This window comes from Cytobacillus sp. NJ13 (assembly GCA_030348385.1).
Lineage (GTDB): Bacteria > Bacillota > Bacilli > Bacillales > Cytobacillaceae > Cytobacillus.
In genome coordinates this window covers 2,985,095-3,039,950 of the sequence record JAUCFP010000006.1, presented here as the reverse complement: position 1 = coordinate 3,039,950, position 54,856 = coordinate 2,985,095, and the positions used below count along the sequence as shown (strand labels likewise).

The 54,856-nt window shown below is 42.6% G+C and carries 66 protein-coding genes, 2 pseudogenes, 2 riboswitches and 1 other annotated feature (2 of these 71 cut by a window edge); of the genes and pseudogenes, 51 read left to right on the top strand and 17 right to left on the bottom strand.

Going from position 1 to position 54,856, the window contains the following annotated elements:
- Positions 1–385, top strand: the 3' portion of a protein-coding gene (locus tag QUF73_15085; protein ID MDM5227526.1) for a DUF3267 domain-containing protein. Its footprint begins 152 nt before the window's first position; 385 of the gene's 537 nt are visible here — the last part of the coding sequence; its start codon lies beyond the left edge, outside the window; its stop codon occupies positions 383–385.
- 376 nt (positions 386–761) lie between these two features.
- Here QUF73_15085 and QUF73_15080 read toward each other — a convergent pair whose 3' ends face one another.
- Complete coding sequence (locus QUF73_15080; protein MDM5227525.1) at positions 762–2,396, bottom strand: 5'-nucleotidase C-terminal domain-containing protein; 1,635 nt, start codon at positions 2,394–2,396, stop codon at positions 762–764.
- A gap of 153 nt (positions 2,397–2,549) precedes the next feature.
- On the opposite strand from QUF73_15080, the gene QUF73_15075 reads away from it, so the two are divergent.
- The 8 genes and pseudogenes from QUF73_15075 (at position 2,550) to QUF73_15040 (ending at position 9,620) form a co-directional block, all read left to right on the top strand.
- Positions 2,550–2,834, top strand: coding sequence for a hypothetical protein (locus QUF73_15075; GenBank protein ID MDM5227524.1), 285 nt, complete (start codon positions 2,550–2,552; stop codon positions 2,832–2,834).
- 187 nt (positions 2,835–3,021) lie between these two features.
- A riboswitch (TPP riboswitch) is annotated at positions 3,022–3,136 on the top strand.
- A 129-nt stretch (positions 3,137–3,265) separates the two neighbouring features.
- A pseudogene (gene thiC, locus QUF73_15070) lies at positions 3,266–5,051 on the top strand (phosphomethylpyrimidine synthase ThiC).
- Between the two features lie 23 nt (positions 5,052–5,074).
- Positions 5,075–5,185, top strand: a riboswitch (TPP riboswitch).
- A gap of 88 nt (positions 5,186–5,273) precedes the next feature.
- The gene (gene tenI, locus QUF73_15065; GenBank protein ID MDM5227523.1) at positions 5,274–5,879 is read left to right on the top strand and encodes a thiazole tautomerase TenI; all 606 of its coding nucleotides are present in this window, start codon (positions 5,274–5,276) and stop codon (positions 5,877–5,879) included.
- A 2-nt stretch (positions 5,880–5,881) separates the two neighbouring features.
- Positions 5,882–7,021, top strand: a complete 1,140-nt coding sequence (gene thiO, locus QUF73_15060) for a glycine oxidase ThiO (GenBank protein ID MDM5227522.1) — start codon at positions 5,882–5,884, stop codon at positions 7,019–7,021.
- Entirely contained in the window at positions 7,018–7,221 is a 204-nt protein-coding gene (thiS, locus tag QUF73_15055; protein MDM5227521.1) for a sulfur carrier protein ThiS, read from the top strand. The genes thiO and thiS overlap by 4 nt, the downstream gene beginning before the upstream one ends.
- Before the next feature lies 1 nt (position 7,222).
- Positions 7,223–7,990 carry a thiazole synthase gene (locus QUF73_15050; protein MDM5227520.1) on the top strand — a complete coding sequence of 256 codons (768 nt, stop codon included), beginning with the start codon at positions 7,223–7,225 and terminating at the stop codon, positions 7,988–7,990.
- The gene (locus tag QUF73_15045; protein MDM5227519.1) at positions 7,987–9,006 is read left to right on the top strand and encodes a MoeB/ThiF family adenylyltransferase; all 1,020 of its coding nucleotides are present in this window, start codon (positions 7,987–7,989) and stop codon (positions 9,004–9,006) included. Before QUF73_15050 ends, QUF73_15045 begins: the two co-directional genes overlap by 4 nt.
- Positions 9,007–9,116: 110 nt before the next feature.
- Entirely contained in the window at positions 9,117–9,620 is a 504-nt protein-coding gene (locus QUF73_15040) for a VOC family protein (GenBank protein MDM5227518.1), read from the top strand.
- Between the two features lie 50 nt (positions 9,621–9,670).
- Here QUF73_15040 and QUF73_15035 read toward each other — a convergent pair whose 3' ends face one another.
- Complete coding sequence (locus tag QUF73_15035; protein ID MDM5227517.1) at positions 9,671–10,048, bottom strand: VOC family protein; 378 nt, start codon at positions 10,046–10,048, stop codon at positions 9,671–9,673.
- A gap of 141 nt (positions 10,049–10,189) precedes the next feature.
- Between QUF73_15035 and QUF73_15030 the strand changes: the two genes are divergently transcribed.
- Entirely contained in the window at positions 10,190–10,549 is a 360-nt protein-coding gene (locus QUF73_15030; protein ID MDM5227516.1) for a hypothetical protein, read from the top strand.
- Between the two features lie 26 nt (positions 10,550–10,575).
- Here the strand turns inward: QUF73_15030 and QUF73_15025 are convergent, their stop codons facing one another.
- On the bottom strand, positions 10,576–10,707 hold the full coding sequence (locus QUF73_15025) for a hypothetical protein (GenBank protein MDM5227515.1): 132 nt from the start codon (positions 10,705–10,707) through the stop codon (positions 10,576–10,578).
- A 218-nt stretch (positions 10,708–10,925) separates the two neighbouring features.
- Here QUF73_15025 and QUF73_15020 point away from each other — a divergent pair, with 218 nt between their 5' ends.
- Together QUF73_15020 and QUF73_15015 are read left to right on the top strand one after the other, a co-directional pair.
- Positions 10,926–11,129: a helix-turn-helix transcriptional regulator gene (locus QUF73_15020; GenBank protein ID MDM5227514.1), complete on the top strand. Its 204-nt coding sequence runs from the start codon at positions 10,926–10,928 to the stop codon at positions 11,127–11,129.
- Positions 11,130–11,196: 67 nt separating this feature from the next.
- Positions 11,197–11,523, top strand: coding sequence for a permease (locus QUF73_15015; GenBank protein ID MDM5227513.1), 327 nt, complete (start codon positions 11,197–11,199; stop codon positions 11,521–11,523).
- A gap of 98 nt (positions 11,524–11,621) precedes the next feature.
- On the opposite strand, the gene QUF73_15010 is transcribed toward QUF73_15015, so the two are convergent.
- Positions 11,622–13,340 carry a HAMP domain-containing sensor histidine kinase gene (locus QUF73_15010; protein MDM5227512.1) on the bottom strand — a complete coding sequence of 573 codons (1,719 nt, stop codon included), beginning with the start codon at positions 13,338–13,340 and terminating at the stop codon, positions 11,622–11,624.
- The gene (locus QUF73_15005) at positions 13,327–14,043 is read right to left on the bottom strand and encodes a response regulator transcription factor (GenBank protein ID MDM5227511.1); all 717 of its coding nucleotides are present in this window, start codon (positions 14,041–14,043) and stop codon (positions 13,327–13,329) included. The genes QUF73_15010 and QUF73_15005 overlap by 14 nt, the downstream gene beginning before the upstream one ends.
- A 103-nt stretch (positions 14,044–14,146) precedes the next feature.
- On the opposite strand from QUF73_15005, the gene QUF73_15000 reads away from it, so the two are divergent.
- From QUF73_15000 to QUF73_14980, 5 genes are all read left to right on the top strand, one after another.
- Positions 14,147–14,884 (top strand): hypothetical protein, encoded by a 738-nt coding sequence (locus QUF73_15000; protein ID MDM5227510.1) that lies wholly within the window; start codon positions 14,147–14,149, stop codon positions 14,882–14,884.
- The gene (locus QUF73_14995; GenBank protein ID MDM5227509.1) at positions 14,884–15,789 is read left to right on the top strand and encodes an ABC transporter ATP-binding protein; all 906 of its coding nucleotides are present in this window, start codon (positions 14,884–14,886) and stop codon (positions 15,787–15,789) included. Before QUF73_15000 ends, QUF73_14995 begins: the two co-directional genes overlap by 1 nt.
- Positions 15,790–15,805: 16 nt before the next feature.
- Positions 15,806–16,300, top strand: a complete 495-nt coding sequence (locus QUF73_14990) for a PH domain-containing protein (GenBank protein MDM5227508.1) — start codon at positions 15,806–15,808, stop codon at positions 16,298–16,300.
- Complete coding sequence (locus tag QUF73_14985; GenBank protein MDM5227507.1) at positions 16,297–17,751, top strand: PH domain-containing protein; 1,455 nt, start codon at positions 16,297–16,299, stop codon at positions 17,749–17,751. Before QUF73_14990 ends, QUF73_14985 begins: the two co-directional genes overlap by 4 nt.
- 80 nt (positions 17,752–17,831) lie before the next feature.
- Positions 17,832–18,887: a serine hydrolase gene (locus QUF73_14980; GenBank protein MDM5227506.1), complete on the top strand. Its 1,056-nt coding sequence runs from the start codon at positions 17,832–17,834 to the stop codon at positions 18,885–18,887.
- 124 nt (positions 18,888–19,011) lie between these two features.
- Here the strand turns inward: QUF73_14980 and QUF73_14975 are convergent, their stop codons facing one another.
- Positions 19,012–19,206 (bottom strand): hypothetical protein, encoded by a 195-nt coding sequence (locus QUF73_14975; protein MDM5227505.1) that lies wholly within the window; start codon positions 19,204–19,206, stop codon positions 19,012–19,014.
- 213 nt (positions 19,207–19,419) lie between these two features.
- Between QUF73_14975 and QUF73_14970 the strand changes: the two genes are divergently transcribed.
- The 12 genes from QUF73_14970 to QUF73_14915 all read left to right on the top strand — a co-directional run bounded on the left by QUF73_14970 (position 19,420) and on the right by QUF73_14915 (position 30,792).
- Entirely contained in the window at positions 19,420–20,088 is a 669-nt protein-coding gene (locus tag QUF73_14970; protein ID MDM5227504.1) for a response regulator transcription factor, read from the top strand.
- Positions 20,085–21,446 carry a HAMP domain-containing sensor histidine kinase gene (locus QUF73_14965; protein MDM5227503.1) on the top strand — a complete coding sequence of 454 codons (1,362 nt, stop codon included), beginning with the start codon at positions 20,085–20,087 and terminating at the stop codon, positions 21,444–21,446. Before QUF73_14970 ends, QUF73_14965 begins: the two co-directional genes overlap by 4 nt.
- Before the next feature lie 321 nt (positions 21,447–21,767).
- Entirely contained in the window at positions 21,768–22,640 is an 873-nt protein-coding gene (locus QUF73_14960; protein MDM5227502.1) for a DUF1259 domain-containing protein, read from the top strand.
- 334 nt (positions 22,641–22,974) lie between these two features.
- Entirely contained in the window at positions 22,975–23,886 is a 912-nt protein-coding gene (locus QUF73_14955; protein MDM5227501.1) for an ABC transporter ATP-binding protein, read from the top strand.
- On the top strand, positions 23,883–24,593 hold the full coding sequence (locus QUF73_14950) for an ABC transporter permease (GenBank protein MDM5227500.1): 711 nt from the start codon (positions 23,883–23,885) through the stop codon (positions 24,591–24,593). Before QUF73_14955 ends, QUF73_14950 begins: the two co-directional genes overlap by 4 nt.
- A complete protein-coding gene (locus QUF73_14945) occupies positions 24,594–25,325 on the top strand; it encodes an ABC transporter permease (protein MDM5227499.1) in 732 nt (243 codons plus the stop codon).
- Positions 25,326–25,450: 125 nt separating this feature from the next.
- Positions 25,451–26,116: a Yip1 family protein gene (locus QUF73_14940; protein MDM5227498.1), complete on the top strand. Its 666-nt coding sequence runs from the start codon at positions 25,451–25,453 to the stop codon at positions 26,114–26,116.
- A complete protein-coding gene (locus QUF73_14935; protein MDM5227497.1) occupies positions 26,117–27,235 on the top strand; it encodes an efflux RND transporter periplasmic adaptor subunit in 1,119 nt (372 codons plus the stop codon). It abuts the gene before it with no gap.
- Positions 27,232–27,924, top strand: a complete 693-nt coding sequence (locus QUF73_14930; protein MDM5227496.1) for an ABC transporter ATP-binding protein — start codon at positions 27,232–27,234, stop codon at positions 27,922–27,924. The genes QUF73_14935 and QUF73_14930 overlap by 4 nt, the downstream gene beginning before the upstream one ends.
- On the top strand, positions 27,921–29,114 hold the full coding sequence (locus QUF73_14925) for an ABC transporter permease (protein ID MDM5227495.1): 1,194 nt from the start codon (positions 27,921–27,923) through the stop codon (positions 29,112–29,114). Before QUF73_14930 ends, QUF73_14925 begins: the two co-directional genes overlap by 4 nt.
- Before the next feature lie 121 nt (positions 29,115–29,235).
- Complete coding sequence (locus QUF73_14920) at positions 29,236–30,243, top strand: EAL domain-containing protein (GenBank protein ID MDM5227494.1); 1,008 nt, start codon at positions 29,236–29,238, stop codon at positions 30,241–30,243.
- A 261-nt stretch (positions 30,244–30,504) separates the two neighbouring features.
- Positions 30,505–30,792 carry a hypothetical protein gene (locus tag QUF73_14915; protein MDM5227493.1) on the top strand — a complete coding sequence of 96 codons (288 nt, stop codon included), beginning with the start codon at positions 30,505–30,507 and terminating at the stop codon, positions 30,790–30,792.
- A 118-nt stretch (positions 30,793–30,910) separates the two neighbouring features.
- Here the strand turns inward: QUF73_14915 and QUF73_14910 are convergent, their stop codons facing one another.
- The gene (locus QUF73_14910) at positions 30,911–31,258 is read right to left on the bottom strand and encodes a general stress protein (protein MDM5227492.1); all 348 of its coding nucleotides are present in this window, start codon (positions 31,256–31,258) and stop codon (positions 30,911–30,913) included.
- A 162-nt stretch (positions 31,259–31,420) separates the two neighbouring features.
- On the opposite strand from QUF73_14910, the gene QUF73_14905 reads away from it, so the two are divergent.
- Together QUF73_14905 and QUF73_14900 are read left to right on the top strand one after the other, a co-directional pair.
- Positions 31,421–31,939 carry a GNAT family N-acetyltransferase gene (locus QUF73_14905; GenBank protein ID MDM5227491.1) on the top strand — a complete coding sequence of 173 codons (519 nt, stop codon included), beginning with the start codon at positions 31,421–31,423 and terminating at the stop codon, positions 31,937–31,939.
- Between the two features lie 59 nt (positions 31,940–31,998).
- Positions 31,999–32,154, top strand: coding sequence for a DUF1540 domain-containing protein (locus QUF73_14900; GenBank protein ID MDM5227490.1), 156 nt, complete (start codon positions 31,999–32,001; stop codon positions 32,152–32,154).
- A gap of 74 nt (positions 32,155–32,228) precedes the next feature.
- Here QUF73_14900 and QUF73_14895 read toward each other — a convergent pair whose 3' ends face one another.
- Positions 32,229–32,498 (bottom strand): hypothetical protein, encoded by a 270-nt coding sequence (locus QUF73_14895; protein MDM5227489.1) that lies wholly within the window; start codon positions 32,496–32,498, stop codon positions 32,229–32,231.
- A 251-nt stretch (positions 32,499–32,749) separates the two neighbouring features.
- Between QUF73_14895 and QUF73_14890 the strand changes: the two genes are divergently transcribed.
- The 4 genes from QUF73_14890 (at position 32,750) to QUF73_14875 (ending at position 33,782) form a co-directional block, all read left to right on the top strand.
- Complete coding sequence (locus QUF73_14890) at positions 32,750–33,202, top strand: GNAT family N-acetyltransferase (GenBank protein MDM5227488.1); 453 nt, start codon at positions 32,750–32,752, stop codon at positions 33,200–33,202.
- Positions 33,203–33,223: 21 nt separating this feature from the next.
- Complete coding sequence (locus QUF73_14885; GenBank protein ID MDM5227487.1) at positions 33,224–33,397, top strand: hypothetical protein; 174 nt, start codon at positions 33,224–33,226, stop codon at positions 33,395–33,397.
- Positions 33,397–33,558 (top strand): hypothetical protein, encoded by a 162-nt coding sequence (locus QUF73_14880; protein ID MDM5227486.1) that lies wholly within the window; start codon positions 33,397–33,399, stop codon positions 33,556–33,558. The genes QUF73_14885 and QUF73_14880 overlap by 1 nt, the downstream gene beginning before the upstream one ends.
- A gap of 83 nt (positions 33,559–33,641) precedes the next feature.
- Entirely contained in the window at positions 33,642–33,782 is a 141-nt protein-coding gene (locus tag QUF73_14875; protein ID MDM5227485.1) for a hypothetical protein, read from the top strand.
- A 105-nt stretch (positions 33,783–33,887) separates the two neighbouring features.
- Here the strand turns inward: QUF73_14875 and QUF73_14870 are convergent, their stop codons facing one another.
- Genes QUF73_14870 through QUF73_14860 form a run of 3 tightly spaced genes read right to left on the bottom strand, consistent with a single transcriptional unit; the run spans position 33,888 to position 35,309 of the window.
- On the bottom strand, positions 33,888–34,187 hold the full coding sequence (locus QUF73_14870; GenBank protein MDM5227484.1) for a putative quinol monooxygenase: 300 nt from the start codon (positions 34,185–34,187) through the stop codon (positions 33,888–33,890).
- A gap of 21 nt (positions 34,188–34,208) precedes the next feature.
- On the bottom strand, positions 34,209–34,844 hold the full coding sequence (locus QUF73_14865; GenBank protein MDM5227483.1) for a nitroreductase family protein: 636 nt from the start codon (positions 34,842–34,844) through the stop codon (positions 34,209–34,211).
- A gap of 36 nt (positions 34,845–34,880) precedes the next feature.
- Positions 34,881–35,309: a MarR family transcriptional regulator gene (locus QUF73_14860; protein ID MDM5227482.1), complete on the bottom strand. Its 429-nt coding sequence runs from the start codon at positions 35,307–35,309 to the stop codon at positions 34,881–34,883.
- 514 nt (positions 35,310–35,823) lie between these two features.
- On the opposite strand from QUF73_14860, the gene QUF73_14855 reads away from it, so the two are divergent.
- The 10 genes from QUF73_14855 (at position 35,824) to QUF73_14810 (ending at position 43,998) form a co-directional block, all read left to right on the top strand.
- Complete coding sequence (locus QUF73_14855; GenBank protein ID MDM5227481.1) at positions 35,824–35,994, top strand: Fur-regulated basic protein FbpA; 171 nt, start codon at positions 35,824–35,826, stop codon at positions 35,992–35,994.
- A 110-nt stretch (positions 35,995–36,104) separates the two neighbouring features.
- The gene (locus QUF73_14850) at positions 36,105–37,157 is read left to right on the top strand and encodes a sulfate ABC transporter substrate-binding protein (GenBank protein ID MDM5227480.1); all 1,053 of its coding nucleotides are present in this window, start codon (positions 36,105–36,107) and stop codon (positions 37,155–37,157) included.
- Positions 37,158–37,185: 28 nt separating this feature from the next.
- Positions 37,186–38,031: a sulfate ABC transporter permease subunit CysT gene (cysT, locus tag QUF73_14845; protein ID MDM5227479.1), complete on the top strand. Its 846-nt coding sequence runs from the start codon at positions 37,186–37,188 to the stop codon at positions 38,029–38,031.
- Positions 38,032–38,106: 75 nt separating this feature from the next.
- Complete coding sequence (cysW, locus tag QUF73_14840) at positions 38,107–38,976, top strand: sulfate ABC transporter permease subunit CysW (protein ID MDM5227478.1); 870 nt, start codon at positions 38,107–38,109, stop codon at positions 38,974–38,976.
- A 27-nt stretch (positions 38,977–39,003) separates the two neighbouring features.
- On the top strand, positions 39,004–40,077 hold the full coding sequence (locus QUF73_14835; protein ID MDM5227477.1) for a sulfate/molybdate ABC transporter ATP-binding protein: 1,074 nt from the start codon (positions 39,004–39,006) through the stop codon (positions 40,075–40,077).
- Between the two features lie 26 nt (positions 40,078–40,103).
- A complete protein-coding gene (locus QUF73_14830; GenBank protein ID MDM5227476.1) occupies positions 40,104–40,259 on the top strand; it encodes a YezD family protein in 156 nt (51 codons plus the stop codon).
- A gap of 87 nt (positions 40,260–40,346) precedes the next feature.
- Positions 40,347–40,889 (top strand): NADPH-dependent FMN reductase, encoded by a 543-nt coding sequence (gene ssuE, locus QUF73_14825; GenBank protein ID MDM5227475.1) that lies wholly within the window; start codon positions 40,347–40,349, stop codon positions 40,887–40,889.
- A gap of 113 nt (positions 40,890–41,002) precedes the next feature.
- Complete coding sequence (locus QUF73_14820; protein ID MDM5227474.1) at positions 41,003–41,773, top strand: ABC transporter ATP-binding protein; 771 nt, start codon at positions 41,003–41,005, stop codon at positions 41,771–41,773.
- A 71-nt stretch (positions 41,774–41,844) separates the two neighbouring features.
- Positions 41,845–42,639: an ABC transporter permease gene (locus QUF73_14815; protein ID MDM5227473.1), complete on the top strand. Its 795-nt coding sequence runs from the start codon at positions 41,845–41,847 to the stop codon at positions 42,637–42,639.
- An 18-nt stretch (positions 42,640–42,657) separates the two neighbouring features.
- On the top strand, positions 42,658–43,998 hold the full coding sequence (locus QUF73_14810; protein ID MDM5227472.1) for an LLM class flavin-dependent oxidoreductase: 1,341 nt from the start codon (positions 42,658–42,660) through the stop codon (positions 43,996–43,998).
- A gap of 63 nt (positions 43,999–44,061) precedes the next feature.
- On the opposite strand, the gene QUF73_14805 is transcribed toward QUF73_14810, so the two are convergent.
- Both QUF73_14805 and QUF73_14800 read right to left on the bottom strand, forming a co-directional pair.
- Positions 44,062–45,081: an aliphatic sulfonate ABC transporter substrate-binding protein gene (locus QUF73_14805; GenBank protein ID MDM5227471.1), complete on the bottom strand. Its 1,020-nt coding sequence runs from the start codon at positions 45,079–45,081 to the stop codon at positions 44,062–44,064.
- 216 nt (positions 45,082–45,297) lie between these two features.
- Positions 45,298–45,933 carry a class I SAM-dependent methyltransferase gene (locus QUF73_14800; protein ID MDM5227470.1) on the bottom strand — a complete coding sequence of 212 codons (636 nt, stop codon included), beginning with the start codon at positions 45,931–45,933 and terminating at the stop codon, positions 45,298–45,300.
- A 247-nt stretch (positions 45,934–46,180) separates the two neighbouring features.
- Between QUF73_14800 and QUF73_14795 the strand changes: the two genes are divergently transcribed.
- Entirely contained in the window at positions 46,181–47,107 is a 927-nt protein-coding gene (locus tag QUF73_14795; protein MDM5227469.1) for a cysteine synthase family protein, read from the top strand.
- Positions 47,104–48,231 (top strand): bifunctional cystathionine gamma-lyase/homocysteine desulfhydrase, encoded by a 1,128-nt coding sequence (locus tag QUF73_14790; GenBank protein MDM5227468.1) that lies wholly within the window; start codon positions 47,104–47,106, stop codon positions 48,229–48,231. The genes QUF73_14795 and QUF73_14790 overlap by 4 nt, the downstream gene beginning before the upstream one ends.
- Before the next feature lie 96 nt (positions 48,232–48,327).
- Here QUF73_14790 and QUF73_14785 read toward each other — a convergent pair whose 3' ends face one another.
- The 3 genes from QUF73_14785 to QUF73_14775 all read right to left on the bottom strand — a co-directional run bounded on the left by QUF73_14785 (position 48,328) and on the right by QUF73_14775 (position 51,007).
- Positions 48,328–48,624, bottom strand: a complete 297-nt coding sequence (locus tag QUF73_14785; GenBank protein MDM5227467.1) for a 4a-hydroxytetrahydrobiopterin dehydratase — start codon at positions 48,622–48,624, stop codon at positions 48,328–48,330.
- Complete coding sequence (locus QUF73_14780; GenBank protein ID MDM5227466.1) at positions 48,621–50,351, bottom strand: aromatic amino acid hydroxylase; 1,731 nt, start codon at positions 50,349–50,351, stop codon at positions 48,621–48,623. Before QUF73_14780 ends, QUF73_14785 begins: the two co-directional genes overlap by 4 nt.
- A 91-nt stretch (positions 50,352–50,442) precedes the next feature.
- Positions 50,443–50,650, bottom strand: a binding site (T-box leader).
- A gap of 102 nt (positions 50,651–50,752) precedes the next feature.
- A complete protein-coding gene (locus tag QUF73_14775; GenBank protein MDM5227465.1) occupies positions 50,753–51,007 on the bottom strand; it encodes a YiaA/YiaB family inner membrane protein in 255 nt (84 codons plus the stop codon).
- 593 nt (positions 51,008–51,600) lie between these two features.
- Between QUF73_14775 and QUF73_14770 the strand changes: the two are divergent.
- The 3 genes and pseudogenes from QUF73_14770 to QUF73_14760 all read left to right on the top strand — a co-directional run bounded on the left by QUF73_14770 (position 51,601) and on the right by QUF73_14760 (position 52,817).
- Positions 51,601–51,810, top strand: a pseudogene (locus tag QUF73_14770) (class I SAM-dependent methyltransferase).
- Positions 51,811–51,943: 133 nt separating this feature from the next.
- Positions 51,944–52,096 carry a hypothetical protein gene (locus QUF73_14765; protein ID MDM5227464.1) on the top strand — a complete coding sequence of 51 codons (153 nt, stop codon included), beginning with the start codon at positions 51,944–51,946 and terminating at the stop codon, positions 52,094–52,096.
- 13 nt (positions 52,097–52,109) lie between these two features.
- Positions 52,110–52,817, top strand: coding sequence for a DNA alkylation repair protein (locus QUF73_14760; GenBank protein MDM5227463.1), 708 nt, complete (start codon positions 52,110–52,112; stop codon positions 52,815–52,817).
- A gap of 47 nt (positions 52,818–52,864) precedes the next feature.
- On the opposite strand, the gene QUF73_14755 is transcribed toward QUF73_14760, so the two are convergent.
- Positions 52,865–53,476 (bottom strand): cupin domain-containing protein, encoded by a 612-nt coding sequence (locus QUF73_14755; protein MDM5227462.1) that lies wholly within the window; start codon positions 53,474–53,476, stop codon positions 52,865–52,867.
- A 491-nt stretch (positions 53,477–53,967) separates the two neighbouring features.
- Here QUF73_14755 and QUF73_14750 point away from each other — a divergent pair, with 491 nt between their 5' ends.
- Positions 53,968–54,856, top strand: partial view of a serine hydrolase domain-containing protein gene (locus QUF73_14750; GenBank protein MDM5227461.1) — the 5' portion only. Its footprint extends 566 nt past the window's final position; only the first 889 of its 1,455 coding nucleotides appear in the window; it begins with the start codon at positions 53,968–53,970; its stop codon lies beyond the right edge, outside the window.

The following is a 54,856-nucleotide window of genomic DNA, read 5'->3' as shown; positions in this document are numbered from 1 at the left end:
GCTATTATTTTTAGCTGGTATGGCCGTTATTGTTTTTTTGCATGAAGCCATCCATTTGGCAGGTTTTCGCTATATTGGCGGTGTCCCATGGAGCGAAATGTCCTGGGGAGTCAATTTGAGATTGGGTGTGGCCTATGCTCATGCCAAACAGCCAGTGACGGTTCAGCAAATGAAAAAGGTTTTAATGCTGCCATTCATTCCGACTGGCTTATTGCCCCTTATTCTTGGAATTGTACTGAATATGCCTGGATTATCGATATTAGGGGCGATATTGACAGTTGGATGTTTTGGAGATTTTGTTTTGTATAAAAAGCTCTTAAAATTCCCAAAGGATGCTCTTGTCATTGACCATCCGACTAAACCGCAATTTACAGTTTATGAATAGTGATAAAACCTGGTGCATTTCTAGATTCAGGGCTTTTAGGAACTTTTATGTTTGTTGTCCCACCTAATAAATATTTGGGTGAAAAAGAAAGCAACTAGGGCCGCCAGTGATGATATTAGGAGGTTTCTCATTGAATCCAGTCCATAAAGCTGAATCCCTATCAATTTGGATGTATTTGTACACAATCTCCAGTTTTCAAAAACAATGGCTGTCTTTTGAAAAAGTGGAAAAAAGACGCCGAACAGCATGAGAAAATAAATATACTTTTTCATTATCCTATTCCTTTCTTTCTGATCCTAATAGAAGGATATGATGCCGATCCTGCTATTAGTATCAAATGGACAAGAAAAAAGGACAGTCGCCGAGCTGTCCTTTTTCAGTATATTCTCTTTATGCGTCCATCAATCGAGGAGCTGAATGGCTGTGCTGAATTCTGTATATAGTCCACTAGTGCATCTATATCACTTGGTCCGGTCACTCTGTTTGTCCCTTTTCGGAATACTGTAAAATTGTCTCCTCCATCAGCAAGATAGGTATTTACAGTGACCGAATAGATCTTATTCGAATGGAGCTTTGTTCCGTCAGGAAGATAAATATCTTTTATTTTTTCACCGGCAGGCTGGCTGACATTCCAGGAATAAGTGAAGCCAGAAATCTGCAGAATTCTTGTTGCATTTGGCTGCCATTGCTGATTGAGGACATCACGAATTTGGCTGCCTGTCAGGTTCATTTTGACCAGTTGATTGCTGAAGGGAAGGACGACATATAGGTTTCCCCAAGTAACACGGCCGGCGTCAATGTCTGCCCGGATTCCTCCTGGATTGATGAAAGCCAAATCTGTGTTCATCGCTGCCCGCTGGGAATCGGCAATAAGATTGCCCAGGGCTGATTCACCGCTTCTGCTTTGCTCAGCTGTGATTGGCATTGCAGCAGTGCCAATGTATCTGTTTACAATGGGTTCTACTTTCTTTTCATAGCGCTCGACCAGCTCCGTTATGTCATTTGCAGGCTGGATATTCTCTTGAAAAACATTTACTATTTCCGCGTGTTTCCGGACAATATCTTTTGTTCTGGGATCTATTTCTATATCCACATCTGAAAAGGCAGTGCCGTATGAATAGGCCTGCACCAGGAGTTTTCCATCCACAACACTGTTCAGATAGGTATGGCTGTGGGCTCCAAAAATAATATCCACTTCGTCATCCGCTCGATGGGCCAAATCTATTAACTGGCCTCTGGCTTGCTCTCCATTTGGTTTTGATTCGCCTGGAACATGGGCCAGTACCACAATGGATCTGACCCCCTGGTTTTTTAGTATATGGGTATACTTGTTGATTGCTTCAGCTTCATCAGTAAAAATCAGACCTTTCACACTGTTTGGCGCGGAAATGGCCGGTGTATTTTTCATGATGACTCCGATAAATCCTATTGGGATTCCGCTTGCATTTAATATTTTATATGGGGGAAGGATGGGTTTGCCTGACTTGTGACTGATGACATTGGCTGCAATCCATGGGAAACGGGAACCGGAATAGTTTTTTGTTGCTGAAGGGCCGCCGCCGCTTAGCAGGCGAAGCAGCTCATCAGATCCTCGATCAAATTCATGATTGCCGATAGTGCCAATATCAAACCCCATCTTATTCAAAAATTCAATGGTCGGTTCATCCCGCAGAAGAGCGGATACTGGCGGGCTAGCTCCAATCATGTCGCCAGCATGAAGCAAAATGGTGTTTTCATTTTCAGAAGCACGCTGCCGCAAATAGGCAGCGAGGTAATCTGCGCGACCTGCTGGTCTGCCGTTAACCTGCCGAGTGACATTCAGCTGTCCATGGAAATCATTAATTCCCAGCAATTGAATTTGCTTGTATGGTGCTTCTGTACGTTCTTCAACATGGCCGTGATAGTCCTCAGAAAGACCTTGGTGATCCCATTGTTCTTTTTCTGAAGGCTGTACGCTATACAGGGGCATTCCCAGATAGCTGAATAATATGGCGGAAAGAAGTACTTTCATCATTCATCCTCCAGTATTTGTGGCAGGGATAGTATTTGCAGATATCTGGGATTTAATCGGGTGATGGGCTATAAAGGATCAGAAAAGTTTTGCCTCCTGCCAAAAGGGTAAGGTCTTAAAGAAACATAATACTGCAAAAGGAGATGACAATACATGAATTATAAGAAGCTGTGGCTATCAGTTCCATTGAGTGCAGGATTATTGTTGGCAGGATGCGGAACGGATGAACAGGATCCGCCGCCGGAAACCGAAGGTGTGGAATTGGAAGATAATCAGATGGAAGAAAACAATAATGAAGATAGTGAAATGCAGGATCCTGGCACATCAGAAGAATCTGATATGGAGGAGCCCGGCATGAATGAAGAATCACCTCAAGATGAAGAGAGTATGGATGAAAGTGATAAGGATATGAATGATGAGGAATCTGACGGGAACTAACCCGCAAATTTCTCGGAAAACGTCTGCCGCTGACAGGCGTTTTTGGTGTGCATTCAAAAGTAAAAAGCCTGAATGAAGAAGAACGAGGTTAGGAGCAGAATAAAGGCAAAGTTTTTCATCTGACAGAATTCTGAAAAAATTCCTTTCATTTGTTTCCGCAATTCTGTATACTAAAATTGAATTTAATAGCAATAACTAGGGGTGCCCAATAGCTTGGGCTGAGAAAGAAACGCGCTAAAGTTTCTTGACTCTTTGGACCTGATCTGGATCATACCAGCGTGGGGAAGTTAGAATGTGCAAAAGAGTTTCTTTGTGCAAAGACATCTGCGTTTAAGCCGGTCCATCTTTATGTGGACCGGCTTTTTTACATATCTGGCACTTCCTTGGTTCCAGGTCTCGTCCTTATATTTTTAATAAGGGAGAGATGATCAATGACTGCAAGTTCTTTAAATCATGAGAGTATTTCTATTATGTCGAATTTTACTGGCAGCAAAAAAGTATATGTGGAGGGATCCAGGACTGATATAAAGGTTCCAGTTCGAGAGATAGAATTAAGCCCCACTGCCGGAACGTTTGGTGAAGAAGTCAATGAGCCGGTTCGTGTATATGATACGAGCGGACCTTATACGGATCCTCAATATACGGCAGATCTAAAAAAAGGGCTTCCTGCATTAAGAATAAAGTGGATTCATGAACGCGGAGATGTTGAAGAGTACGAAGGTCGAAAAGTGAAGCCCGAGGATAATGGGTTTCGCGACGAAAATGATTCGCGTGCCAATCATAAAGTCTTTCCTGGCTTAAACCGCAAGCCATTGAGAGCGAAAAAAGGGAAGAATGTCACCCAGCTTCACTTTGCAAAAAAGGGGATCATTACCCCAGAGATGGAGTTTATAGCCATTCGGGAAAATATGGAGCCTGAATTTGTGCGATCTGAAGTAGCAAGAGGGCGGGCGATTATTCCTTCCAATATCAATCATCCTGAGACAGAGCCAATGATTATCGGAAGGAATTTTCATGTGAAAATTAATGCGAACATTGGAAACTCGGCTGTTTCATCCTCTATTGAAGAAGAGGTAGAGAAAATGACCTGGGCTACCCGATGGGGAGCAGATACAATTATGGATCTGTCTACAGGCAAAAATATTTCATACTACACGCGAATGGATTATCAGAAACTCCGCCGTTCCGGTCGGAACCGTTCCCATTTATCAGGCACTTGAAAAGGTTAATGGCATTGCCGAGGATCTTACGTGGGAAGTATACAGGGATACCTTAATTGAACAAGCAGAGCAGGGGGTTGACTACTTTACCATTCATGCAGGTGTCCTTTTGAGGTATGTTCCGCTGTCGGCAAAACGCTTGACCGGAATTGTGTCAAGGGGCGGATCCATTATGGCCCAATGGTGCCTCCATCATCATAAAGAGAACTTTTTATATACACACTTTGAAGAAATCTGCGAGATCATGAAAGCTTATGATGTGGCCTTCTCCCTGGGAGATGGACTGCGGCCGGGATCGATTGCAGATGCAAATGACGAGGCTCAATTTGCGGAGCTTGAAACACTTGGGGAGTTGACGAAAATTGCCTGGGAACATGATGTACAGGTAATGGTCGAGGGACCTGGCCATGTTCCAATGCATTTAATCAAAGAGAATATGGATAAACAATTGGAAATCTGTAAAGAAGCACCATTCTACACACTCGGACCCCTTACGACTGATATAGCTCCGGGATATGACCATATTACCTCTGCAATCGGGGCTGCCATGATAGGCTGGTATGGGACGGCAATGCTTTGCTATGTTACCCCAAAAGAACATTTGGGTTTGCCGAATCGGGACGATGTCCGTGAGGGTGTCATCACGTATAAAATTGCCGCGCATGCTGCAGATCTGGCAAAGGGACATCCTGGAGCGCAAAAAAGGGATGATGCCCTGTCAAAAGCCCGTTTTGAATTCCGCTGGAGAGATCAATTCAATCTCTCATTGGATCCTGAGCGCGCTTTGGAATTCCATGATGAAACCCTGCCGGCTGAGGGGGCAAAAACCGCTCATTTCTGTTCCATGTGCGGGCCAAAATTTTGCAGCATGAGAATTTCTCAAGATATCCGGAATTATGCAAAAGAGCATAAGCTTGAAACCGGCGAAGCGATACAGAAGGGACTGGAAGAAAAAGCTGAGGAATTTAATAAGGCCGGGGGAAACATTTATCAGTAGTCTTATTATAGTTTAATAGAAATTATATCCGCTGGGGGTGCCTGTTTGCAGGCTGAGATTAAAGCAAAAGCTTTAAGACCCTTGGAACCTGATCTGGCATGAATACCAGCGTAGGGAAGTGGAGTATCGGGTCTTTATTCCAGGGCCTCATACCCCCGCTTTCTATTTAGAAGGTGGTTTTTTATTTGCACAAAATCTAAAAAAAGCATAGGAGCATCCGCTATGAAAAAACAGCTGCATGTTATATCAGATGGAAAGCTTTCTCTTGAGGCTTTTGCTGAGATAGCAGGTGAAGTGGAACCCTTTGCAGACAGGTTCCACTTGAGGGAAAAACATCGAACCTCAAGGGAGCTATATGAAGGAGTTAAGCTGCTTTGTAATGAGGGAATCCCCATTCATAAAATTGTTATAAATGATCGGGTGGATGTTGCATGGACATGTAAAACAGGTGTACATCTTGCTTTTCACAGCCTTCCAGTCCATGTAGTCAAAACGCATTTTCTAGATATGCCCATCGGATGTTCCGTACATTCTCTTGAAGAAGCAGAAGAGGCTGCAAAACAGGGGGCTGATTATATCCTGTTTGGGCACATATTTGAAACCAATTCCAAGAAGGGAGTCCCGCCAAGGGGCACAGGGTCACTGGAGGTTCTTAAAAAGGCAGTAGAAATTCCGGTATTGGCAATTGGAGGCATTAAACCAGAGAAAGTCCCAGAGGTTTTGGAGGCGGGGGCAGATGGCATTGCTGTAATGTCAGGGATTTTGAAGGCAAAAGACCCTGCAGAGGCAGCCAAGCTCTTTTCAAAAAAGTTAAATGAGGAGGGGTAATAATGAGGAAAATGTTTGACGCCGTTATAGTTGGAGGTGGCATTAACGGAAGCGCCATTGCCTTTCAACTGGCTAAAAGAGGGTATAAAGTGGCCGTTTTGGATAAGGAGAAAATAGCCGGCAAGGCTTCCGGAGCAGCAGCTGGAATTTTAGGAGCCCAAACGGAACTGACAGAAGACGGCCCGCTATTTCAGCTGGCATGCAAAAGCCGCTCCATGTACCGGAGCCTGATTTCTGAACTGGAAGATTTATCACAAGTGCATATTGGCTATCAAAATAAGGGTGTATATAAAGTGGCGGCTAATAAAGAAGAGGAGCAGGCATTAAAAAAATTGATCGAAAGCCAGCAAAAAGCGGATGAGCATGCCGAATGGTTTTCGATTGATGACCTGATCAAACGTGAACCCTTCGTATCAAACAAATTGAGGGGTGCCATGTATATACCGAATGACGGACAGGTGCAGGCATATGAATTGTCTCTTGCCTTTGCAAAAGCTTCAATAGCCCTAGGCGCAGAAATTTATGAGTATACACATGTAACAGATTTTATTTTAAAAGATGAAAAGGTTTATGGGGTCAGAACCAGCCAGGGAGAATTTCTGGCAGATGCCGTTATTGTTGCTTCCGGGGCCTGGAGCAGGGAGATTCTTGAAAGAACGGGCCTTTCGCTGCCCATTATTCCAGTTAAAGGCGAATGCTTCTCGGTCAAGATTGAAAAACCGCTTGTACAGGGGACGATCTTTTCACACGGATGCTATATCGTTCCAAAGCAATCTGGGAGATTGGTAGTTGGAGCGACGGTTAAGGTAAATTCATTTGATGAGAAGGTGACCTTTGAAGGGATATCCTTGCTGATGGAAAAGGCTCAAAAACTGGTCCCGGATATCGCGAATGCAGAATGGGAACGTGCCTGGACAGGAATTCGTCCGCAATCAGCTGATGGGCAGCCTTTTTTGGGACAACATCCAGCCTGTGACGGGTTATACATTGCAGCTGGGCATTTTCGGAATGGGATCCTCCTTGCCCCGGCCACAGGAGAGCTGATGGCAGACATCCTCGAAGGAAAAACGGGGCAGCCTAACCCATTTGAGCTGTCCCGCCTTGAAGATTTAGTCCATTCCTCAAAAGGGGTGCTTTTATGAATGTTGTCATTAACGGAGATGCTATGGTGCTGCCGGAAACAGTTAATTCTGTTTTACTTCTGCTCGAGCACTTTAAATTGGAGCAAAAGGTAGTCATTGTCGAACTAAACCAGCATATTTTGGATAAATCCACGCATGCTGAAACCATTCTGTCAGATGGGGATCGAATCGAAATTGTACACTTTGTAGGAGGCGGATGATTTGTTGAAAATTGGCCCATATGAATTTAGCTCTCGGCTGCTGCTTGGAACAGGAAAATATCCAAACTTTGATGTGCAAAGGGAAGCTGTAGAAGCTTCGGAAACAGAGGTGCTTACCTTTGCTGTACGACGTATGAACATTTTTGAAGCGAACCAGCCCAACTTTTTGGAAAAGCTGGATTTAAAGAAATATAAATTACTCCCTAATACGGCAGGAGCAAGTACAGCTGAGGAGGCTGTCCGAATAGCGAGGCTATCCAAAGCTTCCGGGCTCTGCGACATGATTAAGGTTGAGGTTATTGGATGCAGCAAAACACTTCTTCCCGATCCAATAGAAACGATTAAAGCAGCGGAAATCCTATTAGACGAGGGATTTATTGTTCTGCCCTATACTTCTGATGATGTCGTACTTGCCCGAAAACTTGAAGAACTAGGCTGCCATGCGGTCATGCCATGTGCTTCGCCAATTGGTTCAGGACAGGGAATCATTAATCCTGTTAATCTTCAATTTATTACAGAGCAGGCTACAGTGCCGGTTATTGTGGATGCTGGAATTGGGAGCCCGGCAGATGCGGCATTGGCAATGGAGCTGGGAGCAGATGGAGTTTTATTAAATACGGCTGTCTCCTCTGCCGATGATCCTGTTAAAATGGCAAAAGCAATGAAACTCGCCATTGAAGCAGGGAGGCTGGGCTATGAAGCTGGCCGGATGCCCCAAAAACGTTATGCATCAGCAAGCAGCCCGGCGGAAGGAATGGTTTTTAGTTGAATGAACGATACTCCCGCCAGATGTTATTTCCTCCGATTGGCAAAGAAGGACAGAAAAAGCTGAGGGAAAAACACACTTTAATTATAGGGGCTGGTGCATTAGGGGCTGCAAATGCAGAAACTCTCACAAGGGCAGGTGTCGGCAAATTAACCATTGCCGATAGGGATTATGTGGAGTGGAGCAACCTGCAGCGCCAGCAGCTTTATTGTGAAGAAGATGCTGTTCGAAAAGCCCCAAAAGCGATAGCAGCTGCTAACCGCCTGAAAGCCATCAATTCAGAGGTTCAAGTTATCGCCCGTATTATGGATGTAGGAGTACAGGAAATTGAAGAGCTGATTGAGGGTGTTGATTTAATCATTGACTCAACAGATAATTTTGACATTCGCTTTCTGATCAATGATATCTCTCAAAAGCACCGAATTCCCTGGGTATATGGAGGCTGTGTGGGGAGCTATGGTTTAAGCTATACCATCTTGCCTGGGGTGTCACCGTGCCTGAATTGCCTGATGGACAAATTGCCATTGGGAGGAACCACCTGCGATACGGCTGGTGTTATTCAGCCGGCTATTCAAATGGTTGCAGCTCACCAGTCTGCTGAGGCCTTAAAAATATTGGCAGAGGACTTAGAATCCTTACGCGGCACGCTTGCTTCCTTTGATTTATGGAAAAATCATTTTAGTTCTGTTAATGTTTCTTCCTTAAAGGATCCGCAGTGCTTATCGTGCGGGACCAATCCCGTTTATCCCTTCCTGGATTACAGAAATCAGACAAAAACAGCGCTGCTTTGCGGGAGGGATACCGTTCAAATCAGGCCTTCAGCCCTTCAAGATATGGATGTTGCTTATCTGGAAAAATCCCTGGTCTCTCAAGGAATCAATGTAGAGAGCAACCCTTATTTGCTCTCATTTTCGATCGATCAAGCCAGATTGGTTGTATTTAAGGATGGAAGAGTGCTGGTTCACGGGGTAAGAGACATTCTCCAGGCCAAGAACCTGTATCATCGTTTCCTGGGATAATGAGTTTAGCCTGTTGCTAAGAGTGACAGGCTTTATTGACTAATATTAATTATCAAACTCAAAATTAGGCTAAAATGAAGTTGAAGAGCATCTAAACAGGAGTTGATAGCATGAAACATAAAATCCAAAAAATCACACCAAACTTATGGTTCAATACAGAAGCTGAAGAGGCAGCAAACTTTTATACTTCGATTTTTAAGAACTCAGCTATCAGCAAGATTACCCGCTATGGGAACGAAAGGCACGAACTTAGCGGCAAGACAGAGGGAAAGGTTATGACTGTGAAATTTCAGCTGGAAGGGCAGGAGTTTACTGCTCTGAATGGCGGGCCAAAGTTTAGGTTTAATGAGGCTATATCATTTATAGTCAATTGTGAGAATCAAGAAGAAATAGACTACTATTGGGAAAAGCTCTGTGAAGGCGGGGACATAAAGGCACAGGCTTGCGGCTGGCTTAAGGATCGGTTTGGCGTATCATGGCAAATCGTACCTGCAGAGTTAAGCGAAATGATCAGCAGCCATGATCCTGAAAAAACGGAGAGAGTAATGAAGGCATTGCTCCAAATGGAGAAAAAAATTGATTTGGATATTTTGAAAAAAGCATTTGAAGGCTAAGAGATATAAAACCTGTCCGCTCAGCTTATGCAGGACAGGTCTTGATTGAATTACTTATCCTCTCTTAATAAGTAATTATTTCCATCCTGGTCTTTAAACGTGAACATAGTTCCGAAAGGCATTTTTAACATATCCTCAACTTCCACACCATTCTGTTTCATTTGTTCATAGGCAGCTTCAATATCTGCTGTACTGAAAAGAATGGATGGATGGGCAACTGCAGATGGGTTCTGCTGTTCCATGGCTGCCTTTGAATAAAGAACTAAAGTCGTAAATTCATCATCGCTTGGTCCCACTTCTATCCAAGAAGCATTTGGGCCCATAGGCTGTTCGAGCTTCAAGACAAACCCCATTTTATTCAGCCAAAAGTCCTTTGCCTGTTCCTGGTCCTCAACGTATACTGTGATTTTTCCAATTTTATTAATCATATTAAGATCTCCTTTGATTCCATTTTTATAATAAGGATTTTATCAGTCCATGGCGGCAAAAACAATTTCAGTATAATATGGTTCGCTTGAATTTATTCATAATTGGAGATAATTACTGTAAACATTGAGAGGAGAGGGACTATGAACATTGATTCCGTACGGTTCACCGATCCTCCTATCCATCATCAATTTCCGCCATTATATGAGAACTTGGGGCTTCCTGAGGTCTCTTCTTACATAGAGCAAAATTATGAATTTGATTTTACTGCAGGAAAAACAAAAAGAACTGGGCATGGAAGCATTCGAATTTATAAGCAATATGCAGAGTTTAAGGTGATAATCTCTGAAAAATTGACCGGATTCGGACCAAAAAGGCTTGAAAAGCTGGAGAGTCTGCTGATGGAGGAGGTTAAAGATCGCTTTATTAACAACATACAATCCGAAACTCAAGCACGCAAAGTATACCACATGCATTTTGGCCGTAACGCCAGGAATGAATAGGGACAGCTTAAACTGTCCCATATGGCTCACTTGGTGTTGTCTCTTTGAGCTTTTAACGCGATTCTTTCGAGGCCATTTTCTCTGTCATCCGCATATTCCGTATCCTTTGGAAGTGCATTATTCTTATGATCTGATTGGTTTTTCTTATCCTTTGCCATGATTTTCACCCCCTTTATAGTCATTAAGGCATCTGCGTTTTTAGTTTGCATTCTTTTTATGAGGCTATGCCTAAAGTTTGTTGGACACTCAGGGGAATAAAAAAATTAAAACATAGAGAAGCTTCTCTGGTATGCTGTATTTTTTTGTTAATGATGTAAAGTTTACTTGACGTAAAGGGAATTTTACATTAATCTGCACTTAGGATGAGGTGAACGAATTGGAAAATAACTTAGTCGAGTTTCGAAAAAGGCATGGCTATTCACAGGATAGGCTGGCAGCTAAACTCGGAGTCTCCAGGCAGACAGTAATATCCATAGAGAAGGGGAAGTATTATCCCTCCCTCCCGCTTGCATTTGAATTGGCAAGGACGTTTAATACCACAATTGAAGAATTATTTGTTTATGAAGGAAAGAAAGAGTAAAGGGGGAGCCGGATTGAAGGAACGGTATCGAATTACATTTTTACTTTTGGGAGTATTCTTTTTGGCGATGAGCGGTTTTATCATCTATGCAGGGGTTACGGCTGATTCTGCCCCGCCATCTGAGTCTTACATTATGATTGGAATGGCGGTTATGTGTTTTTGTTTAAGCTATCTGTATCCTCAATTCAAACAGAAAGATGAGCGGATGAAGCTGATCAGGGAAAAAGGAATGTTTGCCTCTTTTTTTGCCATGATGATGTATTTAATTGTTTTTAACATAGGGCTGAAGTTGGATCTGATTTTATTAACGGCAAGTGCAGCCGTGAATATTTTATCCACTTTGCTTATTTGTACCGTGTTTTTATCATTTGTTATTTATTCAAGAATTTATTGATAAAAGATGGCAGCTGCAGAACCCAAAAATTTCAATCAATCGTTTGATTGAAATGCAATATACAGCAAAAGAGTGCACTCTGCACTCTTTTTTATGTGTTAATTGACTGGCAGCATAATCCGGATGAGGGTGCCGTTTTGAGGCTTGCTTTGAACATTGATGGTACCTCCATGGAGGTGGACAAGCTGTTTGGTGATGGCCATGCCTAGTCCTGATCCGCTTCCGGTTTCGCCTGTATGGGTTCCTCTATAGTAGCGGCTGAAGAGCTTTCCGAGTGTGGCGCTGTCCATGCCGATGCCATCATCCTTAATGTTAATGACAATTAGATGTTCTTCTATGGAAGAGAGGATAACGGAAATGGCTGTGCCTGGCGGGTTATATTTAATCGCGTTGGCTATGATATTATCCATAATCCGCTGAAACCATTTGGGATCAATGGAAGCTGTTATGGATTCAGGATGCGGAATGAAATGGAATGTTCTGTCCTGATAGACTGGATCATTAATGTAATGAATGATGATTCGGCGAATAAATTCGTTTAAGTCGGTCGGCACTTTGGCAATTGGGAGAGCATTGTTCTTTAGACGGTAAGTTAAAGTTAAGTCCTCCAGCAGGTCCATCATGTAATCCGACTTTTCAGCCATAATGAGGGCGAACTCCTTTGTTTCCTTTTCGGACCATGTGTAATCATTTGTGGCAAGCATTTGAGCATATCCGGAAATGGAGGATAGCGGAGTTTTTAAATCATGGGAAAGGCCGCTGATCCATTCTTCTCTTGTATTGGCCATCATCCGCTGCTGCTTCTCATTTTGCTGAAGAGTTTCGGTAAGCTGTGTTAAGGTTGTAATCAATTCCTTATAAATACGGAACTTTCTTTTCAATTTTCCTTTTCTGCTGAGTGTTACCGGATTGCCATGGACATCTGCAGGCTCCTGATACAGCCCGCTCCCCAGGTTTTGAATCCATTTCATTAATGTCAGCAGAGGAACACCGAATTTGCGTGCATACCAGAGAGTTCCGCCCAGAAGCAGCAGAAATGCCATGACAAAAATGATCATGAGACTTCTATTTAGACTTTCAAATAAACTTTTTTCCATAGTGGAAGCCTTATTGTCAGCGGGAATCCCTAACAGGATGGCACTTTCTGTGTTTTGGTCAAAGTATACTGCTGGTGTGCTGCCTTCCGTATCCTGTTCTGCGAATAGCTTTCTGACTGAGTATTTGTTCGGCTGATTGTTGGCTTCATACTCATCCACTACATTACCTGCAGGAGCAATAAGCTGGACCCAGGCATTTCTCCTGGATAATTCGTCCTCTACGATTTCAGAAAGGTTCAGCTTCTGTTGTTTCCAATCCACACGTGGGGATATTTGATCTAGAAGTTTAGTCGCAGCCTTGGCCTTTCCAAAAAGGACAAAATGCGGTTTAGTGCCGATCTTCCAATATGTATAATGGGCTTCACTGCTTTCCCCATAAGTAATGGCGGCGATTTCACTTTTCTTTAACTTTTTAGGAGCTTTATCCGGCATATTGAAAGTACCCAGAACATCCCCGGTTTCATTAATGGCAAGGAGCCATCCATTCTGTTCCTTTGCCAGGCTTTTCAATTCCTCTTTAAAAACAGCCTTCCCGTCTTTAAAGCTAACATGGTCAGATACAAAATAATCTTCTGCTTTGGAGAGATCCTGTTTGGATTCGAAATCCATCATTGAAAAACCAAGAAAAGCCCAAAAGGAAATCAGAATGATAAAAAAGAGCACAAAAACGGTAATTAATTGGACAAAAAATTGAAAGATGAATCGTCTATGGATGTTCATAAATGCTGCCTTCCGGAACAAATTTATAGCCAAGTCCCCTTACAGTAATAATGTGGCAGGGGCTGCTTGGATTGCTTTCAATTTTCTCCCGGAGCTTTCGGATGTGCACCATGACCGTGTTGTCCTCTCCAAATCCTTCTTCTCCCCATACATGCTCATATAGCTGGCTCTTGCTGAAAAGCTGATTGGGATGTTTGCTTAAGAATAGGAGAAGCTGGTAGACTTGCGCTGGCAGGTCTATCCTTTTCCCGGAAACAGTAACTTCCCCTGCTGAAGTATTGATCTTAATTCTGCCAAAATCATAGATTGTCTGTACGGGAACAGGCTGACTTCCTTTATGTCGGCGCAAGTGTGCTTTAATTCGCGCAGCTACTTCAAGCGGATTAAAGGGCTTGGTAATATAATCATCTGCTCCAAGGGCAAATCCTGAAAGTTTATCAAGGTCAGTAGAGCGTGCAGTCAGAAAGAAGATGGGGGCATCTGTCGTTTCCCTTATTAAAGGACAAATATCAAAACCGCTGCGGTCAGGGAGCATCACATCCAATAGAATGAGATCATAGGTATTGGCCCGGCAGCGCTCTAATGCTTGTGCGGCAGTAGAGGCGGTATCTATATTTCTGAATTGTTCACGCTGCAAAATCGTGCATAGCATGTGCAAAATAGCTTGTTCGTCATCAACAAGCAGTAATCTTGAATCTTGCATGGTTATTCTCCTAATCTAGTTTGTTCAAACCTATCATATCACTCTATTTCCAAAAATATAGGAATTAAGGAAAAATTAAGGTAGTATTTCAGGGCGGTTAAGATTGACGGTATATACTTTAATCAGAATCAAGCTGAAGGGAGCATGGAAAATGTTTGTGATGTGCAAGAGAGAGTTTATAAGTCTTTTTAAAGGGATTAAATCCATTATTATGATTGCCATATTATTTGCAGTATCGTATTATGCGTCGAAGTTTTCCAGTGTACTATCATCTGGAGTGGAACTGACTGCAGGCGAGGCTGAGGATATCCACACGATCGGTCTTTTAAGTATCATTTTGCTGCTTGGACAATTATTTGTGTTCGGTTTGTCCCACGACACAATAAACAGAGAAATCCATGAGCGTACAATGAGGTTTCTGGTGACAAGGGCATCACGCTCTACTATATTATTCGGTAAATTCCTTGGGATATGGTTGTTCTGGCTGGTCTGCATTGTGGTGTCTTTTATGCTAATCAGTATCTTTTCCAAGAAGTTTGATCTGTTTATTTTTTCCCAGACGATGAGTCTGGTGACTTACCAGGCAGCTTTAGCTGTCCTATTGTCCGTGCTTATCCCTAGACCTGGATATACCATGTTTTTAGGCAACATTCTGGGACTGATGCTTCCGGCTTTTGGATTTTGGGCTGCTTTTTCTCCAAATGGCTGGGTAAACTGGATGAAATACTTTATCCCTTTTTACTATTTGGAGCGGGATGATTTTACTTTCTTAGTCATACTGGGATTAGCAGGTATGATGCTGCTGGCTGCAAATGCTGTTTTTAGAAGGAGGGAATGCTAATGAATGCCATCGAAGCGAAACAGCTCTCAAAAGCCTATGGTGCGCATCAGGTGGTCATGGGAATGGATTTAGCCGTAAGGAAAGGCGAGATATTTGGGTTTCTCGGACGTAACGGTGCAGGTAAATCCACCTTTATTAACATGCTGACAGGCATCATTTCCTCCAGCAGCGGAACATATTCACTTCTTGGGGTTGAGGGTCCTGATAGCAAGGTGATGAAAAGAGTGGGGGTTATGCCGGATTATTCATCTCTCTATGGGGCATGGACCGCTCTGGATCATTTACGCTTTTTCTCAGAGCTATCGGGCGCCAGGGCTTCAAAAGAGAAATGTCTGGAGGTTCTGAGAAGTGTTGATCTTTTATCAAGTGCAAATAAGAAAGCAGGCAAGTTCTCCTTTGGCATGAAAAAGAAGCTGGGGATTGCTCAGGCTATTATTCATGATCCGGAACTGATATTTCTTGACGAGCCTACATCGGGCATGGATGCGGAATCTGTTATTCTCATTCACCGTCTCATTATAGAGCTTCAAAAACAGGGGAAGACGGTTTTTATGACATCGCATAATCTGGATGAAGTGGAGAAGATTTGCTCAAGGATTGCCATTATGCGGGATGGAATAATTGATAAGATTGGAACGATGGAAGAGTTACGGGCCTTTTACCGGTCAACCATAACAGTCAAAATAAAACACTCCACCGTGCCAAAGCAGGAACAAGCTAAGCTGAAGCAATGGCTTGAGTCAGCTGGCAGCCTGCTTGAACATGGGGATGCTTATACAGTGATCACAATCAGCGATGAGAATAAGATTGCTGAAATGATAAGGGCTTTCATACAATGCAAGGCGGATGTTCTGCGGGTGGAAGTTGAAGAGCCATCCCTCGAAGAAATCTTTTTAAATGAATAATAGATGGGAGATCTATATGCATGTAAATATAAAGGAACCTCAAAACAGGGTATCACGGAACGCCATCCGGGTATGGATCATCAGTGAGGCGATCCAAAATATCATCGGATTTGCGGTTCTCGGTGTGTTGTTTTATCTGGATGATCGATTTTCTTGGAAAGAATGGATCGGGTGGATCCTGATCATTTTATTGGCTATATCAATACCAGCGGCAATTTGGTCTTTCATCTCGCCGTATATTCAGTATAGAAGCTGGCGCTATGAAGTGGATGAAGAATACGTCCAGCTGAAGTCAGGGGTGTGGCAGGAAAAGCATCTGCTGATCCCCATGACGAAAATACAATCAGTTGAAACCGTGCAGGGTCCCATTATGAGGAAATACGGCCTATATTCCGTAAGCATGGGGACGATGGGGTCCTCTCATGTAATCCCGGCATTGCCAAAAGAAGAGGCTGTCTCATTAAGAAATAAGATAGCCAAACTTGCCAAAGTAAAGGAAGAGGACGAATGAAGCAAGCCAGAAGATTTCATTCGCTTCTTATATTGTTTGGACTCATTCAATTACTAAGAAATTCAGCTTTTATTGCCCTCTTTTTATTTGTGATGAAAGCCGGCTCCCAATCCTTTTTGATTGAATGGGGACGGAAGCTTTTCCTTCCTTTTATTGCTTTGGCTGCTGTGTATGTTCTCATAGATTGGCTATCAAATAAGTATGAAGTGGACGATGCTTATATCCATTTATCCAAGGGAATCTTTGTCCGCTCCAAGAGAACTGTACCATTTACTAAAGTGCAAAATATACAGAGACATACGTCTCTGACTCACCGGCTATTTGGAGTCACATCCCTTACCTTTGAAACAGGAATGGATGGAAGTGAGTCTGCGGTGGAGTTTAAGGTAATTTCCTTAAAAGAAGCGAACTGGCTGGAAGGGACAGTTTCAGCGAAAACGGAGGCAGAAGTGCCGGAAGTGAGTGAAAAAACACTGCATTTTTCTCCCGGAAAAAAAGATCTTATAAAAGCGGCCTTTACATCGCTAAGCTTTTTTGTACTGCTTTCTTTAATAGCTTCTATTTATACAAAAGCATCTGACTTTATTGATCTGGAAGAAAGAGGAATGGGTTTTTTGATGGGATTCCTGAATTCCTGGCAGGTGCAGGCTGCTGCAATCATCTTTTTTCTGATTATATCAGTATTGGCAGGTTTCTTGCGGACTTATATCAAGTATGGGAAATATGAAATATTCTCTGACGAAACCAGCATTTATATCCGCAAAGGATTCTTAGAAGAGACTTCCTTTTCTATTTCAAAAGATCGAGTCCAGGCAATTGAGATCAAGCAGAATATGATGAAACGTTTGACCGGAGTAGCTGAAGTGAAATTGGTGACATCAGGTGATGTTTCGGAAGGAGATGAAAGGGAAGGCATAAATTCGCTATTTCCTTTTCTGCCAGTTGATCGGGCCTGCAAAATAGCGGAGGAGATATTGCCTGCCTATGAAATTTTACAGAAGATGCATCCGCTTCCGAAAAAGGCCCTATGGGCAAGCTTATTAAAGCCAAGCTGGTTATGGATCTTATCAACAGCTGCCCTGGTTTATTTCAAGCCTGAATTTCTGAATATTGAAGAAACCTGGCTGGCAGGTTCAACCCTTCTCTTTTCCTTAATTGTCTTTGTACGAATCGCTGGGTATACAAATGCCCGTTATTTGATCAACGGCCCTTTTATTCAATTCAAAACCGGCATTGTTGGCACTCGGTTATTTATCTCGAAAAGAAGCAAGGTTATTGAGGCAGAAGTAACGGCAACACGATGGCAAAAGCTGTTTGGGCTTGCCTCCATACAGACAGTGAACCGAGGTAAGCCTGTTCAGCATGCCAGTGTGGAGAATGTGCCAGCCGATGTGGCTTCATCTTTCTATTCCTGGTATAAGAGCCGCAGGGAGGAAGTTCAAATTAAATAGGATTTTCTGCCATGAAAATGAAACCTCCATGATTACCTTTCGTATTTAAATAGTACAACGTAATCATGGAGGTTTTCTTTTTGAAGATGATGTGGGTAATCACAGGAATAGTTCTTATTTTGGCAGCAGCAGCTTGGGCATTATTCATGTATCTAAAGGGGAAAAGCAGCGGTAATCCTGAGTCAGTCATCGGGTATGTGCAGGCACACAGGCACACAGACAGTATGGCTTTGGTTATTCGGCATAATGATAAAGAGTGGGTTAATATCAATGAGAATGTGCCGCTTCCTTTAGCAAGCACGGTTAAAATTATAGTGGCAATTGAATATGCGCGTCAGGCAGCGGAGGGAGAAATAGATCCCCAGGAAAAAGTAGATTTAAAGACTTTGGAAACGTACTATGTTCCTAAAACAGATGGCGGAGCCCACCAGGCGTGGATTGATGGTCTTTCTGAAGAGGTGGAAAGTGTTTCTCTAAGCGAAGTAGCAAATGGGATGATCGCTTACAGTTCGAATGCAAACACCGATTACCTGCTGAATGTCCTGGGAATTGAAAATGTGAATAGACTTGCTGACGATTTGAAGCTTGCCAGTCATGAAAAGATGTATCCGATTGTCAGTGCCCTTTTTATCCCAATGAAGCTGATGGAGGAAAAGGGATTCACAAAAGAAGAGGCGCTTAAGGAATTGAAGGGCATGAGTCTTGAGGAGTATCGAAGCAGTGCTATAGACATCCATCAGAAATGGGAAAGCCATCCGCCACTTGAAAAAGGTAAGAAGGAAATATTAAAGGTTCTCGATATGGATTTTCAAAAAGTATGGTCCGACAGGCTTCCGCGTGCTTCTGCTGGTGATTATGCAGAGCTTATGAGACTATTAAACAGTAAAAGCTATTTTTCCAAGGAAGTCCACTCTTATCTCGACCCAGTTATGGAGCAGCTGATAAAAAATCCCCGCAACCGGGAGTGGCTTCAGTATGCAGGGCAAAAGGGTGGATCAACAGCCTTTGTTTTTACCATCAGCATGTATGCAACCGATAAAGAGGGCAATCGTACAGAAATGGCTTTCCTTGCAAATGATCTGAGCAATGCGCATTTTAAGGAGCTTTCAAGGAATATGAACAGTTTTCAGCTTTAATTTCTGACAAACAGCGAATTCCGGAACTCTGTAAAGGAGGAGCTGAATTAAGAGCTTCGAAAAAGCATTCGCTGTTAATGGCGAATGTTTTTTTACATAGTAAAAACCCCGCTAAAGAGCGGGGCTAGGTAATGCTTTCTCTCCTCTGGCTGACCCACCAGTCGATGTGATCCAGGTTGAAGACGTACAAATCGCCGTAAGGTCTAAGATGCGGGATGTCCTTATTCTGAATCAGATGATGGATTTTTTCCTCTGTTAGAGGATAGCCAATAGATGCTAAATAAGCTAGCAATTCCCCAATTTGGTAAACTTTTCTCACTTCATCACCTCCCGCTAAAACTCTTTTTGGAAGAATTCTTAGTGGCAGGCAATAAGGTATTGAAAAGCTTAGTTAGTATGTACCCTGTTTATTAAGAAGTAATCATACAATAGTAAGTATCCTAGAATAGCAGGAAGTATTTGTTAGATTCGGGAACTTATAAGATGATGTTCAAAAACAGATTAGAAAAAGATAAATAAAAGGGTGGAGAGTATGGTTCGAATTTTATACATAGAAGACGAAAGCGATATTGGCAGCTGGCTGAAAAATGATTTAGGGGAAAGAGGCTATGAAGTGATCTGGCTGCAGTCTGGAGAAGGTATGGAAAATTATCTTTCTGATGCGGATATTGCTATTTTGGATGTTATGCTTCCGGGGCTTGACGGGTTTTCGCTTGGGAAGCGGATTAAGAAAGTAAAGAATGACATGCCAGTACTAATGCTCTCGGCAAGAACAGCGGTGGAGGATAAGCTGGAGGGCCTGAGCTTTGCTGATGATTATCTGACGAAGCCTTTCCAGCCGGATGAGCTTGCTGCAAGGATTGAAGTGCTGTTAAGGCGATTTCAAAAGAATGATCAGGTGCTGGAGGTGCATCACTTACATGTACATACAAAGGATTTGCGGATTATCGATCGGGAGGCAGACGATGAAATTCAATTGACAGGAAAGCAGTATCAGCTGTTTCAGTACTTCATTCGCCATCTGAATCAGATTCTGACAAAAGAGCAGCTTTACGAAGGCGTTTGGGGAGAACAATATATGGAGGGCGACAAAACCTTGATGGTTCATATCCGCTATCTTCGTGAAAAACTCGAGAAGAACCCTTCCCGTCCTGAAATCATTGAGACCATCCGCGGAATCGGCTACAGGGTGAAGATATGAAAAGGTTTTTCCAATCGCTGCAGGCGAAGTATATGGCGATTATTCTGGTTGCCCTATTTCTGTTTCAGGCAGCTTATTTACTTGTGGCTATGCTGGCTATGGGTCTCCAAGAGGACATTTCAGGAGAAAAAAACAAGAATGAATCCGATCCCAATCATATTGAAGAAAAATGGCATGCGGATGCAGCAGAACTGGAGAATGCCTCAAGTGAAAGCATTCATAGGCTTTTTTCGAATTGGCAAAAGGACTATCCTGATGCTTCGATGTTTTGGGTAGATGAAAAGGGAACCTTGATGGAGCAGCTGGATGTGAAGGGAAATCTGCCAGCTAATTGGACGCCTGCCTTTACAGCGAAGTTTATTAAGGAACGGTATGGCGGAGATCCGTTTACAGTTATAAGCTTTATTGGCGGGGATGAAAAGAACGGTTTTATCGTTCTGGAAATTCCGAGGAATTTATTTCTTCCGCCGTTGGTGCAGGTAACAGAGAAATATGGAATCCTCTTAGGGGCCGGTCTGCTTTTAATCATTTCCCTTTTTATCATCGTTTCCTTTTTATTTTTCCGGGGCATCCGCAAAAGGCTGCTTCATCTCCAGGAGGCGATGGAAAGACGGGATATGGATAATCTGCCCATCAAAATCGATGTGCAAAACAATGATGAAATCGGCCAGCTGGAGCAGACCTTTAATGAGATGATCCTTGAGCTCAAGGAAAGTAAGCAACGCGAGCAGGAGGAAGAGCAGCTGCGGAGGGAGCTGATCGCCAATCTGTCCCATGACCTGCGGACGCCTTTGACGAAAATCAATGCGCAAACATACTCGATTGCAAAGGAGAATCTGTCTCCTGAAGGAAAAGAGGCTGTCAAAGCACTGGAAACCTCGATAGTCAATATTGATAGACTGATTGAGAATTTAATGAGCTACACGCTTTTAATGGCGAGCAAGCATAAGCAGGAGCTGATTGAGCTGGATGCTGTCCGGTTTATTCGGGAAAGTATGGCATCATGGTATCCGGTTTTTGAGAAGAATAATTTTGAAGTGATCATCGAGTTAGAGCCATTTGAAGAGAAATGGCTAGCGGATCCGATGTGGCTGGGCCGTATTTTTGATAACATTCTGCAAAATGTGCTGCGGCATGCAAAGGATGGGCTTTACCTTGAAGTGGCGACTGAATCAACCGATGAGTACGATGCGATTGTTTTTATTGATCATGGGAAGGGGCTGAATAACAGTTCCAATGAAAAAGGAGCCGGAATTGGGTTATCCATTATCGATTTAATGGTGAAGGGGATGAAGCTGGATTGGGAGATGGAATCTGGTGTTAAAGGTACAGCGATAAGAATCAGGAAAATCAAATGAGAGTGATTAGGTGAAGACATTAAGAATAATTATGATTACAGTTAGTAAATTTAATAAGTGAATTAATAGGGAGTCACTCAAACTGTGAGTGGCTTCTTATTGATGAAAAAATATTAATAAATTTTAATTATTTGGAACTAGTCCATTAAAACTTAAATTATATAGGGGGGTAGCTAAATAAGATAGGATTTTGTTAACCAGCTGTATTAGCAGTGAAATACTGTACTTGTGTTACTAAATAATGGTCATGCTCCTGATTTACGATCCAGAATACTATATCTAGAAATATAATGTTCAGGAGATGATTTGCAATTGGATAACATGAACAACACACAGCCAGACGATCTCTGTCAGGAATTTGCCGAAATTCTGGGATCAGTTCCATCTGTCATAAATGGAGTTTGTACTGCGACTAATTCCCGTACAAATATACATCCGGTTGTATTAGGCCGGAGAGCTGAATCCTTTATGTTTGTTCCTCAGGCATATTCTTTTGAAAATTTCGATCGGGACGGCCGGGCATTATGTCTTGGTGAGACAGTCCTCCTGCAGGAGGAAGTTAACCCATTTATGACCAGCTTGCGTGAAGATGGAATCATTGTCACTGCCCTTCATAATCACTGGCTTTTTGAAAATCCAAGGTTAATGTATATGCATTTTGAATCCATTGATGAACCTTTAACTTTTGCCAGAAAAGTAAGAGATGCCCTAGACTTATTAACTACCCGCAATGTTGGAAGATCTGGCAGGGGACAAAGATCATCAAATAGACGAGGCGAAGAACTTTGTGAAGAGTTCAACAGAATTTTGGAAGGCAGCATGAATACATTTGAAAATGGGGTTTGCATTGTAATGAAATCCCGTACAAATATTAGGCCACGCGTTCTTGGCAGGAGGGGGAATTCCTTTTTATTAATTCCTCAAATGTTTGCATTTGAATCCTTGACAGCAGACGGCCGGGCTCTTTGCAGTGGAGAAACGGTGATCCTGCAAGAAGAGATAAACCCATTTATCAGTGAGCTTCGTAAACATGACATTATTGTGACAGGTTTTCATAATCATTGGCTCTTTGATGACCCGAGGCTGATGTATATCCATTTTGAAAAAGTGGAAAAACCAATTCGTTTTGCCAATGATGTAAGAGATGCTCTGGAGGTGCTGACTGAAAAAAAGATATCATCAAATAGTAAATAAAGGAGTCACTTTTTCCGTGTGCTTACGGGGATCTTCCAGTCGAAGATCCTTTTTTATTATTCATGGATTAAGAGCAATAAATTCTTACTCATAAAAAGGTTAAGCAGCCTTTTTTTTGATTCCCTATTTTATTGGCTTGGTTCAAGCACATTGTTAATTTAAACTCTGATTGAAGTACAGGCGCGGGATTTCTGGGAACAGCGGAACCACAATCTGAATTTTAGAACAAAGTTTTGTCAAAATACATAAGCGGTTAGATATTTAAACAAATTTTAAACTTCTCCTGCCTTTGTTTTAACCTTGACTGGCTAAGATGGAAAGTGAGGTGAGAGGAATGAAGTATATCGTAAGAACGGAAAATTTATCAAAGCATTTTGGTCAGGAGCAAGCTGTGTCAGGTCTGGAAATGAAAATACCGAAAGGGGAAATCTACGGATTTCTGGGTCCGAATGGTGCGGGGAAAACGACAACGATCAGGATGCTTTTGGGGCTGATGAAGCCTGATTCCGGCAGGATTGAAATTTTTCAAAAAGACTTAAAGAAAGAGAGACTTTCTATATTGGGACGGGTAGGCTCGCTTGTGGAGTCACCATCATATTATCCGCATTTAACGGCAAAAGAAAATCTGGAAGCAATGAGAAAAATACTTGGTGTGCCGAAACAGAGAATCGCTGAAGTGCTGAAGATTGTCCGGCTGACAGATGCTGGTGATAAAAAAGTAAAGGGCTTCTCACTTGGCATGAAGCAGCGGCTTGGAATTGCTGCCTCGCTGCTGAATAACCCGGAACTGCTGATTCTGGATGAGCCGACAAACGGTTTAGATCCTTCAGGAATTATTGAAATCCGCAATTTAATTAAAAGCCTGCCATCGGAATGCGGGATGACCGTGTTAATCTCCAGTCATTTACTTTCAGAGATTGATCAGATGGCGACAACAGTAGGAATTGTTACGAAAGGGAAAATGATTTTTCAGGATTCAATTGAAGCGATGCGCATGTATGCACAGCAGTCCGTTTTATTAAAGGTCAGCGAGAGCGACAAAGCCTGGCGCTCCCTGCTGGGAAGAGGAATGAAGGCCGGTTTGGATAGTGGCATCATTTCGCTGCCGCAGCAATCGGATGAGCAAGTGGCTGAGGCTGTGCGCGGACTTGTAGCAGATGGATTTTCCGTTTACCGGGTGGAAGAAGAAAAGCGGTCATTGGAAGACATTTTCCTTCAGATGACGAGGGAGGAGCAGGCCGGATGATGGGAAGACTGCTGGCAGCTGAATTTATGAAGATTAAGCGGAAAGGAATCTGGTTCCTGACTGTACTGGGTCCAATTGGGGTAGTAGCCATGCAGATGGTCAATTACGGGGTGCGCAAGGATTATTTGTTCGGGCAGAATGATGACCGGTGGGGATATTATTTGGACAATATCCATTCGTTTACACCGCTTGCGATTGTATTGGGCATCGTAATCCTGACGTCTTTTATGTCGAGCATTGAAAATGAAACGAACGCCTGGAAACAGCTGATTGCATTGCCAGTTTCGAAGATGAGCGTGTATTTATCGAAGTTCACGGTGCTGTCGATCCTGCTTCTGACTTCTTCTGTGCTTTTGATGTTATTCGCGCTTGCTTTTGGATTGTCTCTGAATTTGGGCGGGGAGATTCCGTATACGGGACTGCTGAAATACAGCTTTTATCCTTTTTTTGCGGCATTGCCTGTTTTGGCGCTGCAGCTTTGGGTAGCGACTGTGAGTGTGAACCAGGGTGTGCCAATCACTCTGGGGATTCTGGGTGTAATTCTGACATATGCTGGTTTTACTTTGCCGGATTGGCTGATTTGGAAATGGCCGCTGCTTCTGAATGAGTGGAATGAACCGCTCATCAACGTCCTGCTGGGTGTTGGAACTGGCGTCTTCTTATACGCAGCAGGCATGTTTGATTTTGCGAGAAGGGATGTGAAATAGATGCTGTCTATCTTGAAGTCTGAATGGTTTAAACTGCGTAAATCAAAGATTTTCGGCATTCTTTTAGTAGGACCGCTGATTGGGCTGGGTGCCGGTATTGGGGCAGATACAGCTGAAACGGCGGGGATAATGAATGAATGGTACATGCTTTTGATTTATATGAATTTGCCTTATTCGGTTCTCTTTTTGCCGCTAGTCACAGGAGTTCTGGCAAGCCTTGTCTGCCGGTATGAGCATCAGACCGGGGGCTGGAAGCAGCTTTTGGCGCTGCCTGTCACAAGAGGAAAAGTGTTTGCCGCTAAATATGTGCTGATCCTGCTATTGGTTTTGCTCATCCAGTTATTTTATTTAGCTGCCATTTTGGGAGCAGGATTGTATAAAGGTGTGGCCGATCCGTTTCCGGGAACGATTGTCTGGAAAAGCATATTGGGAGGCTGGGTCGCGACTTTCCCATTAGTCGCACTGCAGCTGTGGATGTCCGTCTGGTTCAAAAGCTTTGCGGCACCTTTTGCGGTCAACGTCGTTTTTACGCTGCCATCCATTCTGGCGATGAATTCCGAGAAAGTGGGCCCCTATTATCCCTGGGCACAGCCGTTTGCAATGATGTATCCAGCGGCAGATACGGGCGATATATTCTTTATCCCATGGGAACAGCTTTTGACTGTTATCGGCGGATTCTTTTTACTGTTTTATCTTGGCGGCTATTTTTATTTTCAGCGGAAGGCTGTGTAGACGGGATACCAGGGGAGAGATCTCCTGGTATTTTTAATGGGTAAATTGTAATTATTTGAAACTTTTTCTATATTATTCCGTAAAGCTATAGTGGAATCATTTTTAATAGAATAGGAGTGTTCTTTATGGAACAAGAAGTAAAAACGAGCAAAGGGAAACCGAGTTTGCTGGGAATGGTTTGGAGTCCGGGGGAGCAGTTTGACCGCATCCGCCAGAACCCGAAGATTTGGGTGCCGCTGATTTTGGTCAGTATTCTGTATGCTGCAGGTATGTTTTTCATGGCCGTGTCGATGGATGCTTCTTACCTTGGGCTTGAAGGCATGAGTGAGGCAGAGGCAGAGATGGTAATGATGTTTTCGAGGGTGGGTGTGGCAATAACAGGAATTTTCACACCTGTATTGGTTGCCCTCATTTCCGGTGGTATTTATATGATTTTCATTAAAATTGCTGGATCAGATGCAACGTTCAAACAGATATTTTCCATGAATATTTATATTCTTGTTATTGGCGGGATCGGCCTTTTGGTCAATATGGCATTAAGAGCCGCGATTGGAGGAAATCCGGAAATATTTATTACTAGTTTAGCAGGATTGATGAACAGCGAGAAGCCAGGGGTCCTGGGCTCTATCGAGTTATTCAGCATCTGGCAGTCTGTTATAACGGCTATTGGCCTTCATCGGGTTGGAGGATTATCAAAAGGCTGGGCTTGGGGCATTGCGATTGCCTTCTTCATCATCGGCATTGTCTTCACTTTAATCAGCAATACCCTTTCAGGAATGACTGGTGTCTAAATGAAAAAGAAAGTTTGGATAGCAATCGGAGTTACGGCTGTGTTTTTGCTGCTGGCTGGCGTTAGCGTCTACAGACAGGCGTTTGCGAAAGGGCCTGAAGTAAAAACCGCCCATCCGGTTCAGGAGGAAATTAAAGAGCAGATCATGATTCCGGGCACGGCAGAGCTGATGAATGAGCAGAAAATATATGCATCTCCTGAAAAAGGCGAAATAAAGGAGTTCCTGGTGGAAGAAGGGGATTCTGTAAAAAAAGGAGAGGTACTGGCCAAATTTGATGAACAGGCTATGGAGCTTGAACTGGAAAAAGTCAAGCTTCAGGCTGAATCAGGCTATTTAAAAATCAGCCAGCTGGAAAAACAGGAAGACCAGCTGGCTGATAAGGAAAAAGAGCTGCGCAAACAGGCTGGTGAAAAGGAAGCAGATAAACAGATACAGCCTGAAATGGATCAGTTGAAACTGGAAAAGCGATTGGCGAATCTGGAATTAAGCCAGGTGCTTTTGCAGAAGAAAGATGTTGAAAAACGCCTTGGAGAATTAGAGGTTAAAAGCACAATGGATGGAGTGGTGCTACAGGTGAACAAGGAAGCCTCCTCCGATCCGGCTTCGGCAGGAAAACCTGTCATTTATGTTGGCGATTTAAAAGCGATCGGCGCATCCGGCTTACTTTCAGAATTCGATTCATTAAAGGTGAAAGAGGGGCAAAAGGTGACTCTCAGGTCCGATGCGATTCCTGAAAAGGAATGGAAAGGCGATGTCATCGAAGTAGCTGATATGCCGGAAGAGAATCAGGGAATGAACCCTGCCGAAAATAGTGCGCCACAGTATCGGGTGGAGATAACAGTGAAGGAAATGTCCCTAAAACCAGGTTTTCAGCTCATAATGGAAATCGAAACGGATAAGAAGAAGGCGCTGACTGTTCCGGCAAACTCGGTTATAACCGGAGACAGCAGTGTATATGTATTCGTGGTCAGGGATCAAAAAAGCTATAAACAGGAAGTGGAGACAGGTGTCGCTTCCGGGAATAAAATCGAGATAACAAGCGGCCTCAATGAGAAGGATTTGATTATCACTAATCCATCAGATCAGCTGAAAGACGGCATGGAAGTGGATGCGAAATGATTGATCTTAAAGGCATAACCAAGTCCTATCAGGCGGGAAAAGAAAGAATTGAAGTTTTAAAAGGGATTAATCTGAGCATTGAGCAAGGTGATTCTGTGGCAATTATGGGGCCATCCGGATCGGGAAAGTCGACGCTTATGAATATTATAGGATGCCTGGATTTGCCGACAGAAGGAATATATGAACTGGATGGTGAGAACATATCACATTACTCGGAAGCAGAGCTGGCAAAGGTCAGAAATCAATCGATCGGGTTTGTGTTTCAGCAGTTTCACCTGCTTCCAAGGCTGACGGCTATTCAAAATGTAGAGCTGCCGATGATTTATAGCGGCCTTGCAAAAAAGGAACGATTAGAAAGGGCGGAAGCCGCACTGGTCAAAGTGGGTCTTGCTGATCGGATGGAGCACTTGCCAAATGCCTTATCAGGAGGTCAGAAGCAGCGGGTTGCCATCGCCAGAGCGATTGTGAACGAACCGAAAATCATATTGGCGGATGAACCAACAGGTGCTCTTGATACGAATACAAGCGCCTCCATTATGGAACTGTTCAGTGAGCTGAACCATGAAGGGTCAACTATTGTAATGGTTACACATGAACCTGAGGTTGCAGAGTATGCCCATCACACAATTATGGTGAGGGATGGGCTGATTGTGTCCGCAGAACCCTCCCGCAGGGGGGCGCCTACATGAGTTTTTTAGAAAATATCAAAATGGCACTTAGTTCATTGAAGGCGCATAAAATGAGATCGATTCTAACGATGATTGGGATCATCATTGGTGTTGGGGCTGTCATTATTGTAGTCGCAATCGGCCAGGGCGGAGAAGCGATGCTGAAGACGCAGCTGACAGGTCCCGGCAATACAGTGGAGCTGTTTTATCAGCCTTCTGACGAGGAAATTCAGGCAAACCCAAACATATTTAATGAAGCTCCTTTTGATGGGGAAGATATCAATGCACTGGAGCAGATTCCAGAGATTAAAAGAGTAGTTGCTTCAAGCTCACAGTTTTCACAGGCTTCTTTTGGGGAAAAAAAGGCAGAAACATCGACAACAGGAGTAGGTCCTGCCTATTTTGAGCTGAACAATGTTGATATGGAGAAAGGGCGGTCCTTTACGGCTGCAGATTTCCTTGGCGGACGCAGGGTGGGGCTTGTCAGCTATTCCATGCAGGAGGAGCTCTTTGATGGCAAGTCGCCGGTTGGCGAAGTGATCCGGATTGGGAACCAGCCGATAGAGATCATTGGCGTCATGGAAAAGCCGACAGGGCTCTTTTCATTCGGTGTACTGGAGATTTATGTGCCTACTAAAACATGGCAGACTATTTATGGGAAGAGTGACTTTACCCAGGTGACGCTTCAGGCAGAATCCGCTGATCAGCTTCAGACGGCCGGAAAGAAGGCTGCTAACTTACTTAACAAGATGCATAATACAGAAGAATCTTATATGGTCATCAACATGGAAGAAATGGCAGAAGGAATCGGCCAGATTACAAAGGTCATGACACTAATCATCGGCAGTATCGCCGGTATCTCGCTATTTGTCGGCGGAATTGGGGTCATGAATATCATGCTCGTATCTGTAACGGAAAGAACGAGGGAAATCGGCATCCGAAAAGCACTCGGAGCGACCAGGGGGCAAATCATGGGACAGTTTTTAATCGAATCTGTCACGCTGACCTTAATTGGAGGAGTGCTGGGAATCCTGCTGGGCTGGGGTTCGGCATCTCTGATTTCATTCTTTGCAGGCTGGCCGTCACTCATTTCCTGGCAGGTCGTCGCAGGCGCCCTTTTCTTCTCAATGGCAATCGGTATCATCTTCGGTCTGCTGCCGGCTAATAAAGCTTCGAGGCTGAGTCCGATTGAATCTTTGCGGTATGAGTAATTCTTTATGAGGCTATCTTCGGCTGAGGCTGGGGATAGTCTTTTTTGTGGAGACAATTATTGTATCCTAAAACTGGTAATATAGTAAAATAGAACTATTGCATAATAAGGGTGTGCTTAGGATGAGCTGTAATGCTTGTGTGGTGCAGGAATTGCGCTTTGAGGTGAAGGCAGAAGGAGAACAGAATTGCCGAATGCTTTCAAGTGTTGTTGATCATTTGGAGCGAAAAGGCGTTTTGATGGAAGCTGAAGCAGACCGGTTCGTGGTGAAGGAAGGCGGTATGCGGGATTTTCTTGATTTTTGCAGGGACCATATGGATGCAGCAGGGGTTAGTTTCCGAATGGACAAAGAGGAATGGAGTCCCATTGCTGCAGCTGCTGATATCCTTGATAGCCAGTGGATTGATGAAGTGATTGCCAATGGGCTGGTTACCTGCCATGCGCAGCCGATTTTAACAGGGGATGAAGAAGTGTTCGCTTATGAAATGCTGGCGAGATTTTATCGGGAGGATGGATCGGTCATTTTTCCGGGAGAAATCTTTGGAGCAGCCAGAAAGCGAGGAAGGCTATATGCCCTGGACCGCTTGTGCCGGATGACGGCGGTCAGGTTTGCTTCGTATATTGACAAAAAGGCATTCATAAATTTTATCCCGACAAGCATTTACTCGCCGGAGTTCTGCCTGAAATCAACCGTCCAGCTTGCGAACCGATTAGGGATGGATCCGAGTCAGCTCGTATTTGAGGTAGTGGAAACCGATAAAGTGGAGGATACGGATCATTTGAAAAGGATCCTGGCTTATTATAGGGAAAAAGGATTCCGCTATGCACTGGATGATGTGGGTGCTGGGTTCAGCACGGTTGAGTTATTGAGTGAGCTGCAGCCGCATTATATGAAGCTGGATATGAAATACGTCCAGGGCGTGTCAAAAGATCCAGATCAACAGAAGACTGCGGAAGCTTTTTTGCAGCAGGCATTGAGACTGGGATCGGTTCCGCTTGCTGAAGGGATCGAAACCCGGGAAGACTTTGAGTGGCTCCGGGACAGGGGATACCAGCTTTTTCAGGGATATCTGTTTGGAAAACCTGCTCCAATTGCAGAAAAAGAGTTGAAAATCCCTTCCGAGTGCTGAATTTTGCAGGAATGGACCAGTTTTCTTTCGAAAAAAGATTCATTTAAAAGATTTATGTGCGGATAGCTGAAATATATGTGCACATAAAATTTTTTCTGTGCGGATAGACAAGATTTGTGTGCGGATAAAAAAATTTATGTGCGTTCAGCTTGTTTGATGGCACTTCCTGCATTAGGACCAGAAGCTTTATCATGTTTATCATCCGGGGATAGGGGAATAGTCTTAATAGAAACATAATACTGCAAAAGGAGATGACATCACATGAAATATAAAAATCTACTACTATCGATTCCATTAGGAGCAGGAATAATGCTAGCAGGATGTGCTTCTGAGCAGGACCCGCCTCCTGAAGATGAGGAAAACATGGAAATGGAAAATCAGGAAGATAACCAGGAACCAGATGTAACGGAAGAGCCTAGTGAAGAAAATATGGATGAAGAAGAACCGGATATGGATGAAGAACCTTCTGAAGAACAGGGAGGCTCCGGTATGGATGAAGAAGAGCCAGATATGGATGAAGAGCCGTCTGAAGAGAATAATAATCAATAAATAAACCTGACCTGGAAACAGCATCCGATACGGATGCTGTTTTCGCGCAGAAAAAAGTCAGCAGTATAAAAAGGTGCAAAGGGTGATTACCCTTTGCACCAGTTAAATTTATTATGATTTAGTATCCTAAGAAGCTGCTTTGGTTATCATCTTTGCAAATCAGCAGAATTTTGCCTTCATCGAGTGTTTTTTCATATGATTCAGCTTCAGCTTGAGATAATCCAATTTCCTCCATTTTAGAACGAAGTTCATCTCCCTGGCTTTGGAACATGTTTTTGAAAGCTGTCCCCAGTCCAGTTTCATCCACGCCAATTTTTTTAGCTTCAGAGTGGTCGGCTACCGTATCTGTTACGCTATCATCATGGGCAAGAACGAACACTTCATTTTCTGAGACGCCTCTGCCATGCAAAGAGTTGGCTGCCTGAACAGCTTCATCCATTGTATTATACTCTTTTACTAATGCCATTTTAACCTCTCCTTGTCTATTTGGGATACATAGTATATATACACTTTATTAATTATGAATAAACATAAATGAGGCATACAAATGAAAGATTGCCAGATTTAGAGGAGATTTTTTTGAAAAGAAGAATACTTTCCTTATAAATTATTAATAGGAGAAAAGACTATGGACATTAAAACAAAGAGATTAACCGTAAGGAAGTTCAAGTCAGATGACTGGCAGGCAGTTTATGAGTACACCTCAAATCCAGAAGTAATGAAATTCATTCCAGGTGGTATTTTTACAGAAAAAGCTGCTAATGAGTTTATCCATAAAAATACAGAAAAAGCAGAGCATTTTCCCGTTCTTTTAAAAAATGAAGAGGTACTGATTGGCCATATTGCTTTTCATAAGTATTTTGGTGATCATACATTTGAAATTGGCTGGGTGTTTAATCCGAAGTTTTATAATAAAGGCTACGCATCAGAAGCAGCATATGCAGTGCTGAAATATAGCTTTGAAGAGCTTGGCATTCACCGGATTATTGCAACCTGCCAGCCCGAGAATCCGCCATCTTACCGGGTGATGGAGAAAATCGGCATGAGGCGGGAAGGCTGCTTCAAAAAGTGCATTCCTCATGACGATGAGTGGTGGGATGAATATTATTATGCGATTTTGAAAGAAGAGTGGAACATAAATAACTAAACAAGCAAGTATATCACCATCCTGTCTGGCTAAAAATAATAAAACAGGAGGTGATATACATGGCTAAAGATGTTCTTTGTGAAGTAAATAACTGCACTTATTGGGAACAGGGAAATAAGTGTGGTGCAGAAGCTATTTACGTTGTCAGCCATAAAGGCAAGCAGGCGTCCAATAGCAAAGAGACAGACTGTAAAACGTTTGAACCAGAAGTTTAAGCTAAAGGGTAACCGATTTGGTTACCTTCTTTATTTATTATTGATAATAATTATCAGTTTCATTCAAAAAATTTTCATCTTGCTGATTCTTTTGTTTTTCGAAGAGGCGTCAGTTTTTTCATGTTTTTAAAAATCTTATAGTGGGCAGTGCCTATTTTTTCTTCAACATAATCCAATGAAAAATCACCCGATGGATCAGATAGTTCCCCAATCGCACGTGAAAGGTCATCAATCACTGTTCTGTATGAGTCATTCTTCTTATGGTCTTCCTTTGAATTCATTTCTACCATAATGTCGTGAGCAAGGCTTTGAATTCTCCGTAAACGAATTTGCTTCGCTGGCATATTATCGCATCCTCCCCTTTTTTGCTGAATCAATATATTATATATGGCCTTTCTATAGAAAAAATAACTGAATTCCCATGTGCGCATTAATTGGAATATTATAGTATAATGAGTAGGTATGTATTTTTCTGGCAATTTAGAAAAGGAGGCGTTCATTATGCCAAATACAAATTTAGTTATTATGGATAAAAATAAGGGGAGAACGCCTATTAAATCAGCGGTTCCCCAAAATGTGAAAAGGGGAAATTAATATGAATACTGGCAAAGTGAGAATTGAAGAAGTAACAGCAGATAATTGGTATAAATGCTGCCTGCTGGAACTTGCAGAGGAACAAAAAGCCCATATGGAGCCAAATGCTGTTTCCATTGCGCAATCTAAATTTGAAACAGCGTTGAGGCCGTATGTGATTTACTTGGAAGATAAAGCTGTCGGCTTCTTAATGTTTAATACATGTATAGAAGAGTTGGATGCTTACTGGATTTATCGGATTATGGTTGATAAGGAGCACCAAGGCAAGGGAATAGGCAAAAAAGCGACGGATCTGATGATCGCGGAGATGGCGAAACTGCCGAATGCGAAAAAACTTGCTGTAGGCTACCATCCTGAGAATCTTGGGGCACACAAGCTTTATGCAGGTTTGGGGTTTGCAGATCACGGCCACCGTTTTGGGAAGGAAATGGCGGTTGTGAAAGATTTAGGCTAGTGGAACAGGTGGGGATAAGCAATGAAAATGGGAATGGCCCTGTTTATAGGAGGGCTGATTTTGTTTATGTCCGGCATCCTTCTGTCTGCCTATTGGACTGTCGCCGGCAGTTTCATGGGGATCTTCGGAGGCATGATGATGGGGTGCTCTTCTTATTTCCTTGCGAAACTGGACAGAGGGCAGGTTAAGCGATAATGGAATTTATGATATTTTTATTTGTATTCTTTATTTTTCTGGCAATCAGTTCAGTAATGAATGTTTTATTCAAAATGACCGAAAAGAAACACTGGGGCATGTCACTGCTGCTGAGCCTGGTGTTAACTGTCATTGCCATTGCCATTTTGGGGATTAAATAGAGATTGAAGCCGGGCATTGTTGTGTATAAAAATGCTTGGAAAACACAAACTTTAGGGATCCTATTACGAAAAGGTGATGAAAAATGGATAAACAATATCATTTTGCGAATTTGTCCGATGGGGATCTGCAGCAGGTGCATAATCTGGAAAAGCGCTTAAGTGAGGAAAAGGGAGAAGAAGTCATTCTCATTGCTTATCATGATCAGAAAGAGAACAATAAATAAAAAGATTAGAAACCCCCAGACAGAGATTGTAAATTAAATCGAAACTGTATATCCATTATAAAACGCTTGGGAATTTTATATCCCAAGCGTCTTTTTCTGCATAATTTACTTTTTATCTACAGACTGTGCATCATACACCTTCACCTGAGGAGGAGCAGAAAAATATTGAGGAGCTTTCGCTGTAAATGAGGTAAAATGTTCCGTCTGGTTGTGGAACTTAACAGCGTCCATATCCTTCCACAATTCCATCATGGTATAGGAACCTGCTTTTTCTGTATCTTTTACCAGGTCATAAGAGATATTGCCTTCTTCTGCTCTGGAAGCCTCGATCAGCGGACGGATTTCAGTCAGAAAGTCATTTTCTTTGTCAATTTGGATTTGAAAGCCAGCATGGATAATGATCATGATATATTTCTCCTTTGTGAGTTATTTCCACTCTGTGATATCTTCAACAGGCAGGCGGACAGATTTATAACCCTGATCAGCGGCTTTGCCGATTGAGATAAGCATGACAGGGTAGTAGCGTTCCTTGTCCAGATGGAATGCTTCAGCGATGCGGTCTTTTTCATAGCCTCCAATTGGGTTTGTATCATAGCCATGGGCACGTGCAGCAAGCATGAGCTGCATGGATACGAGACCAGCATCGATCAGGTTCATATCTTTCTTTTGCTCGAATGTCATGTTTTCCACTAAACCTTTGATGGATGGCACCTGCGTGTCTCTTACATCAGCTGGCATGTATCCTTTTTCAACAGCTGTATCATAAATTTTTTCAATGAATGCTTCACTCTTCATATCAACAAAGACGGCAATGACAGCTGCTGATGTCTCTACTTGCCTTTGATTAAATTTTGCAAGCGGTGCCAGTGTTTCTTTGCCTTCTTTTGAATCGATCACCACAAAGCGCCATGGCTGCAGGTTAACAGATGAAGGAGCCAAAGATGCTTCCTCCAGGATTTCAGCCATTTCTTCTCTGCCGATTTTGACTGTTGGGTCATAATTGCGGATGGAACGGCGGCCTGTGACGATTTCTTTAAAGTCATTGCTAATGGTTTTATTCATGATTAACTCTCCTTTATGTTTTTCTGGATGTAAAAATTACAATCTATCTACATTTTCCTGGATGCGTGTGAGCATGTTTAATAGTGTGCTTCGCTCAAGTTCCGAAAAGCCGTTCAGGATTTTGGAAATAAACCGTTGCTTTTCTTCACAGTAAGCAGCAATTTTCGTTTTGCCTTCCTCTGTCAGGCTGACGTAAGTAAAGCGGTTATCTTCAGGATTTTTCCTGCGGATCACCATGCCCTTTTCTTCAAGCTGCTTAAGGTGTCTAGTGACAGCAGCATGATCGATATTCACCTTTTTCTGAAGCTCCCGCTGCGTAATTTCTTCCGATTCAAAAAGCTCCCGAAGAATCTCAAGCCGTGACTGACTGATGCCTGTACAGCGTTCAAACTTCGGCATTGTCTGCTTAGTGAGCTCAAACAGCCGGGCGGCAATTAATTCTTCTTCCTTAGAACATTTGAACACAGCATCCCCCGCCTTTTAGATAATTGATAGGTCAATTATTGATGCATCAATTACTATAATGTAAAATTTTTTTAAAGTCAAATATATTAGCTGGAGTAAATCAGGATTTTAGTCGGAATGCCCTATGCTTGCTTATAGCAAAAAGAAAAGGAAGCTAAATTGAGAAAAAGCAGAAAAAAGGATTGACTTTTCTAATAATTCATTGTAAATTCATTTCTAATAAGAACTTCAAATCAATCGCCGATTGGAAAACCAAAGGCCCTTCTGTTCTATAGGAACCGCAGGGTCTTTTTTTACACCATTATTCCGAGTAAACCGCTGTGTATTATGGGTATTACTTTCTTTCTGGGGGTGAATGGAAAAAAGAAATTTATGAGTAACATATGCAATAAAAACCGAGTAATATGATTAAGATTATAGGTTTAATAGGAATTATGATTGTTCGCTGATTGGTCAACCAAAAGCACTTGCAGCAAAGGGAGCTATTGATTGAGTAAATCAGGGAGGGAGTTAGGTGTCAAAGCATTTAAGAAAGGCAGTTGAAGGCAGAAAGAGATATTTAATTAACAGTCTGATAAGTGCCGGAGTATTTAAGAAAGGTGAGCACCATCTGTTTGAGTTAACCTTAACTGACCTTGAGCGGGAATACGCCAATAGCATGACCAGGCAGGGAGAGAAAGAGTGATGCCAAAGAGAATATGGAGCTGATCAGATAAACTGAAGGCCGGTGCTTAGTGAACTAAGCATGCGGTCTTTTTTTATAAAGACAATCAAAAGGGGAGATTTTGGATGGGTATGAAGAAGAATTCTTTTATAGGTTTATTGGCAGCAGGTTTGCTGGTTTTGTCTTCTATTACAGGATGCAGTCAGGAAAGCGGTGGAAAAGCAGAGGGTGGAGGCAGCTCAGGCAAGGATCCGACAGAACTTTTGAATGTTTCCTATGATCCGACACGAGAGCTTTATCAGGAGTTCAATCAGGAGTTTATCAAGTATTGGAAGGAAGAAACAGGGCAGGATGTGACGATTCAGCAGTCACATGGCGGTTCCGGAAAGCAGGCAAGATCGGTCATTGACGGGCTTGAAGCGGATGTGGTCACTTTGGCGCTTGCCTATGATATTGATGAAATTGCCAATAAGCGGGGAATCATCGATAAAGACTGGCAGAAAAGGCTGGATGATAATTCTACTCCTTATACATCCACAATTGTCTTTTTGGTCAGAAAAGGGAATCCAAGAAATATTCAAGATTGGGATGACCTGACCAGGGAAGATGTTTCGGTGATTACACCTAATCCGAAAACATCAGGAGGAGCAAGATGGAATTATCTTGCGGCATGGGCCTATGCGAGCAAGCAGTTTAATGGAGACGAAAAGCAGATCAAAGATTTTGTGAAGAATTTATATCAGAATGTGGAGGTTCTTGATTCAGGGGCACGTGATTCAACGAATACATTTGTTCAGCGGGAGCTAGGAGATGTTCTTATAGCTTGGGAAAATGAAGCCTACTTATCCATCAATGAGCTTGGAAAAGACAAATTTGAAATTGTGAATCCATCGATCAGTATTCTTGCGGAGCCGCCAGTAGCAATCGTGGATAAAATAGCAGAGAAAAAAGGAACGGCTGAAGCAGCAGAAGCTTATTTAAAGTATTTATACAGTGAAACCGGACAGGAAATTGCAGCAAAGAACTATTACAGACCGAGAAATACTGAAGTGCTGAAGAAATACGCCGACCAGTTTGCTGATATTGAATTTGTTACAGTAGATGAAGAATTTGGAGGCTGGCAAAAAGCACAGGAAACCCACTTTAATGATGGCGGAACATTTGATGAGATCTATCTCCAATAAACAGCATGAGAATGAGAGGATTCAGGTGATGGGGTTGAGGAAATCAAAAAGAACAGATTTCAAAAAATATAGTGTACTGCCGGGCTTCGGCTTAACAATGGGGTACACCATGCTTTATCTTAGTATTTTAGTTTTATTGCCGATGTCCATGATCATCTTTTATAGTTCGCAAATGGGCTGGTCTGAATTTTGGAACACGGTGCTGGATCCGAGAGTAGTGGCCTCCTACAAGCTGAGTTTTGGTGCGTCTTTGGCAGCTGGTTTAATTAATATGGTATTCGGTGTTCTCCTGGCCTGGGTTCTGGTCAGATATTCTTTTCCAGGCAAGAAGATCATTGATGGTCTTGTAGATTTGCCCTTTGCTCTTCCGACGGCAGTTGCAGGTATCGCCCTGACAACTGTATATGCACCTAATGGATGGGTTGGAAGTCTGCTGGGATTTAAGGTGGTTTTTACGCCGATCGGGGTGGTGATTGCCCTGACATTTATCGGGCTTCCATTCGTAGTTAGAATGGTGCAGCCTGTTCTGCAAAGTCTTGAAAAAGAGGTGGAGGAAGCTTCTGCCTCCCTTGGAGCAAGCCGCTTTCAGACCTTCAGAAAAATCATTTTCCCGGAATTGCTGCCGGCTGCACTGGCAGGGTTCACCCTTGCCTTTGCAAGGTCTCTTGGGGAATATGGGTCAGTCGTTTTTATCTCGGGAAATATGCCCATGAAAACCGAAATCACGCCACTGCTGATTATGACGAAACTTGAGCAATATGATTATGCAGGTGCTACAGCCATTGCTGCTGTCATGCTGGTCGTGTCGTTTATACTGTTATTTATTATCAACTTTATTCAATGGTGGACGAACAGAAAGTTTATTTCGCATTAGGCATAGAAGACGCCGTTTTAAGTGACTTTCCGGCTGCTGCAGTTTTGTTTTTTCTATAAAGAAAGGGGTGGTGATATGGGCGGGAATATACCTTTGAATTTTACGAATACTCCGCTTAGGAGCCCGAGAGAAGCAAAGGATCCCAGATGGGTTCAATGGCTGTTAATCAGCATTGCTTTAACATTTTTGGGGTTGTTTCTGATCTTGCCGCTGGTCACGGTTTTTGTTCAGGCTTTTGAAAAGGGATTTGCGGTTTATCTGGAGGCAATTACGAATCCGGAAGCATTATCCGCGATTAAGCTGACCCTTCTGGTAGCGATTATTGCCGTTCCGTTGAATGCCGTCTTTGGAATCATGGCAGCCTGGGCAATAACCAAGTTTCATTTTAAAGGAAAGAACCTGCTTATCACGCTAATTGATCTTCCGTTCGCTGTTTCTCCCGTCATTGCCGGCTTAATTTTCGTTTTGCTGTTTGGCTCTCAGGGGATTTTCGGAGAATGGCTTTTTGAGAGGGATATCAAAATAATTTTTGCTGTGCCTGGTATTGTACTTGCGACGATCTTTGTAACGATTCCCTTTATTGCAAGGGAACTGATTCCACTGATGCAGGCGCAGGGAACGGCAGAAGAGGAAGCATCGATCACTCTTGGGGCAGGAGGATGGAAGACATTTTGGCATGTAACCCTGCCTAATATCAAATGGGCTCTTCTTTACGGCATGATTCTCTGCAATGCGCGTGCCATTGGCGAATTTGGAGCGGTTTCGGTCGTATCCGGCCATATAAGAGGGCTGACCAACACAATGCCCCTGCATATCGAAATCCTATATGGCGAATACCAATTCGCTGCTGCGTTTGCTGTTGCTTCTTTAATGTCGATAATGGCCATTTTCACACTTATTATAAAAAACATTCTGGAATGGCATGGAAAAAACAGAAGAGCATAGAAATCATAGAGGTTAGGGGAATTCAGAATGAGTATCGTTATAAATTCCGTTTCCAAAGCTTTTGGGGCTTTTCAGGCATTGGAAAAAATCAATCTTGAAATCCATACAGGAGAGCTGGTTGCCTTATTAGGCCCTTCGGGTTCAGGGAAGACCTCCCTGCTGCGGATTATTGCCGGTTTAGAGGCAACTGACCAGGGTTCTATATTTTTTGATGGTGAGAACATTACCGGCATTAATGCTAAAGAACGAAAAGTCGGATTTGTCTTCCAGCATTATGCACTGTTTCGCCATATGACAGTATTCGATAATATCGCTTACGGGCTGAAAGTAAGGCCCAGGAAAGAACGGCCAGGCAAAAAAGAAATCGAGAACAAAGTTCATGAGCTGCTGGAGCTAGTGAAGCTGAAGGACTTGGCGAAGCGTTATCCTTCCCAGCTATCAGGCGGACAGCGCCAAAGGGTTGCTCTTGCAAGAGCTCTGGCGGTTGAACCTAAAGTGCTTTTATTGGATGAACCATTTGGGGCCCTTGATGCGAAGGTCAGAAAGGAGTTAAGAAGATGGCTGAGAAGACTCCATGATGAATTTCAGATTTCGAGCATATTTGTTACGCATGATCAGGAAGAAGCGTTGGATGTTGCTGACAAGATTGTCGTGATGAATCAGGGGAAAATCGAGCAAATCGGGACACCGGAGGAAGTATATGATCATCCGCAGACCCCCTTCGTATATGACTTTTTAGGGAGCGTCAATTTATTCAAGGGAAGGCTGAAAAATGGAAAGCTGAACCAAGGTGATGTGGCATTGGAAATTCCGGATTGGGCAGGCTCAGATAACCTGGAGGCAGTAGGCTATGCAAGACCGCATGATATCAGCATCAGCAGAGAAGGATCTAATGATGATGCAGTGCTTGCAACCATATCCCACTTGCATATCGTTGGACCAATTGTGCATATAGAACTTGTCAGGAAAGACACCAATGATTATCTGGAGGCCGAAATTCCAAAAGAAAAGTATCGCAGGCTGGCATTGAATGCTGGAGAAGAAGTATTCATTAAACCCAAGCAGCTCAAAATCTTCACACCTGAAGATTTTATCATTTAATTTATTTAAGGAAGGGAGTATGTACAATGGCAAAAATCACGCCTGAGTATGAAAAGTATATTTTATCTTCTATTAAGGATATTGATTATGGGTCAGTCGTCATTACCCTTCATGCAGGGAAAGTGGCCCAAGTGGAGATAACTGAAAAAATACGGGTGGAGTCTAATAATGGGAAGAGATGATTTTTATTTTTGGTTTTATTCCTAGTTTGTTAATAGGTATTATAGGATAATGTTGTGCAGGGATAAATGAAAGAAAGGATGGCGTTCATGAGTTATTTTATTGCCGTATCCGGAAGTCCGTCAGCCGTATCAAGGTCTTCCATACTAGTAAACTATTTGCGGAAAGAATCTGCTAAACAAGGGATTCCTGTAAAGGAATACTCTGTACTTGATTTTCCGGCCGATGTCCTGATTGAAGGGCGGTATGACCATTCTTCCATTAAAAAGCTTTCTGAAGAAATAAAGGAAGCAAGCGGCATCATCATTGTATCTCCAGTATATAAAGCTGCTTATACAGGTGCCCTGAAAGCATTGCTGGATATTCTTCCGCAGGACTCTTTTAAAAATAAGCCTGTTTTTCCATTAATGGTTGGAGGAAGTCCTGCCCATCTGCTGGCAATTGATTATTCCTTAAAGCCTTTATTGGCTGCCCTAAGCGCCCAGACGATCTTAAAAGGGGTGTATCTCACCGATCAATATGTGGATAAAGAAGATTTCGAAAATCCGATAAAAAATGAGGAGGTGCTTGAAAAAATTACAGATCAGCTTAAGCAGTTAATAGCCATCTCCCAAAATACCAAAGCTGTATAATAGCAGACAGTCATTCGACCGGACTCCCGGAGAAGACACGATTTCTATTTTCATAGAACGTGTCTTTTTTTATTAAACTAGCAGGTGAAAATTTTAAAGGAGGGAGATTTCAAATGGCTTTTTTAGAGATCAGTCATTTAAATAAGACGTTTCATTCAGAAAAAGGAGAAATTCATGCTTTAAATGATATTCACATGGCCGTTGAGGATGGCGAATTAATTACAATCATAGGGCCCAGCGGATGCGGCAAAAGCACATTGCTGAAAATCATTGCCGGTCTTGATAATGATATATCAGGTTCTGTGAGAATTGACGGGAAGGAAGTAAAAGGCCCCAGTGTTGATAAGGGATTTATTTTTCAGGAGCCAAGGCTATTTCCCTGGCACACGGTAGAGAAAAACATTGCTTCCAACTTCACATTAAGAAATAAAGAAGTGAGAGATAAGGTTAAAGAATTTATTCAGCTTGTTAAGCTGGACGGATTCGCCAAGGCTTATCCAAGAGAGCTTTCAGGGGGAATGGCGCAAAGGGCAGCCATCGCCCGCGCCCTTCTGCGCAATCCCAAGGTATTGCTGCTGGATGAACCGTTTGGTGCTCTTGATGCGTTTACCAGGTCCCATATGCAGGAAGTTCTTCTGGATATTTGGCAAAAAAATAGAACCACCATGCTTTTTGTTACCCATGATATAGATGAAGCTATTTATCTTGCAGACCGGGTAGTGATCATGAATGCAAGACCCGGCTCCGTCCAAAAAGTGATACAAATCGATCTGCCCCATCCGAGGAAAAAATCAAATAAGACATTTCAGGAATTTCGCCAGCTTATTTTAAATGAATTTGAAAAGACAGATGAACTTGAATTAATGGATCGAGCAGGAATCTAGCGGAGGTGTATGGATTGAATAATAAAGCAGACTGGGCACACCCGACGGCATTTGAACAGGGCAAAGAGAAATTGAGAATAAAAGAATTAAAGGGAAGAAGTGATAAAAAATTTGGCGTGTTCTTAAGAGGAATGATATTTCCATTTCTTGTACTGCTCATCTGGGAATTTGCCGGCTATTATGATCTAATCTCGGAAACACTCCTGCCAAGGCCAAGCAGCATTTTCAGCTCATTTATCGAGCTTCTGACTGCAGGCAATCTTCTTTACCATTTTCAAGTCAGCTTTCTGCGGGCTTTGGGAGGGTTTCTCATCGGAGGAACACTTGGATTGCTTGCTGGTTTAGCTGTCGGCTTTTCAAGCAAGGTGGAGCATACGCTGGATCCGACGCTGCAAATGCTTCGGACCATTCCGACTCTTGCAGTCATTCCGCTGTTTATATTGTGGTTTGGTTTTGGTGAAGTCTCCAAGGTGCTTCTTATCGCAAAAGGAGCTTTCTTTCCGCTCTATGTCAATGCTTTCCTTGGCATACGCAGTGTGGATGCAAAATTGTTTGATGTTGCCAAGGTGCTTGAATTCAGCAGATGGAAGCAAATCACGAATTTGATCCTTCCTTCGGCCCTGCCTAATATCCTGCTTGGGCTTCGCCTTGCACTAGGTGCAGCATGGCTGGCGCTGGTCGCAGCGGAACTCATGGGGTCAAGTGAAGGTATCGGATATTTAATTACGGATGCCAGACAATTTTCACAGACAACGGTTGTATTTGTAGGAATTATTATTTTCGCTGTATTTGGAAAGGCTTCGGATTCGTTTGTAAGATACTTTGAAAGAAAATGGCTTAAATGGCGGGAGAGCTATAAAGGCTAAAAGTGGAGGCGGGATACAATGGGAAATCGTAAAATGAACCTGAATTTATTTTTAACAAGCATGGGACACCATGAGGCCGCATGGAGGCACCCTTCATCAGATCCAGAGCGGGCACATGATATTTCTTATTATCTGGAGATTGTTCAAAAAGCGGAAGAAGCAAAGCTGGATTCTATTTTTCTGTCTGACAGGTATTCGGTATCGACAAGTGCTGTCAAGTACGGAGAACTGGGCGGCGGAGGCTTTGAACCTCTCACTCTATTATCCGCCTTGTCAGCTGCAACAAAAAAAATCGGACTGATTGCAACGGTCTCGACTACTTTTAATGAACCCTTCAATGTGGCCAGAAGGTTTTCTTCCCTGGATCATTTAAGCAAAGGCCGTGCAGGCTGGAATGTGATTACGTCTGGGACAGATGCAGAAGCGAATAACTTTAATCTCGAAAAAATACCAGAACACAGGGAGCGCTATAAGCGTGCCAAAGAATTTGTAGAAGTGACTAAAAAGCTATGGGACAGCTGGGAAGAAGGGGCGTTAGTAAGGGACAAAGAAGCGGGGATTTATTCCTTGAGTGATAAAGTGCATGAAATTAACCACAAAGGGAGCTACTATTCGGTAAAGGGCCCGTTAAACAGCCCCAGAACACCACAGGGGCATCCTGTCATTGTACAGGCTGGCTCATCCAAAACGGGCATAGATTTTGCTGCACAATTTGCTGAGGTGGTCTTTACAGCACAGCAGTCACTTTCTGAAGCACAAGCATTTTACAAAGCATTAAAAACAAGGGCTGCAGAATTTGGACGAAATCCGGAGAACGTCATCATCCTTCCGGGCATTTGCCCGATAATAGGGACAACAGAAGAAGAAGCGAGAGAAAAGGAAGCAGAGCTTCATAATTTGACCAATCCCGAGTATAGTCTATTACAGCTTTCCAATCGTATTGGCATTAACTTAACAGGCTATCCATTGGATGGCCCGCTGCCTGAATTGCCGGAAATTCAGCAGATTCAGGGGCATCAAAGCCGGACAAAGCTTATCCGGGATCTGGCAGAGAATGAACATCTGACCATTAGACAATTGCTTCTCAGGCTTGCTGGCGGCAGGGGGCATTATACGATTGCCGGGACAGCTGAGCAGATAGCGGATGAACTTCAGCTATGGTTTGAAAATGGGGGTGCTGATGGATTTAACATCATGCCTCAGCTAATGAGTGAAGGCTTTTCAGATTTTGTTCAAAACGTTATTCCTATTCTTCAAAATAGGGGCCTTTTTAGAACAGAATATACAAGTGAAACCCTGCGAGGCAATCTTGGGCTGCCCTTTCCGGACAAAGTTCAAAATGTTCATCCAGCAGGGTAAGCTAAAGAAGAACCCCGCTCAGGTTAATTTCAGCGGGGTTCTTCTCTTTGGGTTAATAAATGGTTATTTGTATTCTTTTAAGACTTTCTCAATATAAGAGTTATCAACAACTTCAGAAACATTGATTTCTTTGTTGAGTCCTCCCAATTCTAATAGAAGTGCAGCAGATTCCTGCTGTGTCTCCACAATTTCCGGACTGATTGGTGTATTGGCCGGAACGGAGTTTTCCAGCACTCTCGCAATAACTTCTTTATCCGTATTCTTCAGATCTGCATATATTTCGATTGCTTCCTTTTTGTTTTCAAGCTGCCATCTTGTTGCTTTCTCCGTTACCTTAAGATAAAGTTCGACAAGTTCAGGATGTTCTTTTGCGAATTGTGTACGGACAATTTGAAATCCGGGGCTGAAGGTTCCGATCGTTTCACCATTTGCGATGACTTTTGCGCCGTTTTTGACCACTTGAATGGACTGATAAGGTTCCCAGATTGCCCACGCATCGACTTTCTTCGTTTCAAAAGCAGGCTGTGCCTCATCAGGCTGAAGTTGAATGATTTCCAATTCTGACGGCTTGATGTTTTCCTTTTCCAGAAGGCGGTAAAGGAGGCCAAATGAACTGCTTCCTTTTGCAACCGCCACTTTTTTGCCTTTTAAATCCTTTACGGATGTAATAGGGCTGTCTTTAGGCACCAGAAGAGCATCTCCTCTCTCTCCGGTGCTGGCAACGGCAATCTCTTTAAAGCCAATCCCGCCGCTTTGACCGGCAATCACCGGGATATTTCCAACACGTCCAAAGTCAATGCGGTTAGATGCAATTGCTTCAAAGTAAGAAGGACCACTTTGGAATTCCGCCCATTTTACTTTTACTCCTGCTTTCTCAAACTCTTCTTCAAACCAGCCTTTGTGCTTGGCTAATAGAATAGGCCAGATGCTTTGCTGGATTCCTATTGTAACTGTTAGTCCGTCTTCATTTTTTTTATCATCAGAATCGCTTCGTGTGCTTGCCGATTGTGCCTGGCATCCGGCCAGCCATCCGATCAGGAATACAAAAACAACAAAAGATTTCACATACTTCCAGCTATTCATTTTTCAATCCCCCTAAACGTTTTAAGTTGTAAACCCGCTTTGTTCCATCTCACCCGCCTTTTACACCGATAACAACAAAGGCCCTGCGGGGATAGCTATTTGCTATTCCGCAGGGCCTTCAGCAGACTGATCGGCAATATATTAATAATAACCATATTTTAATTCTTATAATTCCTATTTGTCAAGTTGGTTTTATGGGGTGGCAACACCAAATTTTTAAAGTTTTAAAGCATATATGAGCCACACAAACCGATTGAGCTGTTTAAACTGGACTGAAAAATCATTGGATTGAAAGATCTCATCTAATACAGGAATTGTTGTATAATATTCAGTTTCCAGGTCCTGTGCAAGGCTGAGAAAATGGTTCTTTTTTGCCTCTTTAATGACAGCCTGTTTATCCTCTTCACTTTCAAAGACGGTATCTGCAAAAATCACTTTGCCGCCCTTTGAAAGCAGAGAGCTGTATTTTGTGATGGCTTCAGCTTTTTCGGTGTCCTTTAAGTGATGGAAAGCGTAGGTGCAAACGAAGGCATCTATGGGACCATTTATTTGGAAATCCAGAAAATCACCATTTAATAACGGAACATTAGGCAACTTTTCACCTGCTATATCCCTCATGGCTGCAGAAGGTTCAATTCCAGTTACATTAGCCCCTTTTTCCAAGAGTTTCTTAGTTAAATTGCCAGTGCCTACACCAAATTCAATTACATTCCCATTCACATGATTGGCAACCTCTTGAAGGATATGTTCATAATTCAAAAACACCTCTTGATATTCAAGGTCTTTACCCGTAACAGCCTGATCATAGGATTCTGCCCAATGGTCAAACAAATCTATAAATTCACGGCCCATTGAAAAATCACTCCTTATAATTCTTATAATACTTATTGGTATAGTATGAATAAATATCTCGCTTGGCAACTTTGGAATTTTCCTTAAATCTCGTCGCCAGATGATTTTTTAGCCGATAATTGACAAAAAACATTTTAAAACATACTATACAAGTAGGAATAATAAGAATTAAATGAAACGTAAGAAGTATCCAAAAAACGCAATGGTGAAGAGTAACCATTCTTTGTGAAAAACAGAGGTGCTGACGATGAATTATTACAGCAGTGTGAAAGAACTGATTGGGCATACCCCTCTTGTGAAAATCAAACACTATGCTGTTCCGCAGGGAGTAAATGTTTTCGCAAAGCTTGAATATTTTAACCCGGGCGGCAGTGTAAAGGACCGGTTAGGACAAAAGCTGATTCAGACAGCGATTGAGGATGGGCTTCTCCCGGAAGATGGCGCTGTAATTGAACCGACTGCAGGGAATACAGGGATCGGCTTAGCGCTGGCTGCTATTGGAAAGAAGATCAAAGTCATCTGTGTCGTACCTCAAAAATTCAGCATTGAAAAACAGGAACTAATGAAAGCGTTAGGGGCAGAAGTTATTAATACGCCGACTGAAGAGGGCATGGAAGGCGCTATTAGGAAAACACATGAATTATTGCAGGAAATTCCTAATTCCTATAGTCCTCAGCAATTTAGCAATGAAAATAACCCACAAACGTATTATGAAACATTGGGACCTGAGATTTTCGAAGCGTTAGATGGGAAGATTGATATTTTTGCAGCAGGAGCAGGGACTGGCGGTACGTTCATGGGCTGCGCCAGATTTTTTAAAGAAAAGAATCCAAAGATAAAGACAGTTATTGTCGAACCTGAAGGCTCCATTTTAAATGGCGGAAAGGCAGGGCCGCATCGAACCGAGGGAATCGGGATGGAGTTTTTGCCACCGTACATGGAAACAGACTTATTTGACGCCATTCATACAATTTCAGATAAAGATGCCTTTAAACGAGTGAAGGAGCTGGCATTGCTGCAAGGATACTTAGTTGGAAGTTCGTCAGGAGCTGCTTTCGAAGCAGTATTGAGAGAAGCTGAAAATGCTCCGCCTGGCACGAATATTCTCACGATTTTTCCTGACAGCAGTGAGCGGTATTTAAGTAAATCTATTTATGAGGAGGATAAACAATGAGAAAGAAAACACAAATGATTCACGGCGGCATCTCCAGGGATGAACATACAGGTGCCGTTTCCATACCTGTCCACCATGCCAGTACCTTTAAACAAGATGGTGTGGGCAATTTCGTTTATGAGTACGCAAGAACCGGAAATCCGACAAGGCATGCACTGGAGGAATTAATAAAGGATTTGGAAGGCGGATACCGCGGCTTTGCTTTCGGTTCCGGCATGGCAGCTATCTCTTCTGTAATGCACTTATTTTCAACAGGAGATCATGTTATTTTCACAGATGATGTGTATGGCGGGTCCTATCGGTTAGTGACAAAGGTTTTGACGAAATATAATGTAGATGTAACCTTTGTGGATACAAGTGATTTGGCTGCTGTGGAAGCGGAGATACAGGAAAATACAAAAGCCATTTATGTTGAGACGCCAACAAATCCATTGCTGAAGATTACAGACTTGGCCGGAATCTCCAAGCTGGCCAAATCCAAGAATTTGCTTATGATTGTGGATAACACCTTCAGTACACCTTACTGGCAGAATCCAATTGAACTGGGAGCTGATATTGTCCTGCATAGTGCCACCAAATATATAGGCGGACATAGTGATGTTGTTGCCGGGCTGGTTGTGGTGAATTCCGAACAGCTTGCAGCAGATATGCACTTCATCCAAAATTCAATCGGTGCTGTTTTGGGGCCGCAGGATAGCTGGCTATTAATCAGGGGAATTCGGACACTGGCAATTCGGATGGAGGAAATTGAAGAAAATGCGAAAAGGGTGGCACATTTTCTTGCCGATCATCCGCAGGTTTCAAAGGTTTATTATCCAGGTTTTAAAGATCATAAAGGGTATGACATTCACTCGAAGCAGGCACGGGGCTTTGGCGGAATGATTTCCTTTGATGCCGGAACCGGTGAAAAGGCAGAAGAGGTGCTGAAAAAAGTAAAATACTTTACCCTTGCAGAAAGTTTGGGAGCAGTTGAAAGCCTGATTTCCCTTCCAGCCAAAATGACGCATGCATCGATTCCGAGAGAACGCCGTCAGGAATTGGGTATTACAGACGGCCTGATCCGCATTTCGGTTGGCCTGGAAGATGCTGAAGATTTAATTGAGGATTTGCAGTCAGCGCTATAGGAATAAGCCCCAGTTAGTTTTCATTCTAAATGGGGCATTCTTTTTATTCTTTGTGGTTGGGGATTTATCTTGCCTCATGAGTAGGTACTTATTTTTTTAGTAATGGTCTGCAAGATAAACATCATCTATCTGCCGGGTTAACTTAAAATCCAGACTTGTCAGCCCATTTTCACTCCAGGAAGTGAGGGAGACGATCACCATTTTGTATTGAATGGTGATAAAAGGATGATGATTTTCTTTTTCGGCAAGGTCCGCTATTTTATTTACGAATGCGATACCTTCTAAATATTCTTTGAAGCGGTAACGGCGTTCAATCCATTTGCTGTCTTTTCTTTTCCAGTCCGGCAGTGTGGATAGGTGCTGGGCTATTTCTTCTTCACTTAATCTTGTCATACTGTGACATTCCTCCGATCAAAGATGACATCAAGTCCGTTTTGAATCAGGCGGACATAGCGTTCTTCCTTACTTAACTTTTCAAGCTGGTCCAGGAGCAGTTTTTTCAAAGGCGATTCTTTGTCATGCTTTTCAAGCAATTCCAGAACTTCCAGCTGAAGCAGCCATTCTTCCGGGAACTCATCGAGAATTTTTCCAATAACACTGTGAAGAAGGACATCCTGAGGGAAATTCGTTTCCCGGATTTGCCTTACTTCCCCATATAATTCTTCCAGAAGCGTAAGGATTTTTCCTTCTTTTTGGCTTTCTTCATTCATAACGGGTTCCCCATGGAATGCAGCGTAATCCGCTGCGATTGGCCGTGCAGAAACAATCTGGCTGCCTACAGCTAAATCATATGTGCCCCAAGTGGGATGGAACAAGATTTCTTCTCCCTTTTTGACGAGACATTCTTCAAGTGATATTAAAATAAGAGAATCATGATTAAATAATAGATTCGTCACATGGCCGGAAACTTCTATACCGCTTTCGAAGGTGATTTGCATCATTTTGTTCATCTCGATGCCGAGCTTCTTCAGGCTCTGTTCGGTCTGCTTTTCAAGCTGAATGCGGCCTGAAAGTTTTCCGATTGGCGCTCCAAAGCCGTCATTGTGAATATTAGGACCATGATGATTAATTTGTTCATTTTGGATCGATAGGGCACTTGGCCCTGACGTTTTGACATAGATGGCTTCACCTTTTGCATCCTTTATGATTTCTGTGAACAAACCAGTAAGCTGAATGCCTGAATTGTATTCTATGTGAGCAACCTGGCTTGAAGCGATTGCTTTCTCGATGGCTGACGTGCCGCCTTCACGGAAAGCCATTGTTTCTCCGAATATAGTTACTTCCTCAATCAATTGTTCAAAACTTTCGCATACAAATAGCTGAGTCTGCATAGATGTAACGTCATAGCTGGTGTTTATTGCGTCTTCAATTGTGAACCTGCGCTTCATCACCTGATCGGACAGGCAATGTTTGCTTTCGCCTACAGATGACAGCAGTCCTGCACCGAAGATTTTTGGCTGCTGCAGATCGCCAATCAGGCCAAATTCGACTGTCCACCAGAAAATCCGGGAGATTTGCTCAGCTTCAGAAAGTCCTTTTACGTGCTGCTGTTTTTCCTTTAATTGCTGTTTGGCTGCTTCAATTTCTTCTTCAGTTGAAGCAGGGCTTTCCATGACAATTGATAAATGCCTGGTTGCTTCAAACACCTCATGTTCTTCTTTTGTCGCAAAAGCGTTGGCGCCGATATTTCCGATTAATTTAACAAACTCTGAGTATGTTTCATCAAATAAAATCGGCGCATGCCCCGCGGCTTCATGGAGAATGTCAGGAGCGGGTGTGTATTCGATATTGGTCTTCTGGCGTATATCCGTTGCAATTGGAAGGATGCCATGCGCTTGAAAATCAAAAAACGCTGTACCCGGAATCAATCCGTCGACAATGACAGCTCCCCAGCCGATTTTATCTAAATGATCGTTCATTTCACTTACCCTTGGAATGCTGTCAATGGAAATGCCGGACGACTTCAGGCCTGAAGTGAATGCATCATGGGCGATGTCCTCAAGGAAATGATGGTTTTGCCTCATCACATATCTCCAAACTGCATGATCAATGGGGCTGTATGCATTGTAATGCTGCTGGGCTGTAAAAGGACGTAAGTGCAGGGGTATCGATTTCTTCATTTGGTATGTCTCCTTTTAATAGTTTTTATGCTTAAACGCTTTTAAGTGCGAAAGTGAACGGATATAAAAAATCCCTGCTGAATTTTCATTCAGCAGGGACGAATTTATTCGCGGTACCACCCTGATTGTAAGTATAGAACTTACCACTTCACAGAATAACGGCTAAACCGTCTTATTTCAGAAAAGAAATAAGAAGCTCCAGAAACGTAATTCGTGATCTCCTGTGTACTGGTTTTCAGCACCACCAGCTCTCTGCAACAGGGAGGATATCACTACTTCAATTCCTTCAAAGCATTTAAGTATTTGGATGCTTTATATCTTAAACGCTTTTAAGTGTTAAAGTCAATACCTTTTTATTTTAATCAAAAGAAAAAGCCCAGAAGCATTTCTGAGCTTGTGTATTATTGCTCAATTTTAGCTGATCTGCGCTCCTGCTCTGCCATGATTTCCGCATCTTCTGCATTGTCCCGTGTTACTTTCTGAGTAAGAATGGAACCAACCGCCACCAGGAGCATGACCGCAATATAATACCCTTTTTCATTAAGCTCCATATCAGCATTGTAAAGTCCTATCAGAAACAAACCGACACCGGCAATCAGTGTAAAGTATGCTAAAAATGTAAAAGCCGGTGTGTTTCTCCTTCTATACTTTTGCATGTGCTTCAATCCCCTTTTTCCATAACATATTTTCTCGCTGTAAGGTCTGCACCCTAATATGCAGATGTAACATTTTATTCTTTATGAATTAAAATTATCCTTTTTTGTAAAAAAATGCAACAAGAATTCATGAGCGTTTTTTCCCGTTTTTAATTTCGTTAATAATTCACATATTTTAGAAGAAATGTTTGTGTAAAAAGGTTTAAATAAGGAGAGAGTCTATAACTAGTATTTTTCTATTGTTTGGAAGGAGGTATAGATTTGTTAGCTAATATTGGTGTTCCGGGACTGATTCTGCTTTTACTTTTACTGCTGATAGCAAGTGGAATTTTTTTTGTTTACCGGCTGTTTAAGAAATAATGGATATGAGGTGGCAAAAGTGCACTATATTTTATTAATCGCAGTAATAGGTTTGCTGATTTATATTCTTTTTCGCATGCTTAAGTCCAGAAGAGACATATCAGGCAGTAACTTTACCCCAATTCATGACATGGATAATGGGCTGGTCGGGAAAAGCAGCAGGGACCCCAAAGAATTGAAGCTAGAAGTGAAACTTCATATGAAGATAGAAAGGAGAAATAAATCGGGATATTATGAAAAATACAGAAGAATACAATGTTCCGATTTTATATGATAAAGAGAATAAATCCTATCTGCTGAAATGGGCTTCAAAAACGGGTGGGCCCATCATAGATTTAGCCTGCGGGACAGGACGGGCGACCATTCCGCTGGCCAGGAAGGGCCATCATCTGATTGGAGTTGATGCCCATAGTGGAATGTTAGACCTTGCAAGGGAGAAATCAATGGGGGTGTGTCAGCAAATATGATCATGAGGGGTTGGTTTGAAGGAATCTATTCATTCTCCTGTTTGTCAGCATACAGATTTTCTGGGCAGTGACGAAATTAATCCATAATCCGTTTGTTGGAAGAAAATTAATGACTGCTGTTGAAAAGCTCAACTTAGCCACAATATATAGCTTATTTTTTCCTTTACGTAACTCTATTCAGCTTGGTGACAAGAGCCTTTTAAGGGGAAATTGGCTTAAAGTAAATGAAAAAGCCGATAATGAAAAGGCGGCTATTGTTTGAAAGGGTGAAAGAGATGACTTACGAAGAAATCATGCAAAAGCTAGAGGAGCTTGGTACAGAGCAAACGAAGCGGATCTTCATGAATCACGGGGCGAAGGAACCTTTTTTTGGCGTGAAGGTTGGAGATTTGAAAAAGCTGGTGAAGCATGTAAAGAAGGATCATGAGCTGGCACTTCAATTATATGAGTCAGGAAATCATGATGCGATGTATTTGGCAGGGCTATCTGTCAATCCGAAGCTAATGACAAAAGAGACTTTACAGGGTTGGGCTGAGAAGGCATATTGGTACATGGCTGCGGAGTATACAGTTGCCCAGGTGGCAGCGGAAAGTAATTATGCTCTAGAATTGGCCCGAGAGTGGATCAAATCGGAGGATGAAATGGTTTCGGTTTGCGGCTGGAGCACGTATTCCAATTATGTATCGATCACACCTGATGATGAGCTGGATGTCAGTGAAATAAGAGCATTATTGAATAAAGTTAAGAATACCATTCATGAAGAAAAAAACCGAGTAAGGTATGTGATGAATGGCTTTGTCATCTCAGTGGGCTCTTATGTACCGGAGCTGAATGCGGAAGCAAAGAATGTCGCTGCGCATATCGGAAAAGTGCATGTGGATGTCGGAAACTCTGCCTGTAAAGTTCCTTTAGCCAAGGAATATATTGAGAAGGTGGAGTCGAAAAAGCGGGTTGGGTTTAAGCGGAAGTCTTGTATATGCTAAGAAACCCTTAGAAGACAGGCATGGGAATATCCATGCCTGAAAAACCCTCAATAATAATACATCTGCGGAGGGAAATATTGCTGTGTGTATTGGTATTGCTGGTTTGGTTCCGGGCTATAAGCGTTTCTGCTGCAGTCTTTTGTCGGGCCAATAAAGGCCGAAGGCTGGACAGGTGCTACGGTCTTTTTCCATTGCTTTTCATCCATACAATAAGTGTGTGCCATTATATTTGAAGGTGTTAATTTGAGAATGTCAGATCCTAAGATAACCTCCGGCGTTGGCGCATTAAAGATGGCCAGCAGATGAGTGCTGTCGGTATTAGCTACCTCATAATGCCACCAGCCCTGAGGGACATTGGCTACTTGCCCAGGTGTAATGTAATAGTTCTGGATTTGTTTTGTAAATGGATTTAGCAATGAAACAGTCGCTGCCCCAGAGATACAATACACTAATTCAGCAGCATTTTGGTGATAATGGGGCTCTACTACATTGCTTTTACTTAGATAGATATCCAGAAGCGAGACATCTTCAAGTGTGTTTAATTGCTGAATACCCAACACATTTATAAAGTTTCGGTTATCTTTTTTCATCAGATTGCTTTTGTTCACATCAAAAAAGTAATTTAAAGACGGAGAGGTGTAATCCAAGTATTTAACCATTGCTGCTCAGTCCTTTTGGAAAATGAATTTCTCAGATAAAGTATGCATATGCCCACAATCAGTGCATGTACCTAAATAACGAGGTTGTGTTTGAAAAAGAAGAAGAGCAATAAATGAAGAAAAAAAGGCAGCAAGGTTCGCAGCAGGTATGAAATAGTAATATCATCATTGCCAATAAGAGACCATCAGTCCTATAGGAAAAAGAAAACTAAGCGCTGCAGTCATCGTTATTTGTTTTCCTGCCCCATGTGTACCCTCAATCATCCCGTTATTGACCTACATTATTTTCTATATTATCCATCTTGATGAAAAGAGTCCGATCATCTTCTGCGTCTCAAGTCTTATTTGAAAATAAAGCTGAGGCTCATTATAGACATTTCCAAATACAGGTAAGATGAAATCAAGAAAGGGAACGTGCCTATAGATATTTTTTAGCATCCCAACAACGGGATAAACCGTTGATCAACAACATATATAGAGGGAGAGGTTATATGGCAGTCTTGCCGTCCAGTTTATTAAAGATAATATTGGTTCTTTTCTTGCTCTATTCATTTAGTTATACTTTGCTTGAAAATTCGGCTTCAGCTGATGAAGTCATCGAAGCAAAAATTGAGAAGGGCATTAAGGATTACCTTGAAGAATATCAAGTTCCTGGAGCTTCAGTTGCCATCGTCCATAATAATGAGCTGTTTTTTTCAAAATCATGGGGAGTTACTGGAGAATCAGAGGAGGAGGTTACAGAACAAACTCCTTTTACGATTGGCTCCATAAGCAAATCATTAACGGGAATGGCCATTATGAAATTAGCTGATAATGGAACCATCCGCCTGGATGCTGGCATTCAAGAATATCTTCCCTGGTTTACCCTGAAAAATGGGAGAGCTGCCGAAATAACAGTGGAGCAATTGCTCGCGCAAACAAGCGGGTTGAGTACCTACGACGGGCTGGCGCTATCTGATAAAGAGTTAGCAGGCAGTAATGCTATTAAGAATCAAGTCAAGAAATTTTCAGAAGTTGAACTGACTGCTGAACCTGGTGAGAAACATCAATACAGCAATGCCAATTTTTTAGTTCTGGGTGCACTGATTGAAGAACTAACAGGAATGTCATATGCGGAGTTTATGCAAAAGCAGATCTTTGAGCCTTTAGGGATGAAAAATGCTGCAGCTAATAAGGAGGGAGCTTATAAGAATGGATACCTCAGCGGCTATCAATCCTGGTTAGGAATGCCGGTGAAAAGTTCTGTAGCCTATGATAATGCAGGCGCACCATACGGATACATTACGGCTAGTTCTGCAGATATGGTTCAATTTGTAAAAATATTGAGCGGGAAAGGGCCGGATCATTTTATCAGTGACAAAACATTGGATTTATTTATGG

What these genes read in the sequence shown, in the direction of transcription:
- QUF73_15080 (MDM5227525.1), bottom strand. Translation starts at nt 2,396, where the DNA reads ATGAAAGTACTTCTTTCCGCCATATTATTCAGCTATCTGGGAATGCCC.
- QUF73_15075 (MDM5227524.1), top strand. Translation starts at nt 2,550, where the DNA reads ATGAATTATAAGAAGCTGTGGCTATCAGTTCCATTGAGTGCAGGATTA.
- tenI (MDM5227523.1), top strand. Translation starts at nt 5,274, where the DNA reads ATGAAAAAACAGCTGCATGTTATATCAGATGGAAAGCTTTCTCTTGAG.
- thiO (MDM5227522.1), top strand. Translation starts at nt 5,882, where the DNA reads ATGAGGAAAATGTTTGACGCCGTTATAGTTGGAGGTGGCATTAACGGA.
- thiS (MDM5227521.1), top strand. Translation starts at nt 7,018, where the DNA reads ATGAATGTTGTCATTAACGGAGATGCTATGGTGCTGCCGGAAACAGTT.
- QUF73_15040 (MDM5227518.1), top strand. Translation starts at nt 9,117, where the DNA reads ATGAAACATAAAATCCAAAAAATCACACCAAACTTATGGTTCAATACA.
- QUF73_15035 (MDM5227517.1), bottom strand. Translation starts at nt 10,048, where the DNA reads ATGATTAATAAAATTGGAAAAATCACAGTATACGTTGAGGACCAGGAA.
- QUF73_15030 (MDM5227516.1), top strand. Translation starts at nt 10,190, where the DNA reads ATGAACATTGATTCCGTACGGTTCACCGATCCTCCTATCCATCATCAA.
- QUF73_15025 (MDM5227515.1), bottom strand. Translation starts at nt 10,707, where the DNA reads ATGGCAAAGGATAAGAAAAACCAATCAGATCATAAGAATAATGCACTT.
- QUF73_15015 (MDM5227513.1), top strand. Translation starts at nt 11,197, where the DNA reads ATGAGCGGTTTTATCATCTATGCAGGGGTTACGGCTGATTCTGCCCCG.
- QUF73_15010 (MDM5227512.1), bottom strand. Translation starts at nt 13,340, where the DNA reads ATGAACATCCATAGACGATTCATCTTTCAATTTTTTGTCCAATTAATT.
- QUF73_15005 (MDM5227511.1), bottom strand. Translation starts at nt 14,043, where the DNA reads ATGCAAGATTCAAGATTACTGCTTGTTGATGACGAACAAGCTATTTTG.
- QUF73_14995 (MDM5227509.1), top strand. Translation starts at nt 14,884, where the DNA reads ATGAATGCCATCGAAGCGAAACAGCTCTCAAAAGCCTATGGTGCGCAT.
- QUF73_14990 (MDM5227508.1), top strand. Translation starts at nt 15,806, where the DNA reads ATGCATGTAAATATAAAGGAACCTCAAAACAGGGTATCACGGAACGCC.
- QUF73_14985 (MDM5227507.1), top strand. Translation starts at nt 16,297, where the DNA reads ATGAAGCAAGCCAGAAGATTTCATTCGCTTCTTATATTGTTTGGACTC.
- QUF73_14970 (MDM5227504.1), top strand. Translation starts at nt 19,420, where the DNA reads ATGGTTCGAATTTTATACATAGAAGACGAAAGCGATATTGGCAGCTGG.
- QUF73_14965 (MDM5227503.1), top strand. Translation starts at nt 20,085, where the DNA reads ATGAAAAGGTTTTTCCAATCGCTGCAGGCGAAGTATATGGCGATTATT.
- QUF73_14960 (MDM5227502.1), top strand. Translation starts at nt 21,768, where the DNA reads ATGAACAACACACAGCCAGACGATCTCTGTCAGGAATTTGCCGAAATT.
- QUF73_14955 (MDM5227501.1), top strand. Translation starts at nt 22,975, where the DNA reads ATGAAGTATATCGTAAGAACGGAAAATTTATCAAAGCATTTTGGTCAG.
- QUF73_14950 (MDM5227500.1), top strand. Translation starts at nt 23,883, where the DNA reads ATGATGGGAAGACTGCTGGCAGCTGAATTTATGAAGATTAAGCGGAAA.
- QUF73_14945 (MDM5227499.1), top strand. Translation starts at nt 24,594, where the DNA reads ATGCTGTCTATCTTGAAGTCTGAATGGTTTAAACTGCGTAAATCAAAG.
- QUF73_14940 (MDM5227498.1), top strand. Translation starts at nt 25,451, where the DNA reads ATGGAACAAGAAGTAAAAACGAGCAAAGGGAAACCGAGTTTGCTGGGA.
- QUF73_14935 (MDM5227497.1), top strand. Translation starts at nt 26,117, where the DNA reads ATGAAAAAGAAAGTTTGGATAGCAATCGGAGTTACGGCTGTGTTTTTG.
- QUF73_14930 (MDM5227496.1), top strand. Translation starts at nt 27,232, where the DNA reads ATGATTGATCTTAAAGGCATAACCAAGTCCTATCAGGCGGGAAAAGAA.
- QUF73_14925 (MDM5227495.1), top strand. Translation starts at nt 27,921, where the DNA reads ATGAGTTTTTTAGAAAATATCAAAATGGCACTTAGTTCATTGAAGGCG.
- QUF73_14920 (MDM5227494.1), top strand. Translation starts at nt 29,236, where the DNA reads ATGAGCTGTAATGCTTGTGTGGTGCAGGAATTGCGCTTTGAGGTGAAG.
- QUF73_14915 (MDM5227493.1), top strand. Translation starts at nt 30,505, where the DNA reads ATGAAATATAAAAATCTACTACTATCGATTCCATTAGGAGCAGGAATA.
- QUF73_14910 (MDM5227492.1), bottom strand. Translation starts at nt 31,258, where the DNA reads ATGGCATTAGTAAAAGAGTATAATACAATGGATGAAGCTGTTCAGGCA.
- QUF73_14905 (MDM5227491.1), top strand. Translation starts at nt 31,421, where the DNA reads ATGGACATTAAAACAAAGAGATTAACCGTAAGGAAGTTCAAGTCAGAT.
- QUF73_14900 (MDM5227490.1), top strand. Translation starts at nt 31,999, where the DNA reads ATGGCTAAAGATGTTCTTTGTGAAGTAAATAACTGCACTTATTGGGAA.
- QUF73_14895 (MDM5227489.1), bottom strand. Translation starts at nt 32,498, where the DNA reads ATGCCAGCGAAGCAAATTCGTTTACGGAGAATTCAAAGCCTTGCTCAC.
- QUF73_14890 (MDM5227488.1), top strand. Translation starts at nt 32,750, where the DNA reads ATGAATACTGGCAAAGTGAGAATTGAAGAAGTAACAGCAGATAATTGG.
- QUF73_14885 (MDM5227487.1), top strand. Translation starts at nt 33,224, where the DNA reads ATGAAAATGGGAATGGCCCTGTTTATAGGAGGGCTGATTTTGTTTATG.
- QUF73_14880 (MDM5227486.1), top strand. Translation starts at nt 33,397, where the DNA reads ATGGAATTTATGATATTTTTATTTGTATTCTTTATTTTTCTGGCAATC.
- QUF73_14875 (MDM5227485.1), top strand. Translation starts at nt 33,642, where the DNA reads ATGGATAAACAATATCATTTTGCGAATTTGTCCGATGGGGATCTGCAG.
- QUF73_14870 (MDM5227484.1), bottom strand. Translation starts at nt 34,187, where the DNA reads ATGATCATTATCCATGCTGGCTTTCAAATCCAAATTGACAAAGAAAAT.
- QUF73_14865 (MDM5227483.1), bottom strand. Translation starts at nt 34,844, where the DNA reads ATGAATAAAACCATTAGCAATGACTTTAAAGAAATCGTCACAGGCCGC.
- QUF73_14850 (MDM5227480.1), top strand. Translation starts at nt 36,105, where the DNA reads ATGAAGAAGAATTCTTTTATAGGTTTATTGGCAGCAGGTTTGCTGGTT.
- cysT (MDM5227479.1), top strand. Translation starts at nt 37,186, where the DNA reads ATGGGGTTGAGGAAATCAAAAAGAACAGATTTCAAAAAATATAGTGTA.
- cysW (MDM5227478.1), top strand. Translation starts at nt 38,107, where the DNA reads ATGGGCGGGAATATACCTTTGAATTTTACGAATACTCCGCTTAGGAGC.
- QUF73_14835 (MDM5227477.1), top strand. Translation starts at nt 39,004, where the DNA reads ATGAGTATCGTTATAAATTCCGTTTCCAAAGCTTTTGGGGCTTTTCAG.
- QUF73_14830 (MDM5227476.1), top strand. Translation starts at nt 40,104, where the DNA reads ATGGCAAAAATCACGCCTGAGTATGAAAAGTATATTTTATCTTCTATT.
- ssuE (MDM5227475.1), top strand. Translation starts at nt 40,347, where the DNA reads ATGAGTTATTTTATTGCCGTATCCGGAAGTCCGTCAGCCGTATCAAGG.
- QUF73_14820 (MDM5227474.1), top strand. Translation starts at nt 41,003, where the DNA reads ATGGCTTTTTTAGAGATCAGTCATTTAAATAAGACGTTTCATTCAGAA.
- QUF73_14810 (MDM5227472.1), top strand. Translation starts at nt 42,658, where the DNA reads ATGGGAAATCGTAAAATGAACCTGAATTTATTTTTAACAAGCATGGGA.
- QUF73_14805 (MDM5227471.1), bottom strand. Translation starts at nt 45,081, where the DNA reads ATGAATAGCTGGAAGTATGTGAAATCTTTTGTTGTTTTTGTATTCCTG.
- QUF73_14800 (MDM5227470.1), bottom strand. Translation starts at nt 45,933, where the DNA reads ATGGGCCGTGAATTTATAGATTTGTTTGACCATTGGGCAGAATCCTAT.
- QUF73_14795 (MDM5227469.1), top strand. Translation starts at nt 46,181, where the DNA reads ATGAATTATTACAGCAGTGTGAAAGAACTGATTGGGCATACCCCTCTT.
- QUF73_14790 (MDM5227468.1), top strand. Translation starts at nt 47,104, where the DNA reads ATGAGAAAGAAAACACAAATGATTCACGGCGGCATCTCCAGGGATGAA.
- QUF73_14785 (MDM5227467.1), bottom strand. Translation starts at nt 48,624, where the DNA reads ATGACAAGATTAAGTGAAGAAGAAATAGCCCAGCACCTATCCACACTG.
- QUF73_14780 (MDM5227466.1), bottom strand. Translation starts at nt 50,351, where the DNA reads ATGAAGAAATCGATACCCCTGCACTTACGTCCTTTTACAGCCCAGCAG.
- QUF73_14775 (MDM5227465.1), bottom strand. Translation starts at nt 51,007, where the DNA reads ATGCAAAAGTATAGAAGGAGAAACACACCGGCTTTTACATTTTTAGCA.
- QUF73_14765 (MDM5227464.1), top strand. Translation starts at nt 51,944, where the DNA reads ATGACTGCTGTTGAAAAGCTCAACTTAGCCACAATATATAGCTTATTT.
- QUF73_14760 (MDM5227463.1), top strand. Translation starts at nt 52,110, where the DNA reads ATGACTTACGAAGAAATCATGCAAAAGCTAGAGGAGCTTGGTACAGAG.
- QUF73_14755 (MDM5227462.1), bottom strand. Translation starts at nt 53,476, where the DNA reads ATGGTTAAATACTTGGATTACACCTCTCCGTCTTTAAATTACTTTTTT.